Genomic DNA, 57334 nt, shown 5'->3' on the forward strand with positions numbered 1-57334 from the left:
CGATGTCGAGATCGCGTCCCACGGTCAGGCGGCGATGTTCGTCGAATACCGCTTCGGTATCGGCGAACTCGAAGAGCGGCGCCGCACCCGGCGGCGCCAGTCGCGCTTCGATGCGTCGCGCTACTTCATTGGCGATCCACCAGTCCGCCCTCGCCTCGCCCGGCGCGGGCAGCGCGGCGCGCACTCGCGAGATGCGGCGTTCGGAATTGGTCACCGTGCCTTCCTTCTCGCCCCAGCTGGTCGCTGGCAGCAGCACGTCTGCGTAGGGCACGGTATCGGTGTTGAGGAAGGCCTCCTGCACCACCACGAACTCGGCCTTGCCCAGCGCCTCGCGCACCAGATTGATATCGGGCATCGAGTGCACCGGGTTGGTACAGGCGATCCATACCGCTTTGACTTTGCCGCTGCGCAAAGCGTCGAATAACGCGACCGCCGGCAGGCCGGGGCGATCGGACAGGACCTGCGCAGGTAGCTTCCACAGGCGTTCGAGTTCGGCGCGATGCTCGGGATCGGCGATCTCGCGGTGCGCCGCCAGCATGGTCGCCATGCCGCCCACTTCGCGCCCACCCATCGCATTGGGCTGTCCGGTCAGCGAGAACGGCCCGGCTCCGGGTTTACCGATCTGCGCGGTGGCCAGATGCAGCTGGATCAACGCCAGGTTCTTGTCGGTACCGTGACTGGATTGGTTGAGGCCCATGCAGTACAGCGACAGCGCGGCCGGACTGCGGCCGAACCATTCGGCGGCCTGGACGATGTCTTCGGCCGGCACGCCGCACAGATCGGCGACGAAACGCGGCGTGTATTCGCGCAGCATCTGCTTCAGCGGTTGGAAGCCTTCGGTGTGCGCGTCGATGTAATCGGGGTCGATCAGACCTTCCCAGATCAGGTGATGGAGCATGCCGTTGAACAAGGCCACGTCGGTGCCCGGCTGCAGTGCTAGGTGCAGGTCGGCCATGGCGGCGGTATCGGTGCGGCGCGGATCGATCACGATCCACTTGGTTTCCGGATGCGCTTCGCGCGCCGCTTCCAAGCGGCGGAACAGCACTGGATGCGCATAGGCCATGTTGCTGCCGGCAAACAGCACGGTGCGCGCCTGTTCCAGATCGTCGTAGCAGGTCGGCGGACCGTCGGCGCCCAGCGCCAGCTTGTAGCCGGAAACCGTGCTGGACATGCACAGACGCGAATTGGTGTCGATGTTGTTGGTGCCGATCAGGCCTTTGGCCAACTTGTTGAAGACGTAGTAGTCCTCGGTCAGCAACTGCCCGGACAGATAGAACGCCACCGCATCAGGACCGTGCTCGGCGACGATGCTGGCGAAGCGCTCGGCCACTGTGTCCAACGCCACGCCCCAGTCCACGTCGCGGCGGACATCGCCACGCAGGCGGCGCAGTTGCGGCGCCAGCGCGCGGCCGGTGGTCTCGCGCGTGGTCTGCGGCAGATTGAGACCCTTGGTGCACAGGCGGCCAAAGTTGGCCGGATGCTCCGGATCGCCGGCGATGCCGGTGATTCGACTGCCGCGCGTATCGTGTTCGGCATCGATCAGCACGCCGCAACCGACTCCGCAATAGCAGCAGGTGGAACGCGTGCGCGTGCGCCGCAGGGCTGCGGCAGGCGAAGACGACGTGGGTGTGCGCGTATCGCCGTCCATCGTCTGCTTCAGGTCACGCCGCGAGGCGGCTTCGGATCGAATGAATCGTCTGGCGCCAACCCAGCGATATCCAGAGTCATGAACACGCTATTGGGGTCTGCCGTGTAGTTGCCGAAAGGCAGGCACGAAGTGAAACCAAAGGAGGCGTACAAGCGCCGCGCGGCCTCGAAGAATTCCATTGACCCCGTTTCCAGGCTCAGTCTTGAGTAGCCGCGGGTGGTGGCTTCTTGAATAAGGTGTTGCAGCATTTTCGATGCCACCCCTCGCCGCAGGTGGGAGCTGGCGGTGCGCATGGATTTGATCTCGGCGTGCACGTCCGTCATGTGCTTGAGCGCGCCGAATCCAGCCAGCGCCGGACCGTCCCAAATGCTCCAGAAAGTGATGCCGGGGTCGCGCAGGCCAGCCAGATCCAAGGCATGGCGACTTTCCGCCGGGGCGGTGTGCTCCATCGAGCCGAGGTGCTCCTGCAGCAACGCAAGAACCTCCTGACCTTTCAGATCGTCGATCCGAATATCAAGGCCACTTTCCATTGGCACCGCAGTGGCCGACGACGAGGCATTGCAATCTATACCAGGGCTGGCGTGGATTTCAGTGGGCCTGAGTCCCGGCGAAAGCCACACCACGCCGTCCTCCACCCGCACCGGATAAGTCGTCACGCAGCCCACGTCCGGCGCGCGCGCCTCGCCGCTATCCAGGCTCAGATTCCAGCTGTGCAACGGACAGGTCACCGTTTCCCCAGCGACGATGCCCTGCGACAGCGGCCCGCCCTTGTGCGGACAACGATCGCGCAAAGCGAACACGTTGCCGCTGGCGGTACGGAACAGGGCGATGTTGTCGCCACCGTCCCTTTCCAACACGCGCGCACCGAGCGCCGGGATGTCGTCGAGCCTGCACACTTCTACCCAGCCGGATGCGGCTGCACTTGAGGCAGGCGTGCTTGAAATGGGTATGGTCGATGCGGACATATTCGATGCAGACACGGGCTCAGGCCTCCACCGGGTCGGCCAGCATTTTCAACTTGAGCGGCTGGAACTCATGCCGCTGCGCGCCGGCGATGCGCGCCGCCCACGGATCGGACAGCCCTTCCAGCGCGAACAACAGGCGTTCGTGCAGCGCCTTGCGGTTGTCGGCATCGTCGACCACGCGCTGGCGGATGTAATCCAGCCCGACCCGCGCGATGTAATGCACGGTGCGGTCCAGGTAATAAGCTTCCTCGCGATACAGCTGCAGGAAGGCGCCGGTGTATTCGCGTACCTCGTCGCTGGTTTTCACCTTGACCAGGAACTGCGCCACTTCGGTCTTGATGCCGCCGTTGCCGCCGACATGGATTTCCCAACCCGAATCCACCGCGATGATGCCTACGTCCTTGATGCCGGATTCGGCGCAATTGCGCGGGCAGCCGGACACCGCCAGCTTGACCTTATGCGGACTCCACATGTTGGCCAGCATGGTTTCCAGATCGATGCCCATCTGCGTGCTGTTCTGTGTGCCGAAGCGGCAGAACTCACTGCCTACGCAGGTCTTCACCGTGCGGATGGATTTGCCGTAGGCGTGCCCGGACTGCATGCCCAGGTCCTTCCACACCTCCACCAGGTCTTCTTTCTTGATTCCCAGAAGATCGATGCGCTGACCGCCGGTGACCTTGAGCATCGGCACCGCGTACTTGTCGGCGACATCGGCGATGCGGCGCAACTCGGAGGCATTGGTCACCCCGCCTTTCATCTGCGGAATCACCGAGAAAGTGCCGTCCTTCTGGATGTTGGCGTGCGCGCGTTCGTTGATGAAGCGGGACTGCGGATCGTCCACCGCTTCGCGCGGCCAGGTCGAGAGCAGGTAATAGTTGATCGCCGGACGACAGGTGGCGCAGCCGTTGGGCGTGCGCCATTCAAGGAAGTCGTATGCCTCGCGATGGGTCAGCAGGTGATGTTCGCGGATCGCTTTACGCACTTCGCCGTGCGCATAGCTGGTGCATTCGCACACCGCCTTGGTTTTTGGTGTTTGCTGAAAGCTCGATCCCAGCGTATTCATCAGGATCTGCTCGACCAGACCGGTGCACGAGCCGCACGAACTGGAGGCCTTGGTGTGTTTCTTCACCTCGTCCAGGGTGAACAGACCGCTGCCGGTGATCGCCTTGACGATGGTGCCCTTGCACACCCCGTTGCAGCCGCAGACTTCGTCGCTGTCCTGCATGCTGATCGCCCGGTTATGGCCGGAATGACCGGCATCGCCGATCGCGCTTTCGCCGAACATCAGCTGGTCGCGCAGGTCGTCGATCTTGCGACCGTCCTTGAGCAGCTTGAAGTACCAACCGCCGTCGGCGGTGTCGCCGTAAAGGCAGGCGCCGACCAGTTTTTCGTCCTGGATCACCAGCTTCTTGTAGACGCCGCCAGCCGGGTCGGACAGCACGATTTCCTCGGTGCCTTCGCCGCCCATGAAATTGCCGGCGGAAAACAGATCGATACCGGTGACCTTGAGCTTGGTAGAAGACACCGAACCCTGGTAGATACCGATGCCGTAGTGGGCCAAATGATTGGCGCAGATCTTGGCCTGCTCGAACAACGGCGCCACCAGTCCGTAGGCGATGCCGCGGTGGCTGGCGCATTCGCCCACCGCGTACACGCGCGGGTCGTAGGTCTGCAGACCATCGCTGACCACGATGCCGCGATTGCAGTACAGCCCCGCCTCCTGCGCCAATTGCGTATTGGGACGAATGCCGGCGGCCATCACCACCAGATCGGCCGGCAGCTCGCTGCCGTCGGAAAAGCGCACTCCCGCCACTTCGCCGGCGGCGTTGCCGAGGATCTCGGTGGTGGAAGTGTTGAGGCGGAACGCCAGCCCGCGTTCGCGCAGCGATTTCTCCAGCAGCCCTGCGGCGACCGGATCAAGCTGGCGTTCCAACAGCCAGCCTGCCAGATGCACCACGGTCACTTCCATGCCGCGCAACTTCAAACCGTTGGCGGCCTCCAAACCCAGGAGGCCGCCGCCGATCACCACCGCATGGCGCTTGACCTTGGCCGTGTCGATCATGGTCTGGGTATCGAAGATGTCGCGGTAGCTGATGACGCCCTTCAGATCCTTCCCTGGCACTGGCAGGATCAGCGGCAATGAACCGGTCGCCAGCAACAGGCGGTCGTATTCGGCTTCGGTGCCGTCGCCGGCGATCACCTTGCGGTGCACGCGGTCGATACGGATGACCTCCTTGCCCAGGTGCAGCCGGATGCCGTTTTCGGCGTACCAGTCCAGCGAGTTGAGCACGATGTGTTCGAACTCCTGCTCGCCGGCCAGCACCGGCGAGAGCAGGATGCGGTTGTAGTTAGGATGCGGTTCGGCGCCGAAGACGGTGACGTCGTACATGTCCGGCACCAGCTTGAACAACTCCTCCAGCGTGCGGATGCCGGCCATGCCGTTGCCGACGACGACGAGTCTGGGCTTTTTCATCGGTGCTCCCATGGGTGGTTCCTCAGACTCTCGCGGTGCCGGCGGTCCACTGGCTGCGCCAGTGATGCTTGATCCCGCGCAAGCTGACCCAGGCCAGCAGAGCGACGCCGGCGAACAGCCACAGACCCAGCGCATAACTGCCGGTGTGCTGTTTGATCACGCCCAAGCCGGCCGCCAGCAGGAAACCGCCGATGCCGCCCGCCATGCCGATCAGGCCGGTCATCACTCCGATCTCGGCGCCGAAGCGCTGCGGCACCAACTGGAACACCGCGCCATTGCCCGCGCCCAGACACAACATGGTCAGTACGAATAGCGCCACCGTGCCAACGGGTCCGCCCAAACCAAAACCCGCGACCGCCACCAGCACCGACGCTGCCAGATAGATCATCAGCAGACTGCGAGTACCGCCGATGCGATCGGCAATGACGCCGCCAACCGGCCGCATCACCGAACCGGCCAGCACGCAGGCGGCCGTGGCCCAACCGGCGATCCTGGAATCGAAACCAAACTGGTCGTGGAAATAACCCGGCAGAGCGCTAGCGAAACCGGCGAAGCCGCCGAAGGTGATCGCGTAGAACAGCATGAACCACCACGAGTCACGGTTGCCCACCAATACCTTGCCGTAGTCGCGCAAGGTCTTTCGCTGCACCGGCAGCGGTGCATCGCGGGCGCATGCGGCGAAGACCAGTAGCACTACGATCAATGGCAGACAGGCCAGGCCGAATACGTTGTGCCAGCCGAAGGCGATCGCCAGTACCGGCGCGAACAGCGCAGCCAATACCGTGCCCGAATTACCGGCGCCGGCGATGCCCATCGCAGTGCCCTGATGCTCCGGCGGATACCAGCGCGAGGCCAAGGGCAAGGCGATGGCGAACGAACCGCCGGCCACGCCCAAGAACATGCCCAGCAACAGCACCTGGCCGAAGCTGTGCACGCCCAATCGCCATGCCACCAGCAGCGTCGCGATCACGATCGCCTGCGCGATCAGGCCGGCGCGGCGTGCGCCGATGCGGTCGGCCGCCATGCCCATGAACAAACGCAGCACCGCGCCGCACAGGATCGGCACGGCCACCATCAATGCGCGCTGTTGGGTGTCCAGATGCAGCGCGGTGGCGATGGGCACCTGCAGCGGCCCCAGCAAATACCAGACCATGAAGCTCAAATCGAAATACAGGAACGCCGACAACAAGGTGGGGGTATGACCGGCCTGCCAGAACGAGCGATTCATCTGTGATGCCTCCTCGCGGACCGGTGCGCGGTCCGCCAACGATGGGGTTCGGTAGGGCGCCTACCGACCGGGCAAAAAAAAGGCGTGCTTCCAGCTTTTGCTGGAAAGACGCCGTTGTCTGTGCGGAAAGCGGGCCGCCGTTGGCCGCTTACCGAAATGTGGGGTGCCGACACTTCGTTGTGCCGTCATGGATATAAGAGCAATCGCCGTGCCAACCTTTCGCGTTGTCACGAGATTCTTTGAAATTACTATATAATCAATTACTTAGACGCGAAACACTCGCGGAATGGCGTGCCTGCGGCGCGCTTCGACTGGCGCTAACGCACGTATTTGGTGCTAACCATTGTGCAATTGCACACCAGTTGTGCGGTGCAGCAGCCGCTATGGTTTATTGATCCGACCCATGAGTTGTGGAAGTGGGAATCGTGGGAGCGGCTATAGCCGCTCAACTATTTCTGAGCCTGATCTATAAGGCGATCCATCAATTAAGCAAAAGCTGGTGTCGCACGGCTCTGGCTTTGGCTCTGGCCCTATCGGCCCCGTGAGGCGCGGCAAGCGGGCCGGGATAAACCCCGCAGGGGCGGCGCACAGGGATATGCGCCGTTTCCGGAGGCGCAGGAGGCGCCTTACGGAAATTCCCGGCCTGCTTGCGGACCCAGCGGCTTCATCGCTGGGCGCGCTGTAGGGCGGCTTTCTTTTGGTTACTTTTCTTTGCCGTTCAAAGAAAAGTGACTCGCGCAACGCGCGAAACGCTTTGCTCTCTTCTCACGAAATGCGCTAAAAGCGCCCCCATCCGCCTTCGGCACCTTCCCCCGTAAACGGGGGAAGGGTTCTTCTGAGAAGGTGCACATGCAACTGACCCGCGCGCGAAACGCTGCCTGCTCTATAGAGCCTGATCTATAGGGCAAGCCCGCCGATGGCTTCAGTAAGACCACTCGACCTGTAACCACGTCTTGCGCGTGTCGGTGGCGAATTGGTCGGCCCGATAATCGGCGTGCTTGGCCAGCAGGTTGAACTTGCCGATCTTGGCGGTCGCTATCAAATTCAGCTCATCGCCGTAATCTTGCGACAGGCGATCACTGCCGAACCGGTGCCAGACGGCATTCAAACTCACGTTGCTGAGTTTTCCGAACTGCTTGCGATTCCAGCCAAGCGAAAAATACTGGTCGCGCAGGCCATTGGGAGGGGTGGTCAGGAATTTGTCGGCCCAGCCCTGGAATTTGTGCGCGGTGGCCAGCGGCGTCTGGAAGCTGGTCAGCGCCAGCCCCGTGTCCGCTCCCAATACCTCGTAGCCGGCACCCAACCGCAACGCGCCCACGTCCACGCTGGTATCGGCCAGCCAATACTCGGCCGAATAGTGGTTCGGGTTGTCGTGGTAATCGCTTTGCCCGGCGTAGCTGAGCGCGTAGTTCAATTTTGCGGCCGCGATCGGACGGGCGCCTGCCAAGCGCAAACCATAGGTCTGGCTGGACAATCGCCGCCCGGACACCGCCGCTTCGTCCTGGTCGATCAGATAGGAAAATGCGCTCAGTGTTCCCCACGCGGTCGGGTAGGAGAGGTTGCCCAGAAAATTGTCGCCATCGATCGCCTGCTGGCGCGCACCAACCCCATCTTTCCCCCAGATCGTGCGTACGCTCCAGGCGTAGCTGGCATCCAGCTTCAACTTGCCCGGGCCGGTCCATTCCACCCGCGCCGCGTCGAATGTCTGCTCGTTGTCGCGCCAGCCAGCCGCGCCGACAAAACGTTGGTCATCTAGATTGATGCGCTGACGGCCTGCGGTCAGCACGGTGTTGCTGAATCCCCTGTACTGGACTTGCACCCGATTCAATTCAAGATTCTCGGGGTCGGCCACCAGTGGGTAGGCGGTCTTGCCGTTGAGCCCACTGTTGTAGCGCTCGTCGATTGCGACTGTCCCTTCCGCTTCGGCCAGGAACGCGAATGCCCCGTTGCTGATCTCCGCGCCTGCGCGTGCACGCAAGGTGATCGCCTCTGCATCGCGGGCAAGACCCGTCTGCTCCACGCTCTCCTGGCGCAGACGCAGATCGACGATGGGTTTGATCGTGGTTTCGGCCGCGAATGCGGGGGCGGATAGCAGTAGGCCACTAGTTATTGCAAACGCTATTTTCATACCGGTCTCTCGATGATGGCCATGGGTGGGGTGGGTGATTTTCCGAATGGGCTTAGGCGGCATCGAGATGGGCGCCATGCTCGTAATCGGCGAGAAACCGCAGGACTTCTTCGCGATAGGCGTAGAACCTGGGATGTTCCAGCAGCGTCTTGCGGTCGCGCGGCCGCGGCAGATCGATCTTGAGAATCTTGCCGATGGTGGCATTGGGGCCATTGCTCATCATCACTACGCGGTCCGCTAGCAAGATGGCTTCATCGACGTCGTGGGTGACGCAGATGGCGGTGACCTGGGTGCGTTGCCATACCTCCATCAGCACGTTCTGCAAATCCCAGCGGGTGAGGCTGTCGAGCATCCCGAACGGCTCGTCCAGCAACAAAAGCTTCGGCGACAGGGCGAAGGCCCGCGCAATGCCCACGCGCTGGCGCATGCCGCTGGACATCTCCGCCGCCAGCTTGTGCAGGCTGTCGCCCAGGCCGACGCGTTGCAGGTAGTACTCGATGATGTCGCTGCGTTCGGCAGCGCTGGCATGCGGGTAGACCCGTTCCACACCGATGCTCACGTTCTGGCGCGCGCTCAGCCAAGGCATCAGGCTGGGGGCTTGGAACACCACGCCCTTGTCCGGGCCGGCGCCGTCGATTTCGTGCCCGTCCAGGACGATGCCGCCGGCGGAAATGGAACTCAGTCCCGCCGCCATGTTCAACACCGTCGATTTCCCACAACCCGAATGGCCGATCAGCGAAACGAATTCGCCGCGGTCCATCATCAGATTGAAATTCTGTACGACAGTCAGCGGCCCGGTGCCGGTGGGATAGGTCTTGCCGACATTGAACAGTTCCAGATAGCGGCGCTGCACCGCCGAACGGCTTGCCTCGGTATAGGCCTTGGGCAGGCGCGTAACCCGGATGGGCTGCACCTTGGGTAGGGCCGTCTTGGACAGGACGGTGTCGCCGGCTGCGTCGACAGTTGCATTGCGGGCGCGGTTCAAGCCGTCGAGACAAGCGACGATGCGGTTGCGCAACGCGGTGTAGGCAGGGTCGTGATTGAGTTCGGCACGCGCGCGCGGCCGTTGCAGCGGCACCTCGAACAGGTGTCCGATATGGCTGCCGGCAGGATCGGGCTGCAGGACCGCGATGCGATCGGCCAGCAACAAGGCTTCATCCACATCGTTGGTAACCAGGACGATGGTGCGTTTTTCCTGGCCGCGGATGCGCTCGATCTCGTCTTGCAGGCGTGCCCGGGTCAGGGCGTCCAGCGCCGAGAGCGGCTCATCCAGCAGCAGGATTTCCGGGCGCATGGCCAGCGCACGGGCGACGGCGACGCGCTGGCGCATGCCGCCGGACAATTGCGCGGGCTTGCGTTCGCGCGCATGGGCAAGGCCCACCAGGTCGATAGTGGCGCGGGTCAGTGCGCGCCGCTCTGCCCGATTCATGCCCTTATGCACTGCATCGACTGCCAGACGGACGTTGCCTTCCACGCTCAGCCACGGCATCAGCGAGTAAGACTGGAACACCAGGCCACGCTCGGCGCTGGGGCCATTCGACACCGCGCCTTTGACCAGGATTTGACCGCCGTCGGGTTGGATCAAGCCAGCCAGCAATGAAATCAGGGTGGTTTTGCCGGTGCCGGAGAAGCCGAGGATGGCGATGAATTCGCCTTCGTTGACTGACAGGTTTACCCCGCCCAACACAGCCTGCGACTTGCCATGGCTGGCGTAGGCTTTGCTGACGTCACACAGCTGCAGGATCGGCGCAGGACTCATGTCGTCAACTCCGCGCATCGCGGCCGACCAGCTTCTGCAGCACCAGCATGATGCGGTCCAGACCGAACCCGATCAGGCCGATTACAATGACGGCCACCATGATCCGCGACAGCGATTTTTCGCTACCGTTCTGGAACTCATCCCAGACGAATTTTCCAAGTCCGGGATTCTGCGCCAGCATTTCCGCCGCGATCAGCACCATCCAGCCCACGCCCAGCGACAGGCGCACGCCGGTAAAGATGTACGGCAGCGCGGATGGCAACACCAGTTTGGTCAGCTTGGTGCGCCACGTCAGGCGCAGGACGCGACCTACGTTGAGCAGGTCCTTGTCGATAGAGGCGGTGCCGATGGCGGTGTTGATCAGCGTCGGCCAGAGCGAGCACATCATCACCACGATTGCGGAGATAACGAAGCTCTTGGGTAAGGTCGGGTCGTCGCTGGTGATCGAAGCCGAGACCACCATGGTTACGATCGGCAGCCAGGCGAGCGGGCTGATCGGACGCATCACCTGTACCAGCGGATTGATCGCCGCGTTGAACCGCTTCGACATGCCGGCGACCAGGCCCAACGGAATGGCGACCAGCGAGGCCAAAGTGACACCCATGGCCACCGTCTTGAGCGAGGTGAAGATCTGGTCGATGAACGTCGGCGGCCCGGAATAGAGCTGGCCACTGGCCACCGCTGCTGCTGCATCGGCACGTGCGGCGGAGTATTCGATCATCAGGCCCTTGAACGCCTCCCAGACATCGCCGGGACCCGGCAGGGCGCCCAGCGAGGTGTGCACCATCGGCGCCAGCGCTGTCCACAGGCCGAGGAAGGCAAGCACTCCCAGCAACGGTGGCCAAGTGGCGTCGAACAACTCCCTGCCCAGCGGCAGCTTCACTGTCAGCTTCGGGTGCTTGCGCTTGGCTTCCTCCCCGACAAGCGCCGCAGCCGCGCTGGCAACGGCTGTACTTACAACAACCGTCCCCACCTGCGGCGCGACTTCCGCGCTCGTCGCCGCCAAATCGTCTTTTACTAACGTCGCGACCGTCATAACAGCCGCCCTCACTTGACGCCAGCAGGCGTAACCGTCTGGCCCGGCTTCAGTCCAATGGCGAAGCCCGCGGCATAAGCGGCGGGTTGCTTCGCATCGAAGGCCACGCCATCGATCGCTGGTTGGGTATAAACCCGGAAGCCATCGGTCTGGGGGAAATCGGCCGGGTCAGCCTTGCCGTCGGCGATCAGCGATTGGGCGGCCTGGGTGTACAGATCGGGACGGTATGCCGCCTTGGCGGTGTCGAAATACCACTGATCTGGCTTCGCTTCTGCGATCTGTCCCCAGCGGCGCATCTGCGTCAGGAACCAGATGGCATCCGAGTAATAGGGATAGCTGGCGTATTGGCTGAAGAACAGATTGAACTGCGGCGTGTCGCGGGTATCGCCTTCGCCAAAAGTGAATTTGCCGGTCATCGATGCCATCAGCACCTTTTCGTCCGCGCCGACATATTTCGATTGAGCCAAAATCTTGACCGCTTCGGCCCGGTTCTTGCCGTTGTCGGCATCGAGCCACTTGGCCGCGCGGATCAGCGCGCGCAGCAGGGCCTGGGTGGTCTTCGGGTTCTTGTTGGCGAAATCCTCGGTCAGACCGAAGACCTTGTCGCCGGTCAGCCCGGCGATGTCCGGATCGACGACGATCGGCACACCGATCTTCTTCGCCACCGCGGCCTGGTTCCAGGGTTCACCGACCGAATAACCGTCAATGGTGCCAGCCTCGAGCGTTGCCGGCATCTGCGGCGGCGGCGTGACCGAAAGCTGGACTTCCGCGCCGGTGGTGCCCGCGGTATCGCCGGGCAGGTAATAGCCGGGGTTCAGACCACCGGCCGCCAACCAGTAGCGCAGGATGTAGTTGTGTGTCGAGACCGGGAAGACCATGCCCATCTTGAAGGGCTTGCCCTGTGCCTTCATCTTGGCGACCACCGGCTTGAGCGCGGCAGCGGAAACCGGGTGGACGATCTTGCCGTCCGCGCCCTTCGGCAGACCCGGCGCGATCAGGTCGTAGACGCGGTTCGAAATCGTCACGCCCTTGCCGTTTATGTCGAGCGACAAGGGCGCGATGATCTTCACTTTCGAGCCGATTCCCGCCGCGGAGGCGATGGGGTGGCCCGCCAGCATGTGCGCGCCGTCAAGCTGGCCGCCGGCCACGCCGTCCAGCAGCACCTTCCAGTTGGCCTGCGGCTCCAGCGCCACGTTCAGGCCTTCTTCGGCGAAAAAACCTTTTTCCCTGGCAATGGCCAACGGCGCCATATCGGTCAGTTTGATGAAGCCCAGCTTGAGATTGGGTTTTTCGACCGCCGAGGGCGTGGCGGAGGCCGCAGGCTTGGCGACCGGAGCCGAAGCGGTGTCCGAGCCGCAGGATGTGATCAGCGACGCCGCGGCCAAACTCATGGCAAGACTGGCGATGAAGACGAATTTGCTGTGCATGTAGAGCCTCGCGTCGTGAAGAACGTCTGCTGAAAAAAAAACGGCGCCCCCCAGCTTTCGCTGGAAAGACGCCGTTGTCTGTGCGGGAAGCAGGCCGCCGTTGGCCTCTTTCCGATAGGTAGGTATGCGTGTTGCCGACACCTCGTTGTGTCGTCGCCGAAATACAACGCAAGCGCCGTGCCAACCTTTTGCGTTCTCGGGGAATTCGCGGGAATCGCTATCCAATCAATTGGTTAGGCACGAATCACTCTGCGGATCGGCGCACGCGAGCTACCCTGCGACCGCTGCTGACGCACGCATCCGGGGCTAACCCCAGTGCAACTGCACGGTTATTGTGCAGCGCAGCAGTGGAGATAGATTCTGGGAAAATCTGTAGTGAGTAGTCCGTTCGTGGTGGCTGGTCAAACCACGCACTGTGCAATGTGTTCGCTGTGCGGCGGCTCGCTTTCCCCTCGAAAAGCGTGGTTCGATGCTTCGACAGGCTCAGCACTCACCACGAACCGGGATCTTGAATAACCGGTTAGATCGTGCACTTTGGCTCGACTGATCTGACGGCGGACCCTAGTGCGCGCGGATGGCGAAGGCATCCGCATAGGCCTGCGGCGCATGTCCGTCCCAGACGATGCCATCGCACAACACGCTGCGGCGGATTTCCGCCGCCGGCACTTGCACCAACACACTGGCCGCCGCCTCCCGATAGCGCGCGGTGGCGTGCACTTCGGCCACCTGCCGCGCCCAGTCCGACTCGGTGCGGTCCTGCGTCAGCCAGCCCCAGCGGCGGAACTGGCTAAGGAACCACAGACCATCGGACAGATAGGGAAAATTCACCGCGCCGCCGTCGTGAAACGACAAACGATGAGTACCGAATGCATCGCTCGCACTCAGGCAGGCTGCGATCTGCACTTCCGGCAGGTCGATGATGTCCGGTTCGGCCAGCCAGGCCGCCGCCTGGCTGCGATTGCCGGGCTCGTCCAGCCATCGGCAGGCCTCCAGCAGCGTCGCGGTCAATGCCACCGCGGTCTCCGGCTCTAAGGTGGCGAAATCGCGACGACAGGCCAGTACTTTTTCTGGGTGGTCGGGCCAGATCTCGCCACTGGTCGCCACTCGGCGCCCCACCTGCAAGGTTTCCGCTTGCTGCGCCCAAGGTTCGCCGGCGCAGTAGCCGTCCAGTTCGCCACGGGCCAGCGCATCGGCCATCTGCGGCGGCGGCATGACCACGCTGCGGATCGCATGCAGCGGCGACACACCCTGGGCGGCCAGCCAGTAGTACAGCCACATCGCATGGGTGCCGGTGGGAAAGGTCTGCGCCAGCACCGGTGACCGCCGCAAGTCGGTGAAGGCTTCGCGCAACGACTGACCTGCGCTCAGCGCCTGGGCCAGCGGATGCGACAACACGATGCCCTGCCCGTTGCGGTTGAGGGTCAGCAGAATCGACAGGTCGGCTTGCACGCCGCCGATGCCGCATTGCACGCCGTGCACCAGTCCGCTCAGTGCGTGGGCCGCGTCCAGTTCGCCCGACAACAACTTGTCGCGGATCGCGGCCCACGAGGCTTGGCGATGCAATTGCAGCTGCAGGCCGTGCTTGCGGTCCAGTTGCAGGCGCACCGCAGCCACCAGCGGCGCGCAATCGATCAGGGGCATGAAGCCCAGCCGCAGAAGGCGCGGGCCGGCGATGCCGTCACGGTGATTAAGGGTCATGCAAGCGTCATCCCAGTAGGTCCGCCATGGCGATGATCTGGCGGGCGATGTCCACCAGCTTCAGGTTTTGCCGCATGGCCAGCTGGCGCATGCTGGCGTAGGCCTCGGGCTCGCTCATGCCGCGCTTCTCGACCAGCAGGCCCTTGGCACGATCGATCAGCTTGCGATCGGCCAGTTGTTGCTGCACTTCGCCCAACTGGCGACGGACGTGGGCTTGTTGTTCGAAGCGGGCCAGCGCCACCTGCAGGATCGGCGCCAACCTGGCGGGAGTCAGACCGTCCACCACATAGGCGGTGACCCCGGCGGCGACCACGTCCCGGATCAGCCGGTCGTCGCCATCGGCGGAAAACATCACCACCGGCCGCGGCGCATGGCGATGCATCACCGCCAGTTGCTCCAGCGTGTCGCGGGAAGGCGAATCCACGTCGATGATCACCGCATCGGGCTGTTGCGACTCCACCGCCTTGAGCAGGTCGTCGGCGCCGACGACCGCTTCCAGCACTTCGTAGCCCGCCGCCTGCAACGCCGCCCGCAGTTCGCCGATCGGCTTTTCGGTATCGTTGACCAGCAAGACGCGCAACATGACGGGCAGAGGGCTAGCCTGAGGAGTCCACTTCATGTTGCCATGCAACATGGTCGCTGGCGAGCCACCTCTTAGCAGCCGCCTCTTCAGGAATCCAAATGTCCCCCTCTCCACTGTTTCCCCTGTTCGCCGATTTGAGTGGTCGCGAGGTGATGGTGGTCGGCGGCGGCGAAGTCGCGACGCGCAAGATCGAAGCCCTGCTCCACGCCGGCGCGCAGGTGCGGGTGTACGCACATGCGTTGAACGACGCACTGGCGCAGTGGCTGGCGCAAGACCGTATTCGTCGCCTCGAAGGCGCGTTCGACCCAGCCTGGCTGGACCGCGTCTGGCTGCTGGTGGCGGCCACCGACGATCACGCCTTCAATGCCGAGCTGGCGCGCGAAGCCGGGCTGCGCCGATTGCTGGTCAATGTCGTCGACGATGCCGAACTGTCCACCTTTCAGATTCCCGCCATCGTCGATCGCGCCCCGCTGCTGCTGGCGATCTCTTCCGGCGGCGCCGCGCCCATGCTCGCTCGCCGGCTGCGAGAGCAGATGGAAACGCTGCTGGATCACTCGCTGGGCGAATTCGCTGCTCTCTTCGCTCGCCATCGCAGCACTATCCGCGCCCGTCTGCCGCAACTTGCGCTGCGCCGACGCTGGTTCGAACAGGTGATGGACGGCCCGGTGCCCGTGTTGCTTCAGAGCGGGCAGCGGCAGTCGGCCGAACAAGCGTTCCTGGCGGCGCTGGACAACACCAGGGAGGTTGCCTCCGCCGGCAGCGTGCTGCTGGTGGATGCAGGCGATGGAGATCCCGGCCTGGTGACGCTGAAAGCACTGCGCGCATTGAACCGGGCCGACCTGCTGGTGTGCGATGCGCAGTCGCACCCCGCCATCGTGGCGCTGGCTCGCCGCGACGCCGCGCGCCTGCCGTTGCCCAACGACGACGATGCCTTGCTGGCGCTGTTGGTGGAGCGCGCGCAATCCGGCCAGTGCGTGGTGTGCCTGAAACCCGGCAACGCGTTCCAATCCGCGACTGGCGACGATCTTGCCCAGCGGCTCAGCCTACAAGGCATTGCCTGCGATGTGATTCCCGGCGTGATCGCGTAGCAGTTATGCGGAGGCGATGTGTCCGCGAAGAATTCCGATCGCCGAATTTCTTCAACGCGGCGGCGGGTAATCCGCGCCGTGGTCGAAGTAGGGATACGGATAGCGGCCGCCGAAACCGGGACCGTCGCTCTGTTCGACGCGGATTTGCAGGTTCACCGCATTGGGGCGTTCGCCATCGCCGAAGGATTTGCTGACGTTGACCTCGGCCGCGTTGTAATGGGAAGTGCCGTAGCCCTTGCTATGGCCGATGCCGGTGGTGAAGCTGCCCCAGACCTTGGCCTTGCCGTCGTCTTCGACTACGGTCTGGTCCGTGCTGCGCGACGAGGGCTTGCCGCTGGTGTCGCCGTGATAAACGCCCGGAGGGTCGCCTTTGACTACCCCCTCCGTTGTCGCCGATTGCTCAGGGACGCGCAGGTCGAGCGGAGCATCGGCGCTTTGAGCGGAGGCTGCACCGGCGGCGATCATGGCCGCGCACAGCAAGACGAATCGTTTCATATGGCGCCTGCGAAGGTTAAGGAGGACCGCCTGGAACACGGAAGCCCACGGCTTCCCTTTCATGCAGCCACAGTAGCCGCGCCTGCTTGAATGCAGGCTACACCGCACGCGCCCCGCGGGCGGTCAGGGCGTTGCCGGCGCGGGCGGCGCAGCGGGCTTCGAAATTTGCGCCTTCGCGGCGCGGCCCGAACCGATGATCGCTTCCGCGCGCAGTTCCATTGGCGCATCGGCCGAGAACAGCGCCGTGGTGCCCACCGCGGTCCACGCCGGGTAGTGATCCTTGAAGAATTCCCTGTGCACCTTTAGCACCGGCTCCAGGTGTTTGCGGAAATCGTCGTGGCCGGTGGACACATGGAAGCTGGTCAGCTCCACCACGTCCTCCAGGCTGGCGCCCGCCGCTTCCAAGTGCAATTTGAGCTGGCCGAACATCCAGCGGATCTTGGCTTCCTCGGTATCGCCTTCCAGCGCGGGAATTCCGGAAACGATAACCCGGTCGCCAATCCTGACCACTGGCGAGTAGTGCAGCTCGTGATAGGAGCCTTCCCAGCCGGCGGGCGCCAGGTGTTCGCGCTGAATGGCTTCCGCCGCGAACGCATGATTGGCGAAGACGGCCAGCAGGCAGCCGATCAGGATTCTCATCGTGTTTGTCTCCGGCAAAGGGAAGTCGACTCCGACCTAGGGTAGTACGACCGTCTGCCGATCAGGTTTGCAGAACCTGGTGGATCGCGATTCCGGCGAACACTGCTGCGCCCACCCAGTTGTTGTGCAGGAACGCACGGAAGCAGGCTTCGCGTTCGCGGTGGCGGGCGATGAGGAATTCGTAGGCCACCAACAACGCCGCCACGCCCAGCGCGGCCCAGTAGTACAAACCCAGCTGCGCCTGCCGCCCCACCATCCACAGTGCCGCGAACATCAAGGCGTACAGCACCGTCTGCGCGATCAGGTCCATATCGCCGAACAGGATGGCGGTGGACTTGGAACCGGCGCGGAGGTCGTCGTCGCGATCCACCATGGCGTACCAGGTGTCGTAAGCCGTGGCCCACAAGATGTTGGCGAAGTACAGCACCCAGGCCACCGGCGGGACGCTGCCCTGCACCGCCGCGAACGCCATCGGGATGCCCCAGCCGAAGGCCAGCCCCAGGTAGACCTGCGGCAGGTAGGTGTAGCGTTTGAGGTAGGGATAGCTGGCGGCCAGGAACAAGCCGACGATGCTCAGGTAGATGGTCAGGCGGTTCAACGTGAGCACCAGCGCGAAGGCGGCGATCATCAACACCGCGAACACCAACAAGGCCTCGCGACCGGACACCGCGCCGGTGGCCAGCGGCCGCCCGCGCGTGCGCTCCACCTGCGGATCCAGCCAGCGGTCGGCGTAGTCGTTGATCACACAGCCGGCCGAACGCGTCAGCCACACCCCAGCGGTGAACACGAACAGCGTCCATAGGGACGGCACGCCCGCAGCAGCGATCCACAACGCCCACCAGGTTGGCCACAGCAGCAACAGCACGCCGATCGGACGGTCGCCGCGCACCAGTTTCCAGTATTGGCCCAGCCGTTCGCGCCAGCGGGGCTGGCCTGCGGATTGGAATCTTTCGTAACCCATGCCTCAGATTATCAGGCCGGCCGCCGCCGGTAGGTTAGAATGCGCGTCCCATGCGCCCGTAGCTCAGCCGGATAGAGTAGTGGCTTCCGAAGCCATTGGTCGGGGGTTCGAATCCCTCCGGGCGCGCCATTTCATGCGCTAAAACCGCGGTGGCCAGTCAATCACTAACGAGACATCTAGTGGTTCTCGGCTGGTCTGCCTTCGGTCACTCTAACCGGTGGTGGACTCGATGGCCGATGGCACCGACACCGACCGTGGCCGCGCCAAGATCCGCTCGCGCAACCGCAGCCCGGGGCGTTCGACGAGATAATGCAGCAGCGCGGCCGCGAGCAGCGAAGCGATGCCGTACACGGCGAAAGCCACATAGCCCCTGCCTTCCAGCGCATCGCCGACATGCGCGTACACCAGGCCGAAGATCGGCTTGTGCACGAGATACAAGCTGAAGGACACCATTGCCAGCCAACGCGCGCCGGGCAGCGTGCGGCGCCCGATCCAGCTGTCCGCTTGCGCACCGGCGAACACCAGCAACGCCAACCCCAGCGACAGCACCGGCCAACCGACGCTGTTGCCGAGCAAACCGGTACGGTCGCGGAACAGCCAGAACGCCATCGCCATTGTCGCCAGCCCGATCATCGACATGAGGTTGGCGTGCAAGGCGACGCGCGCCCAGGCGCCCGGGCGATAGGTCTTCCACACCGCGAGGACCACACCGGCGAGCAGACCGTCGAGCCTGTTCCAGGTCGGGTAGTAGATGTCCTCGACGAACCAGGCGCGTGCGGGCTGCAGCGCGTCGAAATGCAGCCAGATAGCGCTGCGCAGGGCGATCCCTCCGAGTACGATCGCCGCGCACAACGCGACGAAACCTGCGACCGATGAGCGTTTTGCGAGCAGCCACGCCAATAGCGGGAACACAAGGTAGAAATGCTCCTCGACGCACAGCGACCATGCGTGGGAGAACGTCGCGTTTTCAGCGTAATCGATCGACAAGTTGACGAAGAAGCCGGCGAACTTCCACCACGGTTCCATGCCCGGCGCTTCGCGGAACCCCGGCCACAGCAGGTACACCGCCAGCACCACCCAGAACGCAGGCAGGATCCGGAACGCGCGGCGCAAGTAGAACCCGCTAAATGAGAACCGACCGCCAGCCGCCAGCGGCTTCAGCACCTGCGAACCGATCAGGAATCCGCTGAGCACGAAAAATAGATCGACGCCCATCCAGCCGTAGCGCTGCGCCCAGGCCCAATTCTCGCCCAGTCCGCCGACGAGGAAGGAATGGAACAGCATGGTCCAGACGACGGCGAGCGCGCGCAGCAGATCCAAGCCAGGCAGATGCGCACCGTGCGCGGGCGGCGCAGGATAACGGTCGCTGTCGTCGTTCGTCGTGGTGATGCTGTTCACTGCGCTTTGCTCTGTGGGTTGCCGGGCTCAGCACTGTAATCGACGTGACCGTGCTTTGCAGACGCCAGGCGCCAGTCGGTGCCCATGCCTCGCCTAGCCGTGCCTCGGCTGGGCATGGGTCGAGATCAGACATCATCGCCGTGCAACCTGTGTACCAAGGGCTCGACGTAGGTCGGGCTGGCGCGCACGCGCGTGCCGTCACGCAGGCGCAGCAGACGCCCGGCCAGCCTGTCCGATCTTCGATCAACAAATAATGGTCTTCGAGATACTCGATCACGCTTGACTCCGGCACCGCATGGTCGGCGCAGGTACTCGTTCTCGCCGCTGACCGGCAGCGTGTGCTGGGATTCGTTTTGCGGCGGGCTGAGGGTCACGATGTTCTGTACAACCTGCATTCCACTTCTTCATGTGCACGTCGTGCCCTTCGGGCAAGCGCGAGGCCTTGCGCTTGCCCTACTTCATCGTGCCGCGCAAGCGTTGGATGCGGTAGTTGGCTTGGAATTTCTCGACCATGCTTCTGAGCAACGCCTGGGTTTCCGGCAGCTCCTCCATGGCCTTGGCTACGTCTTCCCACAAATCTTCGTGCGCCCAGCGTCCGAAACGGATGTAGATGGCGTGCCAAGCGCCGTATTCGGGTGGAATGTCCGACCAGTAGGCGTGGGTATGCGCCATCCACAATACCGCTTCGACGAAGCGGCGGGCGTTGCCGCCATTGCTGGCGCGTACGCCGATGCGGCCGGGCAGTATCGCTAGCACCCGTGCCCATTGCCCATCGTTGAGCCGCTGGCGCGCGCGCCAGTTGGCTTCGCACCGCCAAACATCAACTCGCGGATCTGATCCATCTTGTTTTCGCCAGCGTCCACATTCGCCGCTTCGGGCGCCTTGGCGATTTCCAAACGTTTGTTCGCACCCATGATTTCCCCCTCCGATGACTGCCTAGCGCGGGCAATTTGCCGCTGCGCGGAACAGCGCTGGTGCGACAATAGTCACATTATCGTGCGTTAGGAGGAAAAACGTTCATTACGCTGCAATTCGTGAGATTTCTCACGTTAACCTTCGTTCTGGTCGGCGCTTCTTCTGCACTACGCCCGGCCGATTTTTCTGCCTCAGTCGCTGTGCAGCTCGGCGACGAAGTCGTAGGCATCGCCGCGATAGAACGAGCGGGTGGATTCCACTACCCGGCCGTCGGCGAGGAAGGCGCGCCGCTCGATCAGCAGTCCGGGACTTCCGGCCGGCAAATTCAGCAGCCGGGCGGTTTCCGCGTCTAGGGCGACGGCGCGCAGGTGCTGCAAAGCACGGACCGGACGATGGCCATGCGGCTGCAACGCCTCGTACAGGGAATCGATCACGCTCATAGGATCAGGGAGCAGCGCGTGGGGCACCAGCGTGCGCTCCACCGCCAGCGGCGCATCGCCGCCGTAACGCACGCGATGGAAGCGGATCACCCCGCTGCCCGGCGACAGGTTCAGGGCCATGGCTTCCTCGGGAGTGACTTCGCCCACGCTGCGTTCGAAGAACTCTGAACGCGGATTGAGTCCACGCTCGCGCAGGTCGTCGGTGAAGCTGGTCAGGCGCGAGAACGAACGCTGGATGCGTTCGGCCACGAAGCTGCCGGCCCCGTGGCGCTGGGTCAGCAGGCCGGACTCGACCAATCCGGACAAAGCGCGGCGCACGGTGACGCGCGACAGCGACAATTGCGTGCACAGATCGCGTTCGCTGGGCAACGCCTGCCCCGGTTGCAGCACGCCGCTGTCGATGAGGTTGTGCACCGCCCGTCGCAACCGCACATAAGCCAGGGTGCGGGTGGTATCGGCGGCGCCAAGGCGCTGGTATTCGCGGGACAGGGCGGAGGACATGAGAGGAAAGTACCAATGAAATACCAATCCCGCAAGTTAGGTGACCAATCGCCATTAATCAAGGGCATGGATGGCCATCATGGTATTTCGGTGGTATTTTCTCGTTCCGCTTCCGTTCCTTTCCAAGAGACCTGATGTGACCGCCAAGACTGTTCCCGTCGACACCTTCGACCTCGTGATTTTCGGCGGCACCGGCGACTTGGCGCTGCGCAAGCTGCTGCCTGGTCTGTTTCGTCGCTACGCCGACGGCCAGATTCCCGAGGACAGCCGCATCATCGGCGTGGCCCGCGACAAACAGTCCGATGACGACTACCGGGCCAAGGTCAATGAGGCGCTGGTGTCGGTGGTGGGCAGCGAGCCTTCACTGCAGGCCAAGCTGGCGCCGTTCCTGCAGAAACTCGGTTACCACGCGCTGGACGCGACCAAGGACGAAGGCTGGCAGGGCTTCGCCGACGAACTGAAGACCCATGGCGACCGCATCCGCGTGTTCTACCTGTCCACCAGTCCCAGCCTGTTCGTCGACATTTGCACACGCCTCAAGGCGCACGACCTCAACACCGGCAAGGCGCGGGTGGTGATCGAAAAACCGATCGGCAAAGATCTGGCAAGCGCGGCGGTGATCAACGATGCGGTCGGCAGCGCCTTCGCCGAAAGCCAGATCTTCCGCATCGACCACTACCTGGGCAAGGAAACGGTGCAGAACCTGATGGCGCTGCGCTTCGCCAACATCCTGTTCGAGCCGCTGTGGAATTCCAACTACGTCGACCATGTGCAGATCACCGTGGCCGAGACCGTGGGCCTGGAAAAACGCGCCGGCTACTACGACACCTCCGGCGCGCTGCGCGACATGGTCCAGAACCACCTGCTGCAGCTGTTGTGCATGGTGTCGATGGAACCGCCGGCGGCGATGGAGGCCGATGCGGTGCGCGACGAAAAGCTGAAGGTGCTGCGCTCGCTGCGCCCGATCGACGCCGAGGACGCCGCGCAGTTGACCGTACGCGGCCAGTACCGCGCGGGCGCCAGCAACGGCGGGGCGGTGCCGGGCTATCTCACCGAGTTGGGCCGCAACGATTCGCGCACCGAGACCTTCGTCGCGATCAAGGCCGAAGTGGACAACTGGCGTTGGGCCGGGGTGCCGTTCTACTTGCGCACCGGCAAGCGTCTGTCCGAACGCGTGTCGGAGATCGTGGTCGCGTTCCGCCCGGTGCCGCATTCCATCTTCGAACACACCGCCGGGCCGGTGATGGCCAACAAACTGGTGCTGCGCCTGCAGCCCGACGAGGGCGTGAAGCTGTGGCTGATGATCAAAGACCCGGGCCCGGGCGGCCTACGCCTGCAGCACGTGCCGTTGGACATGAGCTTCGCCGAGGCCTTCGGCGTGCACCAACCCGAAGCTTACGAACGCCTGCTGATGGATGTCGTACGCGGCAACCCGACTTTGTTCATGCGCCGCGACGAAGTGGAGGCGGCGTGGAAGTGGGTCGACCCGATCCTGGCCGCTTGGGAGACCCTGCGCGAAGCGCCGAAGCCCTATACCGCCGGTTCGTGGGGGCCGAGCGCAGCTGTTGCCTTGATCGAGCGCGATGGCCGGACGTGGCATGAAGACGCGGCGTAGGTGCTTTTCCTTCTCCGCCGGGAGAAGGTGGCGCGCAGCGACGGATGAGGGAACGAAAATGACTTGCTGCGGAAAGTTCAGTACGACCTGACAGTCCACTCCCTCATCCGCCCTTCGGGCACCTTCTCCCGGGGGAGAAGGAAGCAAAAGCATGAGCACTCCAATGGCCGCCGACTTATCCAGCCAGATCCAGCTTCACACCTTTCCTGACCCGACCGCCCTGGCCCACGCCTTGGCGCTGTCCGTCGCCAACGATCTGCGCGCCGCACTCGCCGAGCGCGATACCGCAAGCCTGGCCCTTTCTGGCGGCAACACTCCCAAGGCTTTCATGCAGGCGCTCGCATTGCAGGCGCTGGACTGGCCCTGCGTGATGGTGACGCTGGTGGACGAGCGCTGGGTGCCCGAATCCAACGAACGCTCCAACGCGGCACTGGTCAGGAACAATCTTCTGCACGGCGCCGCCGCACAAGCTCGTTTCGTTCCGCTGTACCGCGATGCACCGGAACCTGAAAACGCGATCGGCGAAATCGAAGACGGCCTGGCGATGCTGCCCTCCCCCTTCGACGCGCTGGTGCTGGGCATGGGCAACGACGGCCATACGGCCTCGTTCTTCCCCGGCGGCGATCATCTGGCGGCAGCGTTGGATCCGGCCGCGGCCGCGGTGGTGCTGCCGATGCGCGCACCCGACGCCGGCGAACCCCGCATCACCCTGACCCTGCCGCCGATCCTGGCCGCGCGCCGCCTGTATCTGCATATCGAAGGCGCGAGCAAGCAAGAGGTCCTGGCGCAGGCCATCTCTGGCGAAGGCCAAGGCGCCGCTTACCCCATCCGCCGCGTGCTGAAACACGCCCGTCCCCACGTGCAGATTTACTGGACGGCTTGAGGCATTCGCACCCGCCCTGCTTATAATGGAGGCCTTGCCTGCGGCGCTTGCGCCCGGATCCGTCCCTTAAGCTGCATGCGGCAGCCCCGGGATCCTTAGATTTTTCGTAGCCAAGCACGGCCCAGGCCGTGCTGCAAAAGGTGGAAAGTGCGTAACTACGACCTCGAATTCCTCAAGCATTTCTCCATGGTCATCGGCTTCCTGATGCTGGTGACCCTGGGCCTGATCGCCGGTGCGTTCTATCTGCACGGCACCATTCCGCCGGAAGTCTCGCCCGTCGCGGCCAAGCAGACCGAGGCCCGCATCGCCCCGACCGGCGCTGTGTACGCCGGCGCTACCGGCGCCGCCGCCCAGGCAGCGGCGCAAGCCGCGGCGCTAGCGGCCGCGTCCGCCCAGCAGGCCTATGGCGGTACCCTAGACGGCGGCGTGATCTACCAGAATCTGTGCGGCGCCTGCCACACCAACGGGGTGGGCAAAGCGCCGACGCTGACCGCGGCCGGCTTCGGCGCACGCGCGGCCAAGGGCAAGGACACCTTGTACAAGCACGCCATGGAGGGCTTCACCGGTCCCGACGGCGGGGTGATGCCGCCCAAGGGCGGTAATCCAGGTCTCACAGAAGAACAGATTCACGCCACCGTCGACTGGATGCTGGCCAACGTCAAGTAAGCTTCGGCCTTGCCGATGCGCCGAAAACGCCGCCTTCGGGCGGCGTTTTCGTATGAACATATCTTCGGAGTCGTCATGACCGTATCCCGCTTCCACGCTTCCCTGCTGCTCGCGCTGGTGTGCGCCTGCGGCGCCGTCTCCACCTATGCCGCGGTCAAGCGCAGCGTCATCACCATCGGCAGGGCGCAGGGGCGCGGCGACCGCAGTCCTCTGGAAGGCCAGCAGGTCATCGTGCAGGGGACGATCACAGGCAATTTCGTCGACGGCCTGGGCGGGTTTTTCCTCCAGGATGGCGGCGATGGCGATGCATTCACTTCCGATGCTTTGTTCGTCGTTCCTCCCAAGGCGTCCAAGACCAAACTCCGCACCGGCGACACGGTGCGCGTCTACGGCCGCGTGTTCGAGGACGCCGGCGATGGCAAGTCGGTAGGCACCTCGACCACCGTTCTAGCCGAGCGCCTAGAGCCGGTGAAGCCTGCCAAGCCCGTTCCCGTCATCCCCACCGTGCTCACCGCGCCGCCGGATCGCTGGGAGGTGCTGGAAGGCATGCTGGTCATGATCGACGCGCCGCTCAGCCTCAATGGCACCGATGCGCGCTACGCCGAGACCAGCGCCAGTTTCGGCGGCCGTTTGTGGACGCCGAGCGAAATCTTCGCCCCCGGCAGCGAGCGCTTCCAGGAGGTCGGAAGATTCAACGCCCGGCGTCGAATCGTGCTGGACGATGCCAGCAACCGCCGCGATCCGAAAACGATTTGGTACCTGCCCGAGGGCGTGCCACGCAGCGGCAGCATCGCCAGCGGCGCGCTAGGCATCGTCGACCAGCGCCAGGGCAGCTATCGCCTGCAGCTGACCGCTCCGCTGGAAACCAAACCCACCGCGCGGCCGGCCGCGCCCAAGGTGACCGGCAGCCTGCGCGTGGGCGTGTTCAACATGGAGAACCTGTTCAACGGCGACGGCCAGGGCAGCGGATTCCCCACGCTACGTGGCGCCAAGACGCCGGTGCAGTTGAAGGCGCAGACGGACAAGCTGGTGCTGACGCTGAAGGGACTCAATGCGGACATCGCCGCGCTGATGGAACTGGAGAACGATGGCTACGGCCCGCAATCGAGCATCGCGCAATTCGTCGATGCCTTGAATGCGGGCGGCGGCGACTGGCGTTACATCGATGCGCAGAAAGGTCCGGGCAACGACGAAATCCGCGTCGGCCTGATCTACCGCAAGAACCGCGTGTCGCCGGTCGGCAAACCGGCGATTCTGGAAGAAGGTCCGTTCGGCACGCGCAGCCGTGTGCCATTGGCGCAGGCCTTTCGCCGCGGCAAGAACGGTCAGGTATTCGTGGTCGTAGCCAACCATTTCAAATCCAAGGGATGCACCGAAGCGACCGGCGCCGATGCGGACCAGCGCGACGGACAGAGCTGCTGGAACGCACTGCGGCTGGATTCGGCGCAACGCCTGGACGCATGGCTGAAGACCGATCCCACTGGCCAGCGCAGCGACAAGAAGCTGGTCGTCGGCGATTTCAACGCGTATGCGATGGAAGACCCGGTGCGCACCTTGCGCGAACGCGGATGGAAGGATGCCTTCACCGTGGCGAAAGTCCCGCAGCCCTACAGCTATCTCTACGGCGGCATGCTGGGCCGCCTGGACCACGCGCTGCTCAGCCCCGCCTTGGCCAAGCGTTTGCGTGGCGCCGCCGAGTGGCACAGCAACGCCGATGAACCAGAGGCCGAAGGTTACGCCGGCAGCGACATCGAAGGGCCATGGCGCAGTTCCGACCACGATCCGATGGTGTTGGGCTTCGATCTGTAACCCAATCGATGGCGCCGACGGACGCGGCGTTATCATTGAAGGCATGACCGATATCGAATTCCCCGCGGCTTCTTCCACGCTGATGCTCGCCGGGCCGGCGGGCGCGCTGGAAGCGGCCGTCGACCGGCCTGAAGGCGACATCGTCGCCTTGCCGCTGACGGTCGTGCTCTGCCATCCGCTCTCCACCGAAGGCGGCAGCATCAGCAACAAGGTGGTCACCATGACCGCGCGCAGCCTGCGCGAGCTGGGCGCCAACACGGTGCGCTTCAATTTCCGCGGCGTTGGTCAGTCGGCCGGTAGTTTCGACCACGGCAACGGCGAATTGCAGGACCTGCTTGCGGTGGTGGAATGGGTGCGCGAACAACGCCCGGACGACGATTTGTGGCTGGCCGGCTTCAGCTTCGGTGCTTATGTGTCCTTGCGCGCCAACGACACGGTGTTGCCCGATGCGCTGATCTCCATCGCTCCGCCGGCCGGACGCTGGGACTTCGACAAGATCGTGACGCCGGTCTGCCCCTGGCTGGTCATTCAGGGCGAGAACGACGAGATCGTCGATCCGCAGGCCGTCTACGACTGGATCGATACGCTGAAGCGCAAGCCCGATCTGGTGCGCATGCCGGACACCAGCCACTTCTTCCATCGCAAGCTGATCGATCTGCGCGGTGCCCTGCAGCACGGCGTGAAGCACTGGCTGCCGGTTGCGTGAGTGCTGTCGAAGCAGCGCGCGGCGCGCCGACGCCTTCGCAAACCTACGCTCAGGGAGCGGCGCGCGGCGATTGGCAGGACGATCCCGCGCAACACGCCGCGCTACGCGAACTCGACCGCATCCAAGACCAACTGCTGGAGGCCACGGACGCAGGCTGGCGCGGGAAACTCTCGTTCTGGAAAAAGCCCGAGCCGGTGCGCGGCCTCTACCTGTGGGGCGGCGTAGGTCGCGGCAAGACTTTTCTGGTGGATCTGTTCTACGACGGCCTGCCGATCCAACAGAAATACCGCACCCACTTCCATCGCTTCATGCGTGGCGTACACGAACGCCTGCGCGAACACGCCGGCCAGAGCGATCCGCTGGCCAAGATCGTGGAGGAATGGCGCGACGAACTGCGCGTGCTGGTGCTGGACGAGTTCTTCGTCACCGACATCGGTGATGCGATGTTGCTCGGCCGTCTGCTGGAACGCATGTTCGCCGAGGGGGTGACCCTGGTGACCACTTCCAATACCGCGCCGGAGAACCTGTACAAGGACGGTCTGCAGCGCGAAAGCTTCCTGCCCGCCATCGCCCTGTTGCAGAAATACTGCATGGCGCTGCACGCCGAAGGCGAGGAAGACTACCGCTTGCGTGCGTTGACCCGTTCGCCCGTATACCGCACGCCGCTGGATGCGCAATCGGATGCATGGCTGGGCGAACGCTGGCACGAACTGAGTGGCCTGGCGGAGAAGCGCGGCAACATCGAAATCGAATCGCGCAAGATCCCGGTGCGCGGTCGCGGCAAGAGCATCGTCTGGTTCGACTTCGCCGCATTGTGTGAAGGCCCGCGCGGCACCAGCGACTACATCGAGGTCGCGCGCGAATTCAACACCGTGCTGCTGGGCGGCATTCCCGCCTTCGACCGCAGCAACGAAGACGCCGCGCGCCGCTTCCTCAACCTGATCGACGAGCTGTACGACCGTCACGTCAACCTGGTGTGCACCGCCGCGACCTTGCCGACCGCGCTGTACTCGGGAGCGCGTTTGCAGGGGGCGTTCGAACGCACCGCCTCGCGGCTGATCGAGATGCAGAGCGCGGAGTACCTGGCGACGCAGCACAAGGCCTGAGCCGCCCAGCATCGATGCGAGTGCATCGATCACATGTTCCACGCGCCGTTGCTTGCAGCCTGCTGGCGTGAAACCTGAAAAACGCGCTCGCTGGACCTCGTTATTGCGCGTCTTCGGCATAAAGTTATTCCACATATAGCGTTGACGCATCATTGAAACCACACTATGTTGTGGTTGTCGGTTCCGACGGCTCATGTCATCGGATGAAAAGGGAAGCCGGTGCGGCTCTTGCGAGAGCCCATCCCGGCACTGCCCCGCAGCGGTAGGTGGAAACGAACTCGTCAAATGCACTGGGATGCTGTCCCGGGAAGCGACGGGCTAGGAGGAAGGCCAGGCCTTCCACGTCCACGAGTCCGAAGACCTGCCGACAGCCGCGCGAAGCACACCGCGCGGTGCCGGCCATGAAATCTCCGGGGGGAGAAGGCTGGTGACGCCACGCATCGCGATTCGTCGCGAGGCCTGCGACACCGCGCTCCCATCCTGCGATGCACAAGGCCCGCGTTGCCTGCGAGGGACAGGCCGCTGCGTGCATCATGATGGGAGATACACCCGTGACACAGAACGAACAGGCGCTCGCCGAAGCGGCCGACAACACTTCCTTTTTGCTGACTCCACCGCCCACCGCCACCGCGATGAGCGTGACCAAGCGCAACGGCGGCCAGGAGCCGGTGGACCTCAACAAGATCGTACGCGCGGTGCAGCGCAACTGCGAAGGCCTGCACGCGATCGATCCGATGCGCGTGGCTACGCGCACCATTTCCGGCTTGTACAACGGCGCGACCACGCGCGAGTTGGATGAGCTTTCCATCCGCACCGCCGCGTTGCTCACCGCGGAGGAGCCCGAGTACGGTCGTCTCGGCGCGCGGCTGTTGGCCAACTACATCGCCAAGGAAGTCACCGGCCAGGAAATCCATGCGTTCTCGCAGTCCATCCTGCGCGGCCACGAAGTCGGCCTGATCAACGACCGCCTGCTCGGATTCGTGCAGACCAACGCACGCAAGTTGAACGACGCGCTGGATGCATCGCTGGACCTGCGTTTCGATTACTTCGGCTTGCGCACGTTGTACGACCGCTACCTACTGCGCCACCCGCACACGCGCAAGGTGATCGAGACGCCGCAGCAGTTCTTCCTGCGCATCGCTTGCGCGTTGAGCGAAGACGTGCCCGAAGCGCTGGCGCTGTACCGCCGGATGGGCAACCTGGACTACCTGCCGAGCTCGCCGACGCTGTTCAACGCCGGCACCACCCACGAGCAGCTGTCCAGCTGCTTCTTGCTGGACTCGCCGCTGGATTCGCTGGAATCCATCTACCAGAAGTACGGCGACATCGCTCAGCTCTCCAAGTTCAGCGGCGGCATCGGCGTCAGCTTCACCCGCGTGCGTTCGCGCGGTTCGCTGATCAAGTCCACCAACGGCCATTCCAACGGCATCGTGCCGTGGTTGAAGACCCTGGACTCCTCGGTCGCGGCGGTCAACCAGGGCGGCAAGCGCAAGGGCGCGGCTTGTGTCTATCTGGAGCCGTGGCATGCGGACGTGGAGGAATTCCTGGAACTGCGCGACAACACCGGCGACGAGGCGCGGCGCACGCATAATCTAAATCTTGCCAACTGGATCCCCGACCTTTTCATGAAACGCGTGGAAGCCGACGCCGAGTGGTCGCTGTTCGACCCGCGCGTGGTGCCGGAATTCACCGACTTGTTCGGTGCCGATTTCGAGCGCGCCTACGAACAGGCCGAGCTGCAGGGCAAGGCGATGAAGTCGATCAAGGCGCGCGAACTGTACGGCCGGATGATGCGCACCCTGGCCCAGACCGGCAACGGCTGGATGACCTTCAAGGACAAGTGCAATCGCGCCAGCAACCAGACCGCCAAGACCGGCAACGTCATTCATCTGTCCAACCTGTGTACTGAAATCCTGGAAGTCACTTCCGCCGAAGAAACGGCGGTGTGCAATCTGGGTTCGATCAACCTCAGCCATCACTTGGACGAGGACGCACTCTTCGATTTCGACAAACTGGCCGAGACCGTGCGCCTGGCCGTACGCCAGCTGGACCGCGTGATCGACCTGAACTTCTATCCCATCGAAACCGCGCGCCGCGGCAACCTGCGCTGGCGCCCGGTCGGGCTGGGTGTGATGGGCCTGCAGGATGTGTTCTTCAAACTGCGCCTGCCGTTCGACAGCGAAGAAGCACGCAAACTGTCGGCGAAGATCGCAGAGACGATCTACTACCACGCACTGGAGACTTCGGTGGAGCTTGCCGAAGAACGCGGTCGCCATCCTTCGTTCACGGACACGCGCGCGGCGGCCGGCGAGTTCCAGTTCGAAGCTTGGAACGTGGCGCCCGAGCATATGGAACGCTGGGAAGCGTTACGCGAGCGCATCAAGCAGAGTGGCCTGCGCAATTCGCTGTTGATCGCCATCGCCCCGACCGCGACCATCGCTTCCATTGCCGGCTGCTACGAATGCGTGGAGCCGCAGACCAGCAACCTGTTCAAGCGCGAGACGCTGTCGGGCGACTTCCTGCAGGTCAACCGCTACCTGGTCAACGAACTGAAGAAGCTGGGCATGTGGACGCCGGAAGTGCGCGACGAGATCAAGCAGGCCGAAGGTTCTATCCAGAGCATCGCCCGCATTCCGCAAGCCTTGCGCGACATCTACCGCACCACCTGGGAAGTGCCGATGCGTTCGCTGATCGACATGGCCGCCGACCGCGGCGCTTTCATCGACCAGTCCGCTTCGCTCAACCTGTTCATGGAAAGCCCGAACATCGGCGCGATGTCGTCCATGTACATGTACGCGTGGAAGAAAGGCATCAAGACCACTTACTACCTGCGTTCGCGGCCGGCGACGAAGATCGCCAAGACAACGGTCGGCAACGCCGCCGTCGAGGCGCCGAAGCCCGCCTACACGCCCGTGGAAGCGGTGAGCTGTTCGCTGGAGAATCCGGAGAGCTGCGAGGCCTGCCAGTAAGCTGCGGCGATGCAGCGCTATCTGAATCTGGCGGGAGACTCGGGGGTGGTGGCTTATGCCACCACACCGACTTCAATACGGGTGAAGTTTTCCGGCTCCGATCGCATTTACGTTTACAGCCACGCCAGCGCCGGAAAGGCGCACGTGGAAAAAATGAAGCAGCTGGCCCAGGCCGGCCGCGGACTCAGCACCTATATCTCCCAACACGTCGCCGACGCCTACGTCCGCTAACCGGAAAACACATGTCCACCCACCCGCAGCAACTCCTGCTCGACCCCGGCTTCGAACTGACCCTGCGCCCTATGCGCTATCCGCAGTTCTACGAGATGTACCGCAACGCCATCCGCAACACCTGGACGGTGGAAGAGGTGGATTTCTCGCTGGACACCAAGGACCTGAAGGACAAGTTCGGTCCGGCCGAGCGGCACCTGATCGAGCGCCTGATCGCGTTCTTCGCCACCGGCGACTCCATCGTCTCCAACAACCTGGTGCTGAACCTGTACCAGCACATCAACGCACCGGAAGCGCGCATGTACCTGTCGCGGCAGCTGTACGAAGAAGCGCTGCACGTGCAGTTCTACCTCACCCTGCTTGACACTTACCTGCCGGACCCGAACGAACGCGCCAAGGCCTTTTCGGCGGTGGAGAACATTCCGTCGATCCACAGGAAGGCCGAGTTCTGCTTCAAGTGGATAGACTCGCTGCAGGGCATCCAGCGCATCGAGACGCGCGAACATCGCCGCCAGTTCCTGCTCAATATGGTCTGCTTCGCCGGCTGCATCGAGGGCCTGTTCTTCTTCGGCGCCTTCGCCTACGTGTACTACCTGCGTTCGCGCGGGCTACTGCATGGACTGGCCAGCGGCACCAATTGGGTGTTCCGCGACGAGAGCGCGCACATGGCCTTCGCCTTCGAGGTGATCCGTACCGCGCGTGAGGAGGAGCCGGACCTGTTCGACGACGACTTCAAGGCGCAGGTGGTGCAGATGATGTGCGAAGCGGTGGAGTGCGAGGTCGCCTTCGCCGAAGATACTTTGAGCGGCGGCGTCGCCGGCCTGTCGATCAAGGACATGCGTCAGTACCTGGAATACTGCGCCGACCAGCGCATGGCCCAGCTGGGCATGTCCAAGCACTTCGGCTCGACCAATCCGTTTCCCTTCATGGATCTGCAGGACGTGCAGGAGCTGACCAACTTCTTCGAGCGCCGCGTCTCCGCCTACCAGGTCGGCGTGCAGGGCGAAGTCGGTTTCGACCACGCGTTCTGATTCGCGGTTGTAGGAGCGCCCCATGGGCACGAGCTTTTCACTTGATTGGTAAGAGCTCGCGCCCATGGGGCGCTCCTACGGTCCATAGCTCGAACGGCTATCCGACTCTACGCCGCCCGCATTTCCTTCGCCGCAGCCACCATCGCCGTCAGCGCCGCCCGCGTCTCCGGCCAGCCCCGCGTCTTCAGTCCGCAATCGGGATTGACCCAGATCTGTTCCGGCGCCAGTACGGCGCGCGCCTTCTTCAGCAGGTCCAGCATTTCCTGCCCATCAGGGACGCGCGGCGAGTGGATGTCGTACACGCCCGGGCCGATCTCGTTTGGATAACGGAACTTCACGAACGCCTCCAGCAACTCCATTCGCGAACGCGAGGTCTCGATGGAGATCACATCCGCGTCCATCGCCGCGACCGCGTCCATGATGTCGTTGAACTCGGAGTAGCACATGTGGGTATGGATCTGGGTGGTGTCGGCCACGCCCGAGGCGGTGATGCGGAACGCTTCCACTGCCCAGTCCAGGTACGCCTCCCGGTCCGCGCGGCGCAGCGGCAAGCCTTCGCGGATCGCCGGCTCGTCGATCTGGATCACGCCGATGCCCGCGGCCTCCAGGTCGGTCACTTCATCGCGCAGCGCCAGCGCGATTTGCCTGCAGGTCCGTGAACGCGCCTGGTCGTCGCGGACGAACGACCATTGCAACACTGTCACCGGGCCGGTCAGCATGCCCTTCATCGGCTTGCCGGTCAGCGACTGCGCGTAGTGCGACCAGCGCACGGTCATCGGCTGCGGGCGGGTCACGTCGCCGTAGATGATCGGCGGCTTCACGCAGCGCGATCCATAGCTCTGCACCCAGCCGAGCTTGGTGAAGGCGAAACCCTCTAGCTGTTCGCCGAAATACTCGACCATGTCGTTGCGTTCGAATTCGCCATGCACCAGTACGTCGATGCCGATGCCTTCCTGGAAGCGCACGCATTTTTCGGTTTCCGCGGCTAGGAACGCGTCGTAATCGGCATCGGAAAGCGTGCCGGACTTGTTCTTGGCACGCGCCTCCCGCACTTCCAGCGTCTGCGGGAACGAGCCAATAGTGGTGGTGGGATAAGCCGGCAGCTTCAGGGCCGTCTGTTGTAGCGAACGTCGCGCCTGATAGCCGGAGCTGCGCTGCGCGGAGGCTTCGGTCAAGGCGGCCAAGCGCGCGGCCACTTCCGGCTTGTGCACCCGGGAAGACTGCCGCCTGGATTCCAGCCGGTCGCGCGCGACGCTCAACGCCGCCTCCGCTTCCGGTCGACCTTGCAGCGCATCGGCGAGAGTCTTGAGTTCCTCGATCTTTTGGCGTGCGAACGATAGCCACGAATGCAGATCGCCAGGCAACGATTTCTCGCTGGTCAGATCGACAGGCACGTGCAGCAGCGAACATGAGGGCGCGAGCCATAGATTGTCCGCGCCGACATGGCCTCTGGCGTATTTGGCTAGGATCAGCGCGTTGTCCAGATTGCTGCGCCAGACGTTACGGCCGTCGACCAGACCCAGGGAAAGCACGCGTTGCTTGGGCAAGGCTTTCAACACCGCATCCAGCTGTTCCTTGCCCCGCACTAGGTCCACATGCAGGCCTTCGACGGGCAAGGAGGTCGCTAGGGCGAGGTTATCGTTGAGCGCGCCGAAGTAAGTGGCCAACAGCAATTTGGGACGCGGTACGTTCTCAAGTGCGGCATAGGCGGCGCGATAGGCCGCATGGTCGTCGGCGTCCTGGTCCAGCACCAGGCAGGGCTCATCGATCTGCACCCACTCGGCGCCGGCGTCTTTCAGCTGGCCGAGGAGTTCCGCATACACCGGCAGCAAGCGGTCGAGCAGATCCAGACGGTCGCTTCCGTCCACTGCCTTCGACAGCAACAGAAAACTGACCGGTCCCAACAATACGGGCCGCGCGTCGAAGCCCAACGCCTTCGCTTCCAGGAATTCGGCCACGGGCTTGTCGCCGCGCAACCGGAACTGCTGGTTGCGATGCAGTTCCGGCACGAGGTAGTGGTAGTTGGTGTCGAACCATTTGGTCATTTCCAGCGCGTGCAGGTCTACGCCGTCCTTCTGCAGGCCGCGCGCGAGCGCGAAATAGCCGGCCAGCGGATCGCGGTCGGCCAGATCCCTGTAGCGGTCGGGGATGGCGTCGAACAGGAACGCGGTATCCAGCACGTGGTCGTACAGCGAGAAGTCGTTGCTGGGCACCACGTCGGCGCCGGCCTCCTTCTGCAGCTGCCAGTGGCGCTGGCGGAGATCGCGCGCGGTGTCTTGCAGCTGGACGGTGGAGACCTCGCCGCGCCAGCAGGCTTCTAATGCGCGCTTGAGTTCGCGTTTGGCGCCGATGCGTGGGAAGCCCAGATTGGTAACAGTTGTCATGTTGCGTGTCCTCATGCGGTTTCGGATGAGGAACGAAGGAGCCGCGGGCGATCCGCACCGCAATGCGGCCGGTCTCGCCACGCCAACGACCTTCGCCCCCGCGGGCGAACCGGACTTCGATTGAAGAAAGGCAAGAGGACACGTCCGGGACGATGCCGCGGACGTAAGCTCCGGCCACTCCCCCTCGGAAGTTCCAGGTCATGCGAAGAGCGTTCTTGCTCTCCGGCCAAGGCAGGTCTTCGGGCTCATGGACGGGCGCACGGATGCGAGTGCGCTGGCCTACTTCCCGCCGCTTCCCGGCCCGTCAGGACCAGTGCTATGGCGAGGTTCGTTTCCAAATACCGCTGCGGGGCAGCGCCGGAATTGGACTCTTGCGGAGTTCGTACCGGCTTCCCTTTTAATTCCATCGCTATATCCGTATAAAGCGATGGAAACCTTGGCAAGCGCAAAGTACGCCGTCGGCAACGAGGCGTCAAGCCATGCCATCCAGGAGTCGGGGAGCGACCTTGATGCTTCGCTTGGAAACCTATCCAATGCCGGTGATGCCAGTCAGCCCGCCTCCTCACTCGCCAGCTCGCCGCCATTTCATGGCGTTGGGCGCCCTGTCGGGCATTGCGGCCCTGGCGCCGATCAGCGCCATTGCGGCCGCATGCAGGACGCAATCCGGCACGTGGATTCCTTCTGATGACTTCCTTGCCGAGCTGCCGCGGATCATGGAAGCGTTCGCCGTACCCGGTGTCGGCATTGCCGTGGTCGAAGAGGGCGAAGTTGCATGGAGCCGTCCATTCGGCGTGACCCATGCGCTCATACGTACGCCCGTGGATGCGCGCACGGTGTTCGAGGATGCCTCGCTCAGCAAACCGGTATTCGCCTATCTGGTGCTGCAGTTGGTGGACCAGGGCCTGATCGATCTCGATCGCCCGCTGGTGCGGTACCGGCGTCCGGATTACCTAGCCGACCATCCCTGGATCGAGTTGATCACCACGCGCGACGTGTTGCGTCATTCCACCGGTCTGCCGAACTGGCGCAAGTCGCCAGCGATGGAAAAACTGGTGCCGATGGTCAAGCCGGGGACGCGCATCGATTATTCGGGCGAGGCGATATTCTGGCTGCAGCTCGCGGTGGAAACGATCACCGGCCAAAGCCTGGACGATTCGATGCAGACGCATCTGTTCGGCCCGGCCGGCATGAAGGACAGCGGCTACACCTGGAATACGGACTTGGCCGCTCGCTCGGTCTACGGCCATCGCAGACACGACCAGCCCGGAACGGGCATGCCGCCGCAGATGTTCCGTGAGCAATGGAGCATCGCCCAGCAAGTCGCCGAGCGTTGGGGAAAACCGCTTTCCTCCTGGAAATACGACGATGCCGCTCGCGCCTTGCCGGAGGTGATGGCGCTGGCGCCGACTGGGCTAGTGACCTGGCCGGGCGACATCCTGGCCAACTCGGCGGCCAGTCTGCGCACCACGGTGCAGGACTACGCGACCTTCCTGACCTTGATGATGACGCGTCGGCGGCGCGCGAGCTGGGAAATCAGCGAGACCACGCGGCAGGCGATGCTCACCCCCCAGATCAAGATTCCCGGACGATGGACGGAGAAAGGGCTGGGCTGGAACATGGAGGCCACCCGCGACGGGCCGGTGTTCTACCACTCCGGCAGCAACGGCGACATCTTCAAGAACTTCGCGGTCGGCGATGCGCAACGAGGGCGCGGCATCGTGGTGCTGACCAACGGCGGCAGCGGTTCCTTCGTTCACCAGCGTGTCGTGCGCGCGGCGACTGGATACGACTTGCTGTCCTACGACCTCTAGCCTGCGTCGGCAGGGGCCGACAGGCTAGTATTCATGCATGCGCCCCGACTACATCCTCACTCTGTCCTGCCCCGACCGCACCGGCATCGTCTATCGCGTCACCGGTCTGTTGTACGAACTCGGCTGCAATATCCAGGACGCACAGCAGTTCGGCGACGAAGAGACCCGGCGTTTCTTCCTGCGCGTGCATTTCGATCTGCCGGAGGCGACCGATGCGGAACTGCTGCGGGAGAATTTTCGCTCGCTGGCCGAGAGTTTTGGCATGGTCTGGCAGATCCACGACGCGCGCCGACGTGCGCGGCTACTGGTGCTGGTCAGCCGCCAGGGACACTGCCTCAACGATCTGCTGTTCCGTGCGCATAGCCGACAGCTGGCGGTGGATATCGCGGGCATCGTCTCCAATCACGAGGATTTCGCCGCGCTAGCTGCGTCCTACGGGATTCCTTTCCACTACCTGCCGGTGACTGCGGCAACGAAGACCGCCCAGGAGCAACGGATCGCCGGTCTGGTGGAGGACGAAGATATCGATCTGGTGGTGCTGGCGCGCTACATGCAGATCCTGTCTCCGGAGCTGTGCGATGCACTGGCCGGACGCGCTATCAACATCCATCACAGCTTTCTGCCCAGCTTCAAGGGTGCCAAGCCCTACCATCAGGCGCACCAGCGAGGGGTCAAGATCATCGGTGCTACCGCGCACTACGTGACCCGCGATCTCGATGAAGGCCCGATCATCGAACAGGATGTGGCGCGTGTGGATCATGCGATGACGCCCAAGGAATTGGTGCGGGTAGGCAGCGATACCGAGTCGCAGGTGCTGGCGCGCGCGGTGCGCCGGCATGTGGAGCACCGGATCCTGTTGAATGGACACCGGACGGTGGTGTTTCGATGAAGCGAATTAATAAGGAGCGTCGTCATCCCAGCGAAAGCTGGGATCCATTTTGACTTTGGCTTTGGCTGTTCACGCCAAGCAAAGAGCAGAATCAAGATGGATCCCAGCTTTCGCTGGGATGACGGACGGGATTTTCGTTATTAGGAGTGGATGCCGACATGCCTGCCAACTACCACATCATCGGCAATTACATCTCGCCCTACGTGCGCAAGGTACTTGTGTGCATGGAATTGAAAGGCCTGGACTACAGCATCGACCCGATCGCGCCGTTCGTGGGCAACGAGCGTTTCAGCGAGTTGAGCCCATTGCGCCGTATCCCGGTGCTGATCGACGGCGCCCGCGTCATCAACGATTCTTCGGTGATCTGCCAGTACCTGGACGAACTCCATCCGCAACCTTCTCTGTATCCGGCCGATATCGGCGACCGTGCGCAAGCGCGCTGGCTTGAGGAGTACTGCGATTCGTGGCTGGGCGATGTGGTGATCTGGGGCATGTTCTACCAAAAGGGCGTCAAGCGTTACCTGTTCGGCGAAGAGCCAGACGAAACCGTCATCGCCCGCGCGCGCGACGAGCAGCTTCCCGTTGCGCTGGACTATCTGGAATCGCAGATGCCGGCGGAAGGTTTCTTGTTCGGCGAACTCAGCGTGGCCGACATCAGCATCGCCAGTTTCTTCCGCAACGCCGCCTTCGTGCGTTATGCGGTGGATGCGCAGCGCTGGCCGCGTACGGCGGCGCTGTTGGAACGTATGTGGGCATTGCCCGCCTTCCAGAAGCTCGGTGAATTCGAGCAGAAGAGCATGCGTACGCCCTTGCCGGAGCAGCGAAAGGTTCTGGTGGAACTGGGCGCGCCGGTCAGCGCGGAAACGTTGGGAACCTCGCCGCCACGGCGCGGGGTGATGCGGCTGGAATGAAGTCCAGCCGCGGGCAAGGCCGGTGCCCTGCCCGCGGCCTGCTCATGCGCGAATGCCGTGGCCAGCGCTAACGCGCGGCATTGCTGTTCATCACTCCATTGCGGCCGGCATCCAGGTACTGGGCTGGATCGCGCATGCCGGTGGTATGGCATTGTCCGGTCACGTGCCCCTGGTTCACCGCGCCGGGCAACTGCCCGTAGGCCTTCTCGGTGGTGCCGTCCTCCGGATCGGAGAGCACCAGGTCGGAGGCAAAATTGCAGTAGTCGTTGGTCCACCAGTTGGTGCTCTTGAATGAGGTGGTGTAGTAGTTCACCTTGGCCCGCGCCCAACTCGGAATGCCCGCCAGCCAGGCCGAGGCGCCGTCGTAGGTCATGTCGTAGTTGGAGCCGCAGGCCACACCAAACCAGGATCCAACCGTGGCGATGATGCCGGACAGGTTGGTGCCCTGATAAGGCGTGCCCACCGATTGCATCAAGCGGTTGCCGGTCGCGTTGTCCAGGCCGCTCCAGTAGTAGGCGTATAAGTGCAGCGCCGCGGCACCGCCCTGGCTATGGGCCACTGTGCCGAACGAGTTCCAGGCACTGCCGTAGTTTTTCAGCAACTGTGCGAACTGGTCGTGGCTGCGATTCTGGTTGGTATCTAGGAACGCGGAAGCGTTGGTGAACTGCGATTGCGGCCAGACCCCGCCGGAGCAATAGCCATGCACCAGGATCAAGCGCGAGCCGGTGCCTGCCTTGGTCTGCATAAGGGCCGGGCGCGGGCCCATTACCATCGATTCATCGACAACCGCGCTGCGCTTGGCCAGCGTCGCGATGCTGCTCGGCAGCGCGAGGCTCAGGCTTCCTGCGCTGGCCACGGGGATGAAGTAATCGGCATCCTCGATGCGTACGTTGCGCAGCGAGAATGGCGCACGCGCGCCGGCGCGTTGGATCCAGCGCTGGTCGAAACCCAACGGCAACTGCCGGCCCTTGGCCGAAGCCATGCCGCCGATCCAGGCCACCGGCACCTGCCTGCCGTCCGTACCCCGACCCCAGACCTCGGCGAACACGCGGTAGCGACGTGCGGGATCCAGATTGCCCGTCACCGGAATACCCAGGCTCATGCGCGTGCCGCCTGCCGACACCGCGCCGACCTGCGACGCGACAAGCTTCAATCCGGGCGCAATCACCGGCACCACATGCTCGGCCGTGCGCATGAACGCAGCACCATCGCGGTCGATGCCATGCGCTATGACCTGGACAATGTAAGTACCCGTTGCGCTCGGCGTGAACGTACCGCCATAAATCCCGTCGCGCGCGACCGCATCGCCACGGCGTCCATCGTCGGACATCGGCCATCGGCTCTCGCTGCCATCCGGTGCGATCACCCGCAGGCTACCGCGCTGAATACGGCCGGCCGCCGCACCCATCACAGTGCTCTTCTGCGCGCTGCCACTGAGCACCGCAGTGAAGCCCAAACTGTTGCCGACCCACTGACGTCGATGCACGGGATACGACGCCAGCTCGGTACTGGCTTCGCCTTCCATCAACACATAACCGCGTTGCGCTTGGCTGCTCTTGGCTAGACGGTTAGCGGACCGCAGGGTCAGCGTCCATTGACCGCGCTGCAGCCCTTCCAGGACGTATTCCGTGGCTGGATACGCATTGTCGGCCAGGCCCAGTCGGGTCGCCTTGGCGCTGCCGGCCATCTTCTGCGCGATCAACGGGCGACCGGAAGGCGAAGCCAATTCCGGTTGCCAATCGGCGCCACCCGAGAACAGCGCGAAACGCAATTTGCCGTTCTCTACCGGCAGGCTGATCGCCGCAGCGCTCTTGCCGCTTAACTCGATCGGCAGCAGCGCGCTCTTGGAGATCACTGCCGACTGCGCCGGATCGGGCGCGCGCATCTGCGCGAACTCTTCTGGCGGGCCGGACAACTGCTTGGGAATCAATGCGGTCTGAGCCTGGGACACGGACGCGGACAGCGATAACGCGAACAACAGCGACAGCTTCATTGCCTTGGACATGATGCCTTCCCCTTCCTTATGGTCATGGACACGTCGGTCGGCGCGGCAAATTACGGCCGGCCGGACGACGTGGATGGGCACACCCGCAGATCCCTGCTTCCCGAATGGCAAAGCCGGTTATACGGGTTCCGGGGGGCGGTTCAATGTGCGCTGCAGCAGGCCGCAGCAGATTTGGAAGGCAACTGTGCTGCGCGTCTCAGCGACGGACGACGCGAAGCATCCCGTAGGTCGCGACCAAAGCCACCAGGGCAATGCCGATCGCCAGCCATTCCTTGCCGGTCAAGGTGGTTACGATCAACAGCATCGCCACCACCGCCAGCAGCGGCACCAGCGGTCCGCCCCACAACACGAAGGGCTCGCCGCGTTCGCGCAAACCGATCCTCTGCCCGCGCCATGCCGCAAGACTCACCAACGCATAGACCAGACAGATCGCGCCGCCGGAAATGAGCGCCAGCGCATCGAAGGTGCCGCCCAGCGCCAGCAGCCACGCCAATACCGCGTGCGTGGCCAGCGCCAGCAACGGCACGCGATGGGTGGCGCTGACGCGGCCGTAGGCGTGCGGCAGATAACCGTCGCGTCCCAATGCGAACAATAGCCGCGACGAACCGAGAAGGTTGCCGAGCAGAAATCCGGCCATCGAAATGCAGGCAGTGACCAGCAACACGATGCGACCCGTCTTCCACAGCACGCCAGCCGTATCGGCGATGGGTACGCCGCTCGCTGCCAACACCGGACCCAGCAACCCCTGACTGACGATCTGCAGACCCATGTACAGCAACACCACCAGCAGGATCGCCACCATGGTCGCGCGCGGTACGCTGCGCGAAGGATCGCGCACTTCGCCGGAAGGAACCAATGCGGTTTCCATGCCCGAGTACGCGAACATCACCAGCACCATGCCGGTGCCCAGTGCGGTCCATGACGGAAGATCGCCGACCGCGAAACTCACCTGGGTCCAATCCACGAAGAACAGGCCGATTCCCACCAACGAGAACAAGGGCGTCAGTTTCAACGCAGCCAGCGTGGTAATGGCGCGGGCGCCCAACTTCACCCCGAAAGCGTTCAAGGCGAACAGCAGCAGATAGAGGATCGTCAGCAAGCCAATGCGCGGCAACGGTTGCGTGAACAACGGCACTAGATTGGCCATCTGCACCGCGAACGCGGCGGCCACGCCCGCGCTGGAGGCCACATTGCTGATCCACATCAACGCGCCGGCGATGAAACCGGCGAAGCTGCCGAAGGTCGCTCCCAGATAGCTGATCGGTCCGCCGGTGGCGACCGCGCGGCTGCCGATGGCGGCGAAGCACAAGGCGACCGGAACGATGGCCAGCGCACCGGCGATCAGCGCCAGCGGTGCGGCTGTACCCAACTGCGCGGACAATGCGGCCGGCATGCGGAAAATGCCGCCGCCGACGATGATGTTCATCACTGCGGCGGCGAGCGCGAACGAGCCGACCGCGCGGATCAGAGCGGCGTCGCCTTCCAGCGGCTTGGTTTGGGCAACAGGTTCGGCGCTCATAGGTGTCCTTAGTCGGGGCGCAGGCAGCGTCGCATGACTGGCCCATGGATTGCGAATCGTGCGCAGGTTATCGATATTCCATCGGCTTATGTAGAGAACCGCGCCGGTCGCGATACCATCGCGACATCCCGTGTGGAGTCTCCGGATGTTTTCCGTCAATCAGTTTGCGATGCTGGGTTTGTCTTCCCTTCTGGGCCTGAGCGTTGCCGTCTCGGCACATGCACAGGACTCCGACGCCGCCAAGGAGCTGCAACGCCTTCAACCCAAGATCGTCGAATGGCGTCGCGACCTGCACGAACATCCCGAGCTCGGCACCCATGAAGTCCGCACCGCGAAACTGGTCGCCGATCAGCTGCGCGCGCTAGGCCTGCAGCCGAGAACCGGCATCGCGCAAACCGGCGTCATCGCCATCCTCAAAGGCGGCAAACCCGGCCCGCGCATCGCCATCCGCGCCGACATGGACGCGCTGCCGGTGACCGAGCAGACCGGCCTGCCCTTCTCGTCGAAGGTGACCGGCGAATATCGCGGCCAGCCGGTCGGCATCATGCACGCCTGTGGCCATGACGCGCACGTGGCGATGCTGCTGGGCGTGGCTTCGGCGCTGGCGGCGATGAAGGATCAGTTGCCGGGCGAGGTCATGTTCGTATTCCAGCCCGCCGAGGAAGGTCCGCCCAACGCGGGTGAGGAGTTCGGCGCCGCGTTGATGTTGAAGCAGGGCATCTTTACCGACTTCAAACCCGACGCGGTGTTCGGGCTGCACGTCTGGGCCGGCCTGCCGGTCGGCAAGGTCGGCACCCGCAGCGGCGCGCTGATGGCCAGCGCCGACGAATGGACGCTGACCGTGCATGGCAAACAGACTCACGGTTCGCGACCCTGGGATGGCGTAGACCCGATCACGATCGGTGCGCAGATCCTGCTGGGCACGCAATCGATCATCGCGCGTCAGGTCAATATAGCGGCCACGCCGGTGGTGCTGACCGCAGGACAGTTCCAGAGCGGCGTGCGCTTCAACATCATTCCCGATGAAGCCAAGTTGGTGGGCACTCTGCGCACCTTCGATCCGGTGGTGCGTCAGGACGTGATAGATCGTTTCCGCCGCACCGCGGAAGACTTCGCCCATGCCGGCGGCGGCAAGGCGGAACTGCAGGTGGTGAACAATGCACCGGCCACGATCAACGATCCGGAACTGGCACAACGCGGCCGCGCTTCGCTGGAGCACGCGCTGGGCGAAGGCAACGTGGTGGAGATGCCGCTGGTCACCGTAGCCGAGGACTTCTCGCAGTACGCCACCGCCGCGCCGACTTTCTTCTTCTTCGTCGGATCGACTGCCCCCGGCACCGACCCCGCGACCGCGCCGATCAACCATTCGCCGCAGTTCCTGCTGGACGAACAGTCGCTGCAGGTCGGCAGCAAGGCGATGCTGCAGGTGGCGCTGGATTACTTGAATCAGCCGAGCCGGTGATGAGGTTACATACCAAGCCAGACACGTAGCGGATGGCTTGGATCCGCCAACAGCCTGATGGCCAGTGCCACCGACACGATCACCAGCAGCGGTTTGATGATCCTGGCGCCCTTCTTCATCGCGTAGCGCGAACCCAGCTGCGCGCCGAGGAACTGTCCGGCGCCCATGATCAGTCCGACCTTCCACAAGATCGCCCCGTGCACCAGGAATACGGCAAAGGCGCCGACGTTGGAGCCGAAGTTCAAGAATTTGGTGTGCGCCGTCGCCTTGAGCACGCCGTAGCCCGCCAGTGCGATGAAGCCCAGCATCAGGAACGAACCGGTGCCGGGGCCGAACACGCCGTCGTAGAAACCGATCGCCGGCACGAAAGTCAACGCGAAGGCCGTGGCGCTCAAGCGCCGATGGCGATCCAGTTCTCCGACATCCGGCTTGAACCCGAAGTAGAGGGCGATGCCGATGAGAAGGAACGGTAGGACCGCTTTCAGGACTTCGGCCGGCACCACCGTCGCCAGCAGCGCACCCGCCACCGCGCCCAATGCCGCCGTCAGCGCCATCGGCAATTGAGCCCGCAGGTTTACATGGCCGTGACGCGCATAGGAGAGACTGGCCGAGCCCGAGCCGAATAGCGATTGCAGCTTGTTGGTGCCCAGCACTTGCAGCGGCGGAATGCCCGCCAGCAACATCGCCGGAATGGTGACCATGCCGCCGCCGCCGGCAATGGCGTCTATGAATCCCGCGAGCATCGCGGCGATGAACAACAGCAGCAGAATCAGCAGACCTAGCTCTTCCAAGTGATCATCCGGTGGCATGGAACGGGACGCAGGCACCACGTCGGGCACCGAATGCGAAGCCGATGATATCCCCACCGCGGCCCACGGATGCGCGTCGCGGGTTAGCATCGCGCAAACCCATGGAGTACATCGATGCCCTTCCCTGTCCGAATCGTTCCGCTGTTCGCCGCGTTGGCCATCGCTTTCAACGCGCACTCGCAAGAAGCGCCGGTCCAGCGCGCCGAGATCGCCGCTGCGGCGAAGAACCTGGACGCGAAGATCGTCGCCTGGCGTCGCGATTTCCATGCACACCCGGAACTCTCCAATCGCGAGGAGCGCACTTCGGCCAAGGTGGCCGAACACCTGCGTGCACTCGGCTTGCAACCGAAGATCATGGCCGGCCACGGCGTGGTGGCGATAGTCGCCGGTGGCAAGCCGGGACCGAAGATCGCCCTGCGTGCGGACATGGACGCGTTGCCGGTGACCGAACAGACCGGCCTGCCGTTCGCGTCGAAAGCGACTTCCACCTATCGCGGCGAGAACGTCGGCGTAATGCACGCCTGCGGTCACGACGCGCACACCGGCATCCTGATGGGCGTGGCCGAGGCGCTGGTGGCCATGCGCAAGGACTTGCCCGGTTCGGTGATGCTGATTTTCCAACCCGCCGAGGAAGGCCCGCCACCGCCGGAGGAAGGCGGCGCTTCGCTGATGCTGAAGGAAGGATTATTCAAGGACTTCAAGCCGGAAGCGGTGTTCGGACTGCATGTGTTCTCCAGCGTGCAGGCGGGACAGATCGCGGTACGGCAGGGGCCGCTGATGGCCGCCTCGGACCGGTTCTCGATCAAGGTGACCGGCCGACAAACGCACGGCTCGGCGCCATGGAACGGCATCGATCCCATCGTAGCTGCGGCGGACATGATCGGCACCGCGCAGACCATCGTCAGCCGCCGCACCAATATCGCCAAGCTGCCGGCGGTGGTGACCTTCGGCGCCATCAAGGGCGGCATTCGCTACAACATCATTCCCGATGAGGTGGAAATGGTCGGCACCATCCGCACCTTCGATCCGAAGATGCGCCAGCAGGTCTTCGCCGACTTGCGCAACGTGGCCGAGCACACCGCTGCCGCGCATGGCGCTACCGCGCAGACCGATATCTACGAGAAAGACGGCAATCCACCCACCGTCAACGATCCCGCGCTGACCGCAAGGATGTTGCCCAGCCTGCAGGCCGTGGTCGGCAAGGACAATGTGTACGAGCCGCCGCCGCAGATGGGCTCGGAGGATTTCTCGCTGTATGCGCTGGAAGTGCCGTCGATGTTCTTCTTCGTCGGCTCGACCTCCAAAGGCATCGATCCGGCCACCGCGCCCAGCAACCATTCGCCGAAATTCCTGCTCGACGAAGCCTCGCTGGATATAGGTTTCCGCGCGCTGATGGAAGTGACGCTGGACTACCTGCACGGCGAAAACGGCTAACGCACCGGCGTTATTCCACCACCACCCGGTAGCTTGCGGTCCGCACCGGCTCGACTCCCTGTTCCCAGGAACGCCGGTACACCAGGCGCAGGGTGGTCGTTCCGCTCTGCACGGCGCGGTAACGCCAGCGCGAGGTTCCGCCGGCTCCCAGCATCGGCGGAGCCGCCGGTGCGGCGCTTGCGGGCACCGGCGCCGGTTCGAGCACCGGGCTGCCGTCCTCGACGACTTCCCAGGCGTAGCCCGTGCTGGCATTGCTGTCCAGTGCGATCGCCAGCAGCTGGCCGCGCCGCAGGCGGGTTTCGTCGCCTGCGCGCGCGTCGACCACGAGGGAGTCCGACGCGTTCCCGGAAGTTTCGGCCTTGTCGCTCGATTCCGTGGCGCATCCGGGCAAGGCCATGGCGCACGCGAGAAGGACGACGACTTGCGGCTTTAAGGACATGACTGGATCCTGTGGCGGAGGGCGGAATTCGCAGTTTTATACACCTGACCTTACCGGCGCGCCCGTAAAATGAAAGCCATGAATACTCCACAAGATTCCACTCTGGGCCAGGAAGTCGCCTACCCATCGCAATATGACGCTGGCTTGCTGTTCCCGATTCCGCGCGCCACCGGACGCGCAGAGATCGGCATCGCCGGCGACGCGCTGCCCTTCATCGGTCATGACCGTTGGCAGGCCTATGAGCTGAGCTGGCTGGATGCGCGCGGCAAGCCGTGCGTGGCCACCGCCACTTTCACCGTGCCCTGCGATTCGCCGAACCTGGTGGAATCCAAATCGCTGAAGCTTTACCTCAACTCGTTGAACTCGGAACGTTTCAACAGCGATGAGGCCGCGCGCGAACGCATCGCCATCGACCTGTCGGCACGCGCAGGCGCGGACGTGACGGTCGCGTTCGGCTTGCCGGAAATGTCGGCAGCGGATGAAGGCGAATCCATCGACGCGCAGGACATCGAAATCGGCGATTACGGTCCGCCGAACCCCTCCTACCTTTCGTCGGATGAAGCGCAAATCGTTGAAGAGGTATTTGTCTCACATTTGCTCAAGTCCAACTGCCCGGTCACCGGCCAGCCGGACTGGGGCAGCGTGGTGTTGGCCTATCGCGGACCGCGTATCGAACGCAGCGGACTGCTGCGTTACCTGGTGAGTTTCCGCGAGCATGCCGGCTTTCACGAACAATGCGTGGAGCGCATATTTCAAGAGGTTTCGACGCATTGCCGGCCCAGCCGGTTGTCGGTCGAAGCGCGTTATACGCGGCGCGGCGGATTAGACATAAACCCCTGGCGCGCGACGCACGGATCCGCTTCGCCTATCGCTCTGCGCGAGACCCGCCAATAGCGTTATGAACCGGGAAATTGTGGTTTCACCTGCAGGCGATGAATTCTTAACAATGCATGTGTAGATTTGGCGTCCCAGCACCCCACTCCCTCAGGGAGGAGCCCCGCATGAGCACCGAAAAGAAAGCTGATTTTTCCGATGTCACCGCCAAGGTCGACAGCACCGAGCAGAAAGCGGCTGATTTTTCTGATGTCACCGCCAAGGTCGACAGCACCGAGGAAATCATCGGCGAGCGCACCTACACCATCGAGAAAGGCGACACCCTTTCCAAGATCGCCAAGGAACAGCTTGGTCACGCCAGTGCGTGGAAACAGATCTTCGAAGCCAACCGAGATGTGCTGGACGATCCCGACCGCATTTTCCCGGGTCAGGTGATTAAGTTGCCGCCCGGCACCGATACGACCGCCTGATCCTGCTTCTCTCTCCCAATCAAACCATTCAAGGACCGACATCATGAAACCCAATCGCATCTCCTACGCTCTGATCGTCGCTTTGGCCGGCACCGTTGCCCTGGCCGGTTGCAAGAAGAAAGAAGAGGCCGTCGCGCCGGCACCGGTCGTGACCGAGCCCGCGCCCGCTCCCGCCCCGGTTGAGCCGGCTCCGGCTCCGGTCAGCGCCACCAGCGTCACCGTCGGCAACACCGCCGCCGCAGACAAGTCGGTCGCTGCCGTCAGCACGTTCGGCGTCAAGGACAAGATCATCGTTTCGGTCAAGACCGATGCCGCCACTGCCGCCAACGCCGCCATCGATGCCAAGCTGACTTATCAGGATGGCCAGGTCGCCGGGCAGCAGACCGCCAACGTCAAGGCAGAAGACGCCGGCACCACCAATGTCGAATTCACCAAGGCCACCCCGTGGCCGGCCGGCAAGTACAAGGTCGACGTGACCGTCAACGGCCAGCCCGCTGGCATGACCCAGGAAATCGAAGTCAAGTAAACCGCCCTCTCTCCAGGGTGGCAAGCTCGGGCGCGGAGCAATCCGCGCCTTTTTTTGTCCGCGACAAAAGTCGGCTTTGCCCTGCGCGCCGCTAAGCGCGACAATGCCGGTCCGCTTCACACGCATCGCGCGCGGCCCCCGCGGCGCGCTCCGTTCCAACCCCAGGAGCAACTCCATGGCAGAACCCGTCCTCACCCCGCCCGCCGGCGGTGAAACCATCACCATCAGCGGCGGCAAGCTCAATGTGCCCAACCACCCCATCATTCCCTTCATCGAGGGCGACGGCACCGGTCCCGACATCTGGCGCGCTTCGGTGCGCGTGCTCGATGCGGCCGTAGAGAAAGCCTATGGCGGCGCGAAGAAGATCCACTGGCTGGAAGTATTCGCCGGCGAAAAAGCCAACAACAACTACGGCACCTGGCTACCCGAATCCACCGTGCAGGCCTGCCGCGATTATCTGGTGAGCATCAAAGGTCCGCTGACCACGCCGGTCGGCGGCGGCATCCGTTCGCTCAACGTGGCGCTGCGCCAGATGCTGGATCTGTACGTCTGCCTGCGGCCGGTGCGCTGGTTCGAAGGCGTGCCTTCGCCGGTGAAGAAACCGGGCGACGTGGACATGGTGATCTTCCGCGAGAACACCGAGGACATCTACGCCGGTATCGAATGGGCCGGCGGCAGCGCCGAGTCGCAGAAGGTGTTGGACTTCATCGCCAAGGAATTCCCGCAACCGTTCGGCAAGATCCGCTTCGGCACCCAGGAAAAAGTCGACGAATGGCAGAAGGCGCTGGAAAGCATCGGCGCGCCGCACCGCGACATGACCGTGGAAGTCGGCATCGGCATCAAGCCGGTCAGCCGCCTGGGCACCGAGCGCCTGGTGCACAGCGCCATCGGTTATGCGATCGAGAACAAGCGCAAGTCGGTGACCCTGGTGCACAAGGGCAACATCATGAAGTACACCGAGGGCGGCTTCCGCGATTGGGGCTACCAGGTGGCGCGTGATTTCTACGGTGCGGTCGAGCTGGACGGTGGCCCGTGGATGATCATTCCGGAAGGCAAGCCGGGCGCCGGCCTGATCATCAAGGACGCCATCGCCGACGCCTTCCTGCAGCAGATCCTGTTGCGTCCGAAGGAATACGACGTCTCGGCGACGCTGAACTTGAACGGCGATTACCTGTCCGACGCTCTGGCGGCGCAGGTCGGCGGCATCGGCATCGCGCCTGGCGCGAACATCAACTACGTCACCGGCCATGCCGTGTTCGAAGCCACCCATGGCACCGCGCCCAAGTACGCCGACCTGGACAAGGTCAACCCGGGTTCGGTAATCCTGTCGGGCGAGATGATGCTGCGCTACCTGGGCTGGACCGAAGCGGCCGACGCCATCATCGAAGGCGTCAACAAAGCCATCGCCAGCAAGCGCGTCACCTACGACTTCGCCCGTCTGATGGAAGGCGCCACCGAAGTGAAGTGCAGCGAGTTTGCTGACGAGATCATCAAGCACCTTTGAAACAGGTGCTCTGAAACAGGTGCTCTGCGAAACGAAAAAGCCCGGCACCTCCGGGCTTTTTTCTTGGCTGCCATGAAAACGCCGGAGAGACCCCTTCTCCCGCGAGCGGGAGAAGGTGGCCGCAGGGGCGATGGCGCGGCCATCTGCTGATACACGCGAGGTCACAACGCAAGAAACCTTCATGACGTAACCGCCCGGTCGACAACGAAATCCTCCTGCTTCGCTCTTCCCTCACCCGCCTTCGGCACCCTCTCCCGCTCGCGGGAGAGGGGTTTGATCCACTCATCATGATGCTGACACGCTGTCTCTCCGGACTCGCGACTTACCTCGCTCCTCTCAAGTCCTGCGCTTTTCTACGTTTGTTCCAAGGCGTAGTGCTCCACCCTCGGCTCGAACTCGAGCAGGAAGTCGCGGTCTTCGGGGTAGTACTTTGCCAGCGCGATGTCGCTACCCGCGAAGGCGGTGATGGCTTCAGCCGATTCCCAATGCGTGACGATCAGGAAATGAGTCACATAGCCCGCGCTGCGATGCAGGATTTCCACCGAGACGTTGCCCGGCGTGGAGCGATAGTCGGGAACGGCGCGTGCCTGCAGGAAGGCCAGGTATTCGGTGGATTTTTCGGCCAGAGTGACGCCATGCCAGAGACGCGCGATCACGACGGCACCTCAGCGCACTGCCAGCGCATCAAAGGAAGTGGCCACCGCCACCCGCCTGTCCAGCAGGGCCGATGGTGGAGAAACCGACACGTGAACGATGCGCACCGAGTCGGTCGCCAGGAACAACGCCAGGTCGGTCGATTCCGGATACACCGTAATCCGGGGGAGATCTACGATGCGGTGCGCCCGGAAATAGGCGACATCCTGCGGCGATGCGCGCACGCTGACGACGGGCAGATCGACGATGCGGCCATCGACCGCTACGTTCGCTGGGAAGCTTATGCGACTGGCCGCCGCGGTGGCCGTTGCCAGCACTGCCAAAGCGGTCAGTGGAATAACGAAGTTGGTATTCATGGTGTGGACTCCATGCATTCCTGCATGGCGGTCTGCCGCTTGTTCAGCAGGTCGCGCAGGTTTGCGATTGGGTGGACTTCCCGTAGGGGAACGAAGCGGATCGGTGGACGTGACCCAGTTGCTCTGGCGCAGGCTCGTCGTCGTCGATCTGCGGGAAGGGTTCGTCGATGTCGTCGTTATGGCCGGTGCTTGCCGGACGCCCGCCCAAAAGCAGGAGATTCCGGTACGCGCGACTAGCTTGTTTCCGAAGCCCGACGGAGATCGCTAGAGGTCGATCCTCAGGTCGATCCTCCGCTCCCCCGACCTGTCTTGCGGCCGGCGCGGTACGATCCAGCGATGCTGGGTCGGCGAGATTGCCTTCGATGAACATCATCCCGCGGCTGATGGCGCCCATTTCCCGCCACCAGGATTTGTAGAAGCTGCTAGCCATGATCTTCTCCTTCGCCGGCCCATCCGGCTTGAATGACAGCAAAGTTAGGCTCATCCTTAGCCTTGAAAAAGCGAAACTTCAGCAAGTCAGACTTGAGGCATATTCAAGATGAGCCGGCCACCACTGGACCAAATAGATGCTTTTGTCATCGCCGCCCGTCTCGGCAACCTGACCCGCGCGGCCGAGGCGATGCACCTGACCGTCAGCGCCCTCAGCCATCGCATGCGTCTGCTGGAGGAACGTGTGGGCCAACAGCTGTTGGCGCGCGGCCCGCGCGGCGTGGTCCTGACCCCGCAAGGACAGCGGCTGTTCGATGCGGTCGCCGAACCCATCGACGCCATCGAGCACGCGTTACGCCGGGTCAGCGCGCGCACCGACAACCTGCTCACGCTCAGCCTGATTCCATCGATGGCCACGGCGTGGCTGGTGCCGCGGTTGCCCGGATTCCTATCGCGCCATCCGGAACTGGGCCTCAGCTTGCAGGCGAGCACGCACGTGGTCGACTTCGAACGCGAGCCCGTCGATGCGGCCTTGCGCCTGGGCGCCGGCAAGTGGACGGGAATCACCGCGGAATTCCTGTTCGACGAATGGATCACGCCGGTCGCCAGCCCCGCCTTCGTGCAGCAGCACGGCAAACCAGCGCTGGCCAAGATCACGACGCTGCCCTTGCTCGGCGATCCGGCCAATCGCTGGAAGGACTGGTTCGCGGCCTTCGGCGGCAACGTGCCGGTGCGGTATGTCGCCGCCTTCGACGATACCGAAACCCTGCACCAGGCCGCAGCGCAAGGCCTGGGTGTGGCGCTGGCGCGATTGACCTTGGCCCAGCCGCTGATCGATAGCGGGCGCTTGGTGCGGTTGACGAGCAAGCGGCTCAAGGCCGAGTTCGCGCACTATCTGGTGTATCCGGAGCGCAGCCTGCAGCTTCCCGGATTCCAAGCCATGCGCACTTGGCTGTTGGAGCAGGCGACTGCTCGGTAAACGCAGACGCGACTGCCTGCGGACCGATTGAGATTACGATGCGGTCATGGAAGCCGCCGACATCTACGCCACGATCATCCGCGACGCGTTCGAGGACTATCACGCCCGCTTCGCCGATATCAGCCGGCGAGCCAAGCTGCGTTTCGAGACGCGCGACTGGGCCGCGGCGCGTATCGACGCGGTCGAGCGCATCGAGCTGTACGACCAATGCATCGCCGAATGCATGTTGCGCCTGGAGGCGACCCTGCAGGGGCGCGCGCACGATCATGCCTTGTGGTCTTCGATACGCGACGCCTACGAACGCCTGATCGGCGGCCTGATCGACCGCGAACTATTCAAGACCTTCTACAACACGCTGACTCGTCGCTTCTTCAGCACTAAGGGCGTGGATTCGACGGTGGAGTTCGTGGCCCTGGACATCGAGCCCACCGACGCCATCACCCATCCGGTGGAAAGGCATAGCTATGCAGTGTCGGAACTGCGCCCTGTCGACACCTTCACCCGGGTGCTGGGCGACTACCGTTTCAACGTGCCTTACGCGCACCGCACCCGTTGCGCGGCGGCGATTGTCGTTCGCCTGCAGGACGATTTGGCGCACTGGGGACCCAATCCGCTGCGTTCGGTGGAACTGTTGGACACGGTGTTCTACCGCGAGCGCCGCGCCTACCTGATCGGCCGCGTGTTCGGCGAGCACCGTTTCTCCCCGTTCGTGATCGCGCTGGTCAACGACGCCGGCGGCCTGCGCGTGGACGCAGTGCTGACCCATCGTGCCGACGTGGTGCACCTCTTCAGCTATTCGCGCAGCTATTTCCATGCCGACCTGGGTACGGTGGGCGATGCGGTGGTGTTCTTGCGAACGCTGCTGCCGGGCAAGCCGATCGATGAAATCTACACCGTGCTGGGCCGGGCCAAACAGGGCAAGACCGAACGCTTCCGTACCTTCTTCCGCCACTTCGCTACCCAGCGTCAGGAACAGCTGACCCAGGCCGAAGGCGAACGCGGCATGGTCATGGCGGTGTTCACCCTGCCCAGTTATCCGTTGGTGTTCAAGGTGATACGCGACCGTTTCGCGTACCCGAAAGAAATGAACCGTGCGCAGGTGGAAGCCAAGTACTCGCTGGTCTTCCACCACGACCGTGTCGGCCGGCTGGTGGACGCGCAGCCCTACCGGTTCCTGCGTTTTCCGCGCGCGCGTTTCGCGCCGGCGTTGCTGCAGGAGTTGCGCGAGAGCTGCGCCAACGGCATCAGTGAGGACGGCGAAGACGTCGTCGTGCATCTCTGTTACGTGGAGCGGCGCATGCGCCCGCTGAACCTGTACGTGCGCGAACAGAAGCCCGAGGCAGCGCGCCTGGCCGCGATCGACTACGGGCAGGCGATCAAGGACCTGGCCCGCAACAACATCTTTCCTGGCGACTTGCTGCTGAAGAACTTCGGCGTGTCCGGACACGGCCGCGCGGTGTTCTACGACTACGACGAGCTGTGCCTGATGACCGAGTGCAACTTCCGCGCCATCCCGCAGCCGCATCACCACGAGGAGGAGATGGAGGACGGTTGGTTCTATGCGGCGCCCAACGACATCTTTCCGGAGCAGTTCCCCAAGTTTCTCGGCCTGTCGCCTCCATTGATGGAGGCGTTGAAGAGCGCGCATGGCGAGATCTTCGATGTGCAGTGGTGGAAGGAACTCCAGACTCGCTTGAAGGCCGGCGACTATCCGGACACACCGCCGTACCCGGACGCCTTGCGGCTGGCCTGATCGCGCAACGCGCGTTTACCGGAGCGCATGCTAGGCTCGCCGCACTTTCAACGCGGAGTCCGCTGCATGAATCGTCTCTCCCTTTTTCTTGGTGTCGCCGTAGCCCTGTCCGCGGTGACCGGTGCCCACGCGCAGGGCGCGCCCGCACCCGCAGCGAAGAGTGAAGCCACTGCGGCTTCCGCCCTCGATACCGCGCTGGCGGGTAGCTGGCGCGATCCAGCCAATGTTGCGCGCGACGGTTACCGCCACCCGAAGGAAACGCTGTCGTTCTTCGGCCTTTCGCCTGCGCAGACGGTGATCGAGATCACTCCCGGCGGCGGCTGGTATTCGGAGATCCTGGCGCCCTACCTGCACGACAGTGGCCAGTACATCGCCGCGGTGGTCGATCCTGCCAGCGTGGCCGAAGGCAAAAGCCGCGATTACCAGCAGAAGAACAAGACCACGCTGGAGACCAAGTTCGGCGCCGCGGCGGCGCAGTACGCAAAGGCGAAGATCGTCGGCTACGATCCCAAAGCGCCGGTGTTCGGTCCTGCCGATTCGGCCGATTTGGTGCTGACCTTCCGCAACGTGCACAACTGGCGCAGTGCGGGCCAGGCCGAGGGTATGTTCAAGGGTTTCTTCGCCGTGCTCAAGCCGGGTGGGATATTGGGCGTGGTCGAACATCGCGCCAAGGCCGACGTGCCCGCCAACGACAAGAGCGGCTATGTGGGCGAGGCGCAGGTGATCGCGATGGCCGAGGCGGCAGGCTTCAAGCTGCAGGAAAAGAGCGAGGTCAACGCCAATCCACGCGACACCAAGGACCATCCCAACGGCGTATGGACCTTGCCGCCGGTGAACGACCACGAACCCGCGGACGATGCCAAGTACAAGGCAATCGGGGAAAGCGACCGGATGACGTTGCGGTTCGTGAAGCCCGCCAGTTGACCTCTTCCTTCTCCCCTTGGGAGAAGGTGCCCGAAGGGCGGATGAGGACATGGGATATCAGCTTGTAACGTAGTTTCCGTGAGCTTGAGTTCTCCCGCCCTCATCCGGCGCTACGCGCCACCTTCTCCCGGAGGGAGAAGGGAAGCCTATGCTCATCGCCCTCAACAAACCCTTCAACGTCCTCTGCCAGTTCACCGACCGCAGCGAACCCGCGCGGCGAACGCTGGCCGAGTTCGGGTTGCCGGCCGGCGTGTACGCCGCCGGTCGCCTGGACTACGACAGCGAAGGCCTGTTGCTATTGACCAATGACGGCGCGCTGGCCAATCGCCTCACCGATCCGCAGCACAAACAACCCAAGACTTACTGGGTGCAGGTCGAAGGCATAGTCGACGACGACAAGCTGGCGGCCTTGCGCGAAGGCGTACAGTTGAACGACGGCATCACGTTGCCGGCACAGGCGCGCGCACTGGAAACACCAACGGAACTATGGCCGCGCGATCCGCCGGTGCGATTCCGTAAAACCATCCCGGATGCCTGGATCGAACTGACCATCACCGAAGGCCGCAACCGGCAGGTGCGGCGGATGACGGCGGCGGTCGGGCTGCCGACGCTTCGGTTGGTCCGAATTTCGATCGGCGACTACAGCCTGGGTGCACTCGCGCCCGGCCAATGGATGCCAATGTAGGAACGCCTCATGGGGCGCTCCTACGAAGGCTTCGATCAAGCTTCGGCGGAAGGCGTCGTTGCCTTGCGCGGGCGCGGTGCGCGGGTGGTGGTGCGGGAGGTCGACGTCGTGGTCTTGCGTGCCTTGCCGGTACCGTTCACACGCTTGGCTTCGATGCGCTTGGAACGACCCTCGATCGGCGCATTCGCCTCATCTCTCTTGCGCTTGCGGTGTGCGGCGTAAGCCAGCACGCCCACGCCGAGCGCGGCGGCGACCGCCACGATCGGGTTGCGGCGGACGAACTTCACCGCCACGCGGCCACCGGTCTTCACTGCACCTAACGCGGCACCGGTTTGCAGCAGTTTGCTGGCGCTGGGCCCGACGTGCTTGAGGCTGGTGCCGGCCTGACTGACCAGGTCCATGGCACGGTCGGTGATGGTGGTGAGCTTGCTCATGCGGGTGCTCCTTGTGTGCATGTCGAGGAGGGCAGTGTCCGCCGCCGGATGTTCAGGACATGTTAGCGCCCGTACCGCTGACCGACCGCGCGCTGAATACGATGCGCTACGTGCCGCGTGGCTTGGCGCGATGCGTAGCGATCGCCGACCATGGATCATCGGGCCGCGCCATAGGAGACCTTTCGCGACCTTTCGGCAACACCGTCGCCACGGGTGGGGCATGCGGACGCCGACGATTACGTGCCTCTGGGCTTGGCGCGATGGGTTGCTTGTGCGGTCCAGGGATCGTCCGGCCATGGATGTTTGGGGTAGCGTCCCTTCATTTCCTTCTTCACTTCCGGATAGGTGCGCTCCCAGAAGCCGCGCAAGTCCTGCGTGACCTGCAACGGCTTGCCGCCTGGCGACAACAGATGCAGCGTCACCGCGATGCGTCCTTCCGCCACGCGTGGCGTGTCGGCCAGACCGAACAGTTCCTGCAATTTCACCGCCAACACCGGCGACTGACCGTGGCTGTATTCGATTCTGCGTTCCATGCCAGAAGGCACGACGATGCGTGGCGGCGCCAGCAAGTCGATACGTTGCCGCTGGGACCATTCGACCCGGGATTTCAACGCATCGGCCAGTTCGTCTTCGCCCAACGCTTCCAGGCGGGTCTTGCCCACGAAAGCAGGTTGCAGCCAGTCGGACAGCGTCTCGAGCAGGGCTTCATCCGACAGATCGGGGAATCCTTCCCCCGGCACCCAATCGCGAAGGCAACGTGCGCGTTGCCGCCATTGCGCCAGTGAATCGCTCCACGGCAACGATTCCAGGCCGAGTTCGCGCACCGCCTCGGTGAGCGCGGCGGCGGCATGCTGGGGATCGACGCGACCGGCCGGCTTGGTTTCCAGCACGATCTGGTCGAAGCGGGTTTCGCGCTGCGCCGATAGCGCGCGCTTTGCCGCGTCCCAGCGCACCGCATCTTCGGTGACGAAACGTTGCGGGAATTCCTGCCGTAGCCGCGCCTCATCGACCGGCGCAGCGCGCAGGATCAATGCGTCTTTGGCTTCGTAGCGCAGCTCGCTGGCCACGAGCCAGGGCTCGCCGAAAATAGCGCTGTCGTCGAACACCCGCGCCATGCGTCCATTCGCCAGCTGATAGCGGCGCGGGTCGAGCGGATGCTGATGGCCGATGCGGTCCGGAAAAGCATGCGCCAACAGATCGCCGAGGCGATGCGCTTCGATTTCGCGCGGGGCCGTGCCGTCGACCCGCAATCGGCGGCGCCATTGTTTGGCTGCCGCATCGATCGCGGCCAGGCCGGAACGATGCGCATCGCCGGCAACTCGGCCCTGACGAAAGGCGGACAGCGCGCGCCAACGCGCGGCGAGCGCGTCGCCGCCGCTGCGCAGCGGATCGCGCGCTTCCACCAGCGCGGCGAGATCGCAGGCCAACGCTCGGTCTTCTTCGCCCTGCGCCGACAGCAGCATCGCCGCCAATCGCGGATGCGTACCAAGCGTCAACATGCGTTTGCCCAGTGCGGTAATGGAATTCGAATCGGCAAGCGCGCCCAAACTGCGCAACAGATCGCGCGCTGCCGACAGGGCGCCGGCGGGCGGCGCGTCCACGAAACGCAATTCGTCGCTGCCCCAAGCGGCGAGTTCCAGCACCAGCGACGCCAGCTCCACCTGCGCGATCTCGGGACGGCGTTGCGGTTCCAGCCGCTGCGATTGCGGCCATAGGCGATAAGCC

The 57334-nt window shown here is 63.7% G+C and carries 51 protein-coding genes, 1 tRNA gene, 1 pseudogene and 2 riboswitches (2 of these 55 only partly in view); of the genes and pseudogenes, 24 read left to right on the forward strand and 29 right to left on the reverse strand.

Annotation, left to right across the window (positions count from 1 at the left end; all coding sequences use genetic code 11):
* The 11 genes and pseudogenes from AC1DTQ_RS06135 to AC1DTQ_RS06185 all read right to left on the reverse strand — a co-directional run.
* Positions 1-1648, reverse strand: the 5' portion of a protein-coding gene (locus AC1DTQ_RS06135) for a nitrate reductase (RefSeq protein WP_477848641.1). The gene continues 1172 nt to the left of window position 1, outside the view; the window shows 1648 of its 2820 coding nt (coding positions 1-1648); it begins with the start codon at positions 1646-1648; its stop codon lies off the left edge, out of view.
* 8 nt (positions 1649-1656) lie between these two features.
* A complete protein-coding gene (locus AC1DTQ_RS06140; RefSeq protein WP_477849139.1) occupies positions 1657-2178 on the reverse strand; it encodes a GNAT family N-acetyltransferase in 522 nt (173 codons plus the stop codon).
* A 36-nt stretch (positions 2179-2214) separates the two neighbouring features.
* Positions 2215-2613, reverse strand: a pseudogene (nirD, locus tag AC1DTQ_RS06145) (nitrite reductase small subunit NirD); the annotation flags it as partial.
* Between the two features lie 19 nt (positions 2614-2632).
* Positions 2633-5086, reverse strand: a complete 2454-nt coding sequence (gene nirB, locus AC1DTQ_RS06150) for a nitrite reductase large subunit NirB (protein ID WP_477848642.1) — start codon at positions 5084-5086, stop codon at positions 2633-2635.
* Between the two features lie 22 nt (positions 5087-5108).
* Positions 5109-6275, reverse strand: a complete 1167-nt coding sequence (locus tag AC1DTQ_RS06155) for a nitrate/nitrite transporter (protein WP_477849140.1) — start codon at positions 6273-6275, stop codon at positions 5109-5111.
* Positions 6276-7236: 961 nt separating this feature from the next.
* Positions 7237-8442, reverse strand: coding sequence for an alginate export family protein (locus AC1DTQ_RS06160; RefSeq protein WP_477848643.1), 1206 nt, complete (start codon positions 8440-8442; stop codon positions 7237-7239).
* Positions 8443-8494: 52 nt separating this feature from the next.
* Positions 8495-10201: an ABC transporter ATP-binding protein gene (locus tag AC1DTQ_RS06165; RefSeq protein WP_477848644.1), complete on the reverse strand. Its 1707-nt coding sequence runs from the start codon at positions 10199-10201 to the stop codon at positions 8495-8497.
* A 4-nt stretch (positions 10202-10205) separates the two neighbouring features.
* Positions 10206-11237: an ABC transporter permease gene (locus tag AC1DTQ_RS06170; RefSeq protein ID WP_477848645.1), complete on the reverse strand. Its 1032-nt coding sequence runs from the start codon at positions 11235-11237 to the stop codon at positions 10206-10208.
* 11 nt (positions 11238-11248) lie between these two features.
* On the reverse strand, positions 11249-12664 hold the full coding sequence (locus tag AC1DTQ_RS06175; protein ID WP_477848646.1) for a CmpA/NrtA family ABC transporter substrate-binding protein: 1416 nt from the start codon (positions 12662-12664) through the stop codon (positions 11249-11251).
* Between the two features lie 561 nt (positions 12665-13225).
* Positions 13226-14362, reverse strand: coding sequence for a CmpA/NrtA family ABC transporter substrate-binding protein (locus AC1DTQ_RS06180; RefSeq protein WP_477848647.1), 1137 nt, complete (start codon positions 14360-14362; stop codon positions 13226-13228).
* Positions 14363-14369: 7 nt separating this feature from the next.
* Positions 14370-14942 carry an ANTAR domain-containing response regulator gene (locus AC1DTQ_RS06185; protein WP_477849142.1) on the reverse strand — a complete coding sequence of 191 codons (573 nt, stop codon included), beginning with the start codon at positions 14940-14942 and terminating at the stop codon, positions 14370-14372.
* 101 nt (positions 14943-15043) lie between these two features.
* Here AC1DTQ_RS06185 and AC1DTQ_RS06190 point away from each other — a divergent pair, with 101 nt between their 5' ends.
* The gene (locus AC1DTQ_RS06190; protein WP_477848648.1) at positions 15044-16033 is read left to right on the forward strand and encodes an NAD(P)-dependent oxidoreductase; all 990 of its coding nucleotides are present in this window, start codon (positions 15044-15046) and stop codon (positions 16031-16033) included.
* A 51-nt stretch (positions 16034-16084) separates the two neighbouring features.
* Here AC1DTQ_RS06190 and AC1DTQ_RS06195 read toward each other — a convergent pair whose 3' ends face one another.
* The 3 genes from AC1DTQ_RS06195 to ubiA all read right to left on the reverse strand — a co-directional run bounded on the left by AC1DTQ_RS06195 (position 16085) and on the right by ubiA (position 18128).
* Positions 16085-16528, reverse strand: a complete 444-nt coding sequence (locus tag AC1DTQ_RS06195; RefSeq protein ID WP_477848649.1) for a hypothetical protein — start codon at positions 16526-16528, stop codon at positions 16085-16087.
* Between the two features lie 123 nt (positions 16529-16651).
* Positions 16652-17167, reverse strand: a complete 516-nt coding sequence (locus AC1DTQ_RS06200) for a Rid family hydrolase (RefSeq protein ID WP_477848650.1) — start codon at positions 17165-17167, stop codon at positions 16652-16654.
* A 61-nt stretch (positions 17168-17228) separates the two neighbouring features.
* Positions 17229-18128 (reverse strand): 4-hydroxybenzoate octaprenyltransferase, encoded by a 900-nt coding sequence (gene ubiA, locus AC1DTQ_RS06205; protein WP_477848651.1) that lies wholly within the window; start codon positions 18126-18128, stop codon positions 17229-17231.
* 52 nt (positions 18129-18180) lie between these two features.
* Here ubiA and AC1DTQ_RS06210 point away from each other — a divergent pair.
* Positions 18181-18257: transfer RNA gene (locus AC1DTQ_RS06210), tRNA-Arg, on the forward strand.
* 81 nt (positions 18258-18338) lie between these two features.
* Here AC1DTQ_RS06210 and AC1DTQ_RS06215 read toward each other — a convergent pair.
* The 5 genes from AC1DTQ_RS06215 to AC1DTQ_RS06235 form a co-directional block, all read right to left on the reverse strand.
* Positions 18339-19457, reverse strand: a complete 1119-nt coding sequence (locus AC1DTQ_RS06215) for an acyltransferase family protein (protein WP_477849144.1) — start codon at positions 19455-19457, stop codon at positions 18339-18341.
* 194 nt (positions 19458-19651) lie between these two features.
* Positions 19652-19921: a hypothetical protein gene (locus AC1DTQ_RS06220; RefSeq protein WP_477848652.1), complete on the reverse strand. Its 270-nt coding sequence runs from the start codon at positions 19919-19921 to the stop codon at positions 19652-19654.
* Positions 19922-19979: 58 nt separating this feature from the next.
* Positions 19980-20282 carry a transposase gene (locus tag AC1DTQ_RS06225; RefSeq protein WP_477848653.1) on the reverse strand — a complete coding sequence of 101 codons (303 nt, stop codon included), beginning with the start codon at positions 20280-20282 and terminating at the stop codon, positions 19980-19982.
* On the reverse strand, positions 20276-20440 hold the full coding sequence (locus tag AC1DTQ_RS06230; protein ID WP_477848654.1) for a hypothetical protein: 165 nt from the start codon (positions 20438-20440) through the stop codon (positions 20276-20278). The genes AC1DTQ_RS06225 and AC1DTQ_RS06230 overlap by 7 nt, the downstream gene beginning before the upstream one ends.
* Positions 20441-20632: 192 nt before the next feature.
* Positions 20633-21382: a GntR family transcriptional regulator gene (locus tag AC1DTQ_RS06235; RefSeq protein WP_477848655.1), complete on the reverse strand. Its 750-nt coding sequence runs from the start codon at positions 21380-21382 to the stop codon at positions 20633-20635.
* 136 nt (positions 21383-21518) lie between these two features.
* Here AC1DTQ_RS06235 and zwf point away from each other — a divergent pair, with 136 nt between their 5' ends.
* The 9 genes from zwf to AC1DTQ_RS06280 all read left to right on the forward strand — a co-directional run bounded on the left by zwf (position 21519) and on the right by AC1DTQ_RS06280 (position 32398).
* A complete protein-coding gene (gene zwf / locus AC1DTQ_RS06240; protein WP_477848656.1) occupies positions 21519-22997 on the forward strand; it encodes a glucose-6-phosphate dehydrogenase in 1479 nt (492 codons plus the stop codon).
* Between the two features lie 151 nt (positions 22998-23148).
* On the forward strand, positions 23149-23880 hold the full coding sequence (gene pgl / locus AC1DTQ_RS06245; RefSeq protein WP_477848657.1) for a 6-phosphogluconolactonase: 732 nt from the start codon (positions 23149-23151) through the stop codon (positions 23878-23880).
* Between the two features lie 147 nt (positions 23881-24027).
* Positions 24028-24546: a c-type cytochrome gene (locus tag AC1DTQ_RS06250; RefSeq protein ID WP_477848658.1), complete on the forward strand. Its 519-nt coding sequence runs from the start codon at positions 24028-24030 to the stop codon at positions 24544-24546.
* Between the two features lie 75 nt (positions 24547-24621).
* Positions 24622-26355, forward strand: coding sequence for an ExeM/NucH family extracellular endonuclease (locus tag AC1DTQ_RS06255; protein ID WP_477848659.1), 1734 nt, complete (start codon positions 24622-24624; stop codon positions 26353-26355).
* A gap of 43 nt (positions 26356-26398) precedes the next feature.
* On the forward strand, positions 26399-27061 hold the full coding sequence (locus AC1DTQ_RS06260) for an alpha/beta hydrolase (protein ID WP_477848660.1): 663 nt from the start codon (positions 26399-26401) through the stop codon (positions 27059-27061).
* Positions 27058-28167, forward strand: a complete 1110-nt coding sequence (zapE, locus tag AC1DTQ_RS06265) for a cell division protein ZapE (protein ID WP_477848661.1) — start codon at positions 27058-27060, stop codon at positions 28165-28167. The genes AC1DTQ_RS06260 and zapE overlap by 4 nt, the downstream gene beginning before the upstream one ends.
* A gap of 161 nt (positions 28168-28328) precedes the next feature.
* Positions 28329-28550: riboswitch (cobalamin riboswitch) on the forward strand.
* A 153-nt stretch (positions 28551-28703) separates the two neighbouring features.
* Positions 28704-31136, forward strand: a complete 2433-nt coding sequence (locus AC1DTQ_RS06270) for a ribonucleoside-diphosphate reductase subunit alpha (RefSeq protein WP_477849146.1) — start codon at positions 28704-28706, stop codon at positions 31134-31136.
* A 9-nt stretch (positions 31137-31145) separates the two neighbouring features.
* Positions 31146-31367, forward strand: a complete 222-nt coding sequence (locus AC1DTQ_RS06275; protein WP_477848662.1) for a hypothetical protein — start codon at positions 31146-31148, stop codon at positions 31365-31367.
* Positions 31368-31378: 11 nt separating this feature from the next.
* On the forward strand, positions 31379-32398 hold the full coding sequence (locus AC1DTQ_RS06280; protein ID WP_477848663.1) for a ribonucleotide-diphosphate reductase subunit beta: 1020 nt from the start codon (positions 31379-31381) through the stop codon (positions 32396-32398).
* Between the two features lie 107 nt (positions 32399-32505).
* Here the strand turns inward: AC1DTQ_RS06280 and metE are convergent, their stop codons facing one another.
* The gene (metE, locus tag AC1DTQ_RS06285) at positions 32506-34782 is read right to left on the reverse strand and encodes a 5-methyltetrahydropteroyltriglutamate--homocysteine S-methyltransferase (protein WP_477848664.1); all 2277 of its coding nucleotides are present in this window, start codon (positions 34780-34782) and stop codon (positions 32506-32508) included.
* A gap of 213 nt (positions 34783-34995) precedes the next feature.
* Positions 34996-35236: riboswitch (cobalamin riboswitch) on the reverse strand.
* 55 nt (positions 35237-35291) lie between these two features.
* Here metE and AC1DTQ_RS06290 point away from each other — a divergent pair.
* The 3 genes from AC1DTQ_RS06290 to AC1DTQ_RS06300 all read left to right on the forward strand — a co-directional run bounded on the left by AC1DTQ_RS06290 (position 35292) and on the right by AC1DTQ_RS06300 (position 38393).
* Complete coding sequence (locus AC1DTQ_RS06290) at positions 35292-36593, forward strand: serine hydrolase domain-containing protein (protein ID WP_477848665.1); 1302 nt, start codon at positions 35292-35294, stop codon at positions 36591-36593.
* Positions 36594-36630: 37 nt separating this feature from the next.
* The gene (purU, locus tag AC1DTQ_RS06295) at positions 36631-37482 is read left to right on the forward strand and encodes a formyltetrahydrofolate deformylase (protein WP_477848666.1); all 852 of its coding nucleotides are present in this window, start codon (positions 36631-36633) and stop codon (positions 37480-37482) included.
* 158 nt (positions 37483-37640) lie between these two features.
* On the forward strand, positions 37641-38393 hold the full coding sequence (locus AC1DTQ_RS06300; protein ID WP_477848667.1) for a glutathione S-transferase family protein: 753 nt from the start codon (positions 37641-37643) through the stop codon (positions 38391-38393).
* Between the two features lie 67 nt (positions 38394-38460).
* Here AC1DTQ_RS06300 and AC1DTQ_RS06305 read toward each other — a convergent pair whose 3' ends face one another.
* On the reverse strand, positions 38461-40398 hold the full coding sequence (locus tag AC1DTQ_RS06305) for a choice-of-anchor X domain-containing protein (RefSeq protein ID WP_477848668.1): 1938 nt from the start codon (positions 40396-40398) through the stop codon (positions 38461-38463).
* A 196-nt stretch (positions 40399-40594) separates the two neighbouring features.
* The gene (locus tag AC1DTQ_RS06310; protein ID WP_477848669.1) at positions 40595-41917 is read right to left on the reverse strand and encodes an APC family permease; all 1323 of its coding nucleotides are present in this window, start codon (positions 41915-41917) and stop codon (positions 40595-40597) included.
* A 145-nt stretch (positions 41918-42062) separates the two neighbouring features.
* On the opposite strand from AC1DTQ_RS06310, the gene AC1DTQ_RS06315 reads away from it, so the two are divergent.
* Complete coding sequence (locus AC1DTQ_RS06315) at positions 42063-43379, forward strand: amidohydrolase (protein ID WP_477848670.1); 1317 nt, start codon at positions 42063-42065, stop codon at positions 43377-43379.
* Between the two features lie 5 nt (positions 43380-43384).
* Here AC1DTQ_RS06315 and AC1DTQ_RS06320 read toward each other — a convergent pair whose 3' ends face one another.
* Positions 43385-44278 (reverse strand): TSUP family transporter, encoded by an 894-nt coding sequence (locus tag AC1DTQ_RS06320; RefSeq protein WP_477848671.1) that lies wholly within the window; start codon positions 44276-44278, stop codon positions 43385-43387.
* Between the two features lie 24 nt (positions 44279-44302).
* On the opposite strand from AC1DTQ_RS06320, the gene AC1DTQ_RS06325 reads away from it, so the two are divergent.
* Entirely contained in the window at positions 44303-45622 is a 1320-nt protein-coding gene (locus AC1DTQ_RS06325) for an amidohydrolase (protein WP_477848672.1), read from the forward strand.
* Between the two features lie 10 nt (positions 45623-45632).
* Here the strand turns inward: AC1DTQ_RS06325 and AC1DTQ_RS06330 are convergent, their stop codons facing one another.
* Positions 45633-46061, reverse strand: coding sequence for a protease inhibitor I42 family protein (locus tag AC1DTQ_RS06330; protein ID WP_477848673.1), 429 nt, complete (start codon positions 46059-46061; stop codon positions 45633-45635).
* Positions 46062-46139: 78 nt separating this feature from the next.
* Between AC1DTQ_RS06330 and queF the strand changes: the two genes are divergently transcribed.
* From queF to icd, 4 genes are all read left to right on the forward strand, one after another.
* On the forward strand, positions 46140-46955 hold the full coding sequence (gene queF, locus AC1DTQ_RS06335) for an NADPH-dependent 7-cyano-7-deazaguanine reductase QueF (protein ID WP_477848674.1): 816 nt from the start codon (positions 46140-46142) through the stop codon (positions 46953-46955).
* A gap of 107 nt (positions 46956-47062) precedes the next feature.
* Positions 47063-47365, forward strand: a complete 303-nt coding sequence (locus AC1DTQ_RS06340; RefSeq protein WP_477848675.1) for a LysM peptidoglycan-binding domain-containing protein — start codon at positions 47063-47065, stop codon at positions 47363-47365.
* Positions 47366-47408: 43 nt separating this feature from the next.
* Positions 47409-47891 carry a hypothetical protein gene (locus tag AC1DTQ_RS06345; protein ID WP_477848676.1) on the forward strand — a complete coding sequence of 161 codons (483 nt, stop codon included), beginning with the start codon at positions 47409-47411 and terminating at the stop codon, positions 47889-47891.
* Between the two features lie 175 nt (positions 47892-48066).
* Entirely contained in the window at positions 48067-49395 is a 1329-nt protein-coding gene (gene icd / locus AC1DTQ_RS06350; protein WP_477848677.1) for an isocitrate dehydrogenase (NADP(+)), read from the forward strand.
* Positions 49396-49748: 353 nt separating this feature from the next.
* Here icd and AC1DTQ_RS06355 read toward each other — a convergent pair whose 3' ends face one another.
* The 3 genes from AC1DTQ_RS06355 to AC1DTQ_RS06365 are packed head-to-tail and all read right to left on the reverse strand — an operon-like array spanning position 49749 to position 50877.
* On the reverse strand, positions 49749-50051 hold the full coding sequence (locus AC1DTQ_RS06355) for an antibiotic biosynthesis monooxygenase family protein (protein WP_477848678.1): 303 nt from the start codon (positions 50049-50051) through the stop codon (positions 49749-49751).
* A gap of 9 nt (positions 50052-50060) precedes the next feature.
* Positions 50061-50405, reverse strand: a complete 345-nt coding sequence (locus tag AC1DTQ_RS06360; protein WP_477848679.1) for a hypothetical protein — start codon at positions 50403-50405, stop codon at positions 50061-50063.
* Between the two features lie 43 nt (positions 50406-50448).
* Positions 50449-50877 (reverse strand): hypothetical protein, encoded by a 429-nt coding sequence (locus AC1DTQ_RS06365; RefSeq protein WP_477848680.1) that lies wholly within the window; start codon positions 50875-50877, stop codon positions 50449-50451.
* Between the two features lie 66 nt (positions 50878-50943).
* Between AC1DTQ_RS06365 and AC1DTQ_RS06370 the strand changes: the two genes are divergently transcribed.
* The 4 genes from AC1DTQ_RS06370 (at position 50944) to AC1DTQ_RS06385 (ending at position 55175) form a co-directional block, all read left to right on the forward strand.
* The gene (locus AC1DTQ_RS06370) at positions 50944-51813 is read left to right on the forward strand and encodes a LysR substrate-binding domain-containing protein (protein WP_477848681.1); all 870 of its coding nucleotides are present in this window, start codon (positions 50944-50946) and stop codon (positions 51811-51813) included.
* A gap of 46 nt (positions 51814-51859) precedes the next feature.
* A complete protein-coding gene (aceK, locus tag AC1DTQ_RS06375) occupies positions 51860-53566 on the forward strand; it encodes a bifunctional isocitrate dehydrogenase kinase/phosphatase (protein ID WP_477848682.1) in 1707 nt (568 codons plus the stop codon).
* A 66-nt stretch (positions 53567-53632) separates the two neighbouring features.
* The gene (locus AC1DTQ_RS06380) at positions 53633-54490 is read left to right on the forward strand and encodes a class I SAM-dependent methyltransferase (RefSeq protein WP_477848683.1); all 858 of its coding nucleotides are present in this window, start codon (positions 53633-53635) and stop codon (positions 54488-54490) included.
* Between the two features lie 148 nt (positions 54491-54638).
* Complete coding sequence (locus AC1DTQ_RS06385; RefSeq protein ID WP_477848684.1) at positions 54639-55175, forward strand: pseudouridine synthase; 537 nt, start codon at positions 54639-54641, stop codon at positions 55173-55175.
* A 35-nt stretch (positions 55176-55210) separates the two neighbouring features.
* Here the strand turns inward: AC1DTQ_RS06385 and AC1DTQ_RS06390 are convergent, their stop codons facing one another.
* Both AC1DTQ_RS06390 and hrpB read right to left on the reverse strand, forming a co-directional pair.
* Positions 55211-55609 (reverse strand): hypothetical protein, encoded by a 399-nt coding sequence (locus AC1DTQ_RS06390; protein WP_477848685.1) that lies wholly within the window; start codon positions 55607-55609, stop codon positions 55211-55213.
* A gap of 236 nt (positions 55610-55845) precedes the next feature.
* Positions 55846-57334 carry the 3' portion of an ATP-dependent helicase HrpB gene (gene hrpB / locus AC1DTQ_RS06395; RefSeq protein ID WP_477848686.1) on the reverse strand. Its footprint extends 1109 nt past the window's final position, so only the last 1489 of its 2598 coding nucleotides appear in the window; its start codon lies off the right edge, out of view; its stop codon occupies positions 55846-55848.

Source organism: Pseudoxanthomonas sp. P4_B2, assembly GCF_056402315.1.

Bases quoted from the DNA above. Each gene is read 5' to 3' on its own strand.
- AC1DTQ_RS06270 (WP_477849146.1), top strand. From the start codon at position 28,704: ATGGGAGATACACCCGTGACACAGAACGAACAGGCGCTCGCCGAAGCG.
- AC1DTQ_RS06165 (WP_477848644.1), bottom strand. From the start codon at position 10,201: ATGAGTCCTGCGCCGATCCTGCAGCTGTGTGACGTCAGCAAAGCCTAC.
- queF (WP_477848674.1), top strand. From the start codon at position 46,140: ATGAATACTCCACAAGATTCCACTCTGGGCCAGGAAGTCGCCTACCCA.
- AC1DTQ_RS06340 (WP_477848675.1), top strand. From the start codon at position 47,063: ATGAGCACCGAAAAGAAAGCTGATTTTTCCGATGTCACCGCCAAGGTC.
- AC1DTQ_RS06230 (WP_477848654.1), bottom strand. From the start codon at position 20,440: ATGGGTGCGAACAAACGTTTGGAAATCGCCAAGGCGCCCGAAGCGGCG.
- AC1DTQ_RS06275 (WP_477848662.1), top strand. From the start codon at position 31,146: ATGCAGCGCTATCTGAATCTGGCGGGAGACTCGGGGGTGGTGGCTTAT.
- AC1DTQ_RS06390 (WP_477848685.1), bottom strand. From the start codon at position 55,609: ATGAGCAAGCTCACCACCATCACCGACCGTGCCATGGACCTGGTCAGT.
- nirB (WP_477848642.1), bottom strand. From the start codon at position 5,086: ATGAAAAAGCCCAGACTCGTCGTCGTCGGCAACGGCATGGCCGGCATC.
- AC1DTQ_RS06220 (WP_477848652.1), bottom strand. From the start codon at position 19,921: ATGCAGGTTGTACAGAACATCGTGACCCTCAGCCCGCCGCAAAACGAA.
- AC1DTQ_RS06370 (WP_477848681.1), top strand. From the start codon at position 50,944: ATGAGCCGGCCACCACTGGACCAAATAGATGCTTTTGTCATCGCCGCC.
- AC1DTQ_RS06255 (WP_477848659.1), top strand. From the start codon at position 24,622: ATGACCGTATCCCGCTTCCACGCTTCCCTGCTGCTCGCGCTGGTGTGC.
- AC1DTQ_RS06305 (WP_477848668.1), bottom strand. From the start codon at position 40,398: ATGTCCAAGGCAATGAAGCTGTCGCTGTTGTTCGCGTTATCGCTGTCC.
- AC1DTQ_RS06380 (WP_477848683.1), top strand. From the start codon at position 53,633: ATGAATCGTCTCTCCCTTTTTCTTGGTGTCGCCGTAGCCCTGTCCGCG.
- AC1DTQ_RS06345 (WP_477848676.1), top strand. From the start codon at position 47,409: ATGAAACCCAATCGCATCTCCTACGCTCTGATCGTCGCTTTGGCCGGC.
- AC1DTQ_RS06180 (WP_477848647.1), bottom strand. From the start codon at position 14,362: ATGACCCTTAATCACCGTGACGGCATCGCCGGCCCGCGCCTTCTGCGG.
- AC1DTQ_RS06310 (WP_477848669.1), bottom strand. From the start codon at position 41,917: ATGAGCGCCGAACCTGTTGCCCAAACCAAGCCGCTGGAAGGCGACGCC.
- AC1DTQ_RS06300 (WP_477848667.1), top strand. From the start codon at position 37,641: ATGCCTGCCAACTACCACATCATCGGCAATTACATCTCGCCCTACGTG.
- AC1DTQ_RS06360 (WP_477848679.1), bottom strand. From the start codon at position 50,405: ATGAATACCAACTTCGTTATTCCACTGACCGCTTTGGCAGTGCTGGCA.
- AC1DTQ_RS06190 (WP_477848648.1), top strand. From the start codon at position 15,044: ATGTCCCCCTCTCCACTGTTTCCCCTGTTCGCCGATTTGAGTGGTCGC.
- icd (WP_477848677.1), top strand. From the start codon at position 48,067: ATGGCAGAACCCGTCCTCACCCCGCCCGCCGGCGGTGAAACCATCACC.
- AC1DTQ_RS06290 (WP_477848665.1), top strand. From the start codon at position 35,292: ATGCTTCGCTTGGAAACCTATCCAATGCCGGTGATGCCAGTCAGCCCG.
- AC1DTQ_RS06280 (WP_477848663.1), top strand. From the start codon at position 31,379: ATGTCCACCCACCCGCAGCAACTCCTGCTCGACCCCGGCTTCGAACTG.
- AC1DTQ_RS06385 (WP_477848684.1), top strand. From the start codon at position 54,639: ATGCTCATCGCCCTCAACAAACCCTTCAACGTCCTCTGCCAGTTCACC.
- AC1DTQ_RS06195 (WP_477848649.1), bottom strand. From the start codon at position 16,528: ATGAAACGATTCGTCTTGCTGTGCGCGGCCATGATCGCCGCCGGTGCA.
- AC1DTQ_RS06175 (WP_477848646.1), bottom strand. From the start codon at position 12,664: ATGCACAGCAAATTCGTCTTCATCGCCAGTCTTGCCATGAGTTTGGCC.
- AC1DTQ_RS06330 (WP_477848673.1), bottom strand. From the start codon at position 46,061: ATGTCCTTAAAGCCGCAAGTCGTCGTCCTTCTCGCGTGCGCCATGGCC.
- AC1DTQ_RS06260 (WP_477848660.1), top strand. From the start codon at position 26,399: ATGACCGATATCGAATTCCCCGCGGCTTCTTCCACGCTGATGCTCGCC.
- pgl (WP_477848657.1), top strand. From the start codon at position 23,149: ATGAGCACTCCAATGGCCGCCGACTTATCCAGCCAGATCCAGCTTCAC.
- metE (WP_477848664.1), bottom strand. From the start codon at position 34,782: ATGACAACTGTTACCAATCTGGGCTTCCCACGCATCGGCGCCAAACGC.
- AC1DTQ_RS06315 (WP_477848670.1), top strand. From the start codon at position 42,063: ATGTTTTCCGTCAATCAGTTTGCGATGCTGGGTTTGTCTTCCCTTCTG.
- AC1DTQ_RS06325 (WP_477848672.1), top strand. From the start codon at position 44,303: ATGCCCTTCCCTGTCCGAATCGTTCCGCTGTTCGCCGCGTTGGCCATC.
- AC1DTQ_RS06140 (WP_477849139.1), bottom strand. From the start codon at position 2,178: ATGGAAAGTGGCCTTGATATTCGGATCGACGATCTGAAAGGTCAGGAG.
- AC1DTQ_RS06170 (WP_477848645.1), bottom strand. From the start codon at position 11,237: ATGACGGTCGCGACGTTAGTAAAAGACGATTTGGCGGCGACGAGCGCG.
- ubiA (WP_477848651.1), bottom strand. From the start codon at position 18,128: ATGGGTTACGAAAGATTCCAATCCGCAGGCCAGCCCCGCTGGCGCGAA.
- purU (WP_477848666.1), top strand. From the start codon at position 36,631: ATGCGCCCCGACTACATCCTCACTCTGTCCTGCCCCGACCGCACCGGC.
- aceK (WP_477848682.1), top strand. From the start codon at position 51,860: ATGGAAGCCGCCGACATCTACGCCACGATCATCCGCGACGCGTTCGAG.
- AC1DTQ_RS06235 (WP_477848655.1), bottom strand. From the start codon at position 21,382: ATGTCCTCCGCCCTGTCCCGCGAATACCAGCGCCTTGGCGCCGCCGAT.
- AC1DTQ_RS06200 (WP_477848650.1), bottom strand. From the start codon at position 17,167: ATGAGAATCCTGATCGGCTGCCTGCTGGCCGTCTTCGCCAATCATGCG.
- AC1DTQ_RS06320 (WP_477848671.1), bottom strand. From the start codon at position 44,278: ATGCTAACCCGCGACGCGCATCCGTGGGCCGCGGTGGGGATATCATCG.
- AC1DTQ_RS06160 (WP_477848643.1), bottom strand. From the start codon at position 8,442: ATGAAAATAGCGTTTGCAATAACTAGTGGCCTACTGCTATCCGCCCCC.